This window comes from Allopontixanthobacter sediminis (genome assembly GCF_009828115.1).
In the GTDB taxonomy this organism is placed as follows: Bacteria; Pseudomonadota; Alphaproteobacteria; order Sphingomonadales; family Sphingomonadaceae; genus Allopontixanthobacter; species Allopontixanthobacter sediminis.
Genome location: NZ_WTYL01000002.1, coordinates 338456 through 396126, shown reverse-complemented (window position 1 = coordinate 396126; position 57671 = coordinate 338456). Strand labels below are relative to the sequence as shown.

Annotated in this window: 50 protein-coding genes (1 of these 50 cut by a window edge); 31 read left to right on the top strand and 19 right to left on the bottom strand. The window is 62.5% G+C overall.

Annotated features, from left to right (window positions below):
- Positions 1-499: the 5' end (the start) of a pectate lyase family protein gene (locus GRI65_RS07645; protein WP_202391221.1), read on the bottom strand. 893 nt of this gene lie to the left of the window's left edge; 499 of the gene's 1392 nt are visible here — the first part of the coding sequence; the start codon lies at positions 497-499; the stop codon falls past the left edge of the window.
- A gap of 153 nt (positions 500-652) precedes the next feature.
- Between GRI65_RS07645 and GRI65_RS07640 the strand changes: the two genes are divergently transcribed.
- From GRI65_RS07640 to GRI65_RS07620, 5 genes are all read left to right on the top strand, one after another.
- Positions 653-2017 carry an O-antigen ligase family protein gene (locus GRI65_RS07640; protein WP_160755938.1) on the top strand — a complete coding sequence of 455 codons (1365 nt, stop codon included), beginning with the start codon at positions 653-655 and terminating at the stop codon, positions 2015-2017.
- A 13-nt stretch (positions 2018-2030) separates the two neighbouring features.
- A complete protein-coding gene (locus GRI65_RS07635) occupies positions 2031-3404 on the top strand; it encodes a lipopolysaccharide biosynthesis protein (protein ID WP_160755937.1) in 1374 nt (457 codons plus the stop codon).
- Positions 3401-4621: a glycosyltransferase family 4 protein gene (locus tag GRI65_RS07630; RefSeq protein ID WP_160755936.1), complete on the top strand. Its 1221-nt coding sequence runs from the start codon at positions 3401-3403 to the stop codon at positions 4619-4621. Before GRI65_RS07635 ends, GRI65_RS07630 begins: the two co-directional genes overlap by 4 nt.
- A gap of 111 nt (positions 4622-4732) precedes the next feature.
- Entirely contained in the window at positions 4733-7054 is a 2322-nt protein-coding gene (locus tag GRI65_RS07625) for a GumC family protein (RefSeq protein WP_160755935.1), read from the top strand.
- 35 nt (positions 7055-7089) lie between these two features.
- Complete coding sequence (locus GRI65_RS07620; RefSeq protein WP_232843995.1) at positions 7090-7653, top strand: sugar transferase; 564 nt, start codon at positions 7090-7092, stop codon at positions 7651-7653.
- Here GRI65_RS07620 and GRI65_RS07615 read toward each other — a convergent pair.
- Genes GRI65_RS07615 through GRI65_RS07605 form a run of 3 tightly spaced genes read right to left on the bottom strand, consistent with a single transcriptional unit; the run spans position 7646 to position 10507 of the window.
- The gene (locus GRI65_RS07615; protein ID WP_160755934.1) at positions 7646-8326 is read right to left on the bottom strand and encodes an HAD family hydrolase; all 681 of its coding nucleotides are present in this window, start codon (positions 8324-8326) and stop codon (positions 7646-7648) included. The two genes, GRI65_RS07620 and GRI65_RS07615, sit on opposite strands and share 8 nt — an antisense overlap.
- A 1-nt stretch (position 8327) precedes the next feature.
- On the bottom strand, positions 8328-9296 hold the full coding sequence (locus GRI65_RS07610; protein ID WP_160755933.1) for an ATP-grasp domain-containing protein: 969 nt from the start codon (positions 9294-9296) through the stop codon (positions 8328-8330).
- Positions 9293-10507: a glycosyltransferase family 4 protein gene (locus GRI65_RS07605; RefSeq protein WP_160755932.1), complete on the bottom strand. Its 1215-nt coding sequence runs from the start codon at positions 10505-10507 to the stop codon at positions 9293-9295. Before GRI65_RS07605 ends, GRI65_RS07610 begins: the two co-directional genes overlap by 4 nt.
- Before the next feature lie 189 nt (positions 10508-10696).
- On the opposite strand from GRI65_RS07605, the gene GRI65_RS07600 reads away from it, so the two are divergent.
- The 7 genes from GRI65_RS07600 (at position 10697) to GRI65_RS07570 (ending at position 18825) form a co-directional block, all read left to right on the top strand.
- Positions 10697-12316, top strand: coding sequence for a hypothetical protein (locus GRI65_RS07600; protein ID WP_160755931.1), 1620 nt, complete (start codon positions 10697-10699; stop codon positions 12314-12316).
- Positions 12317-12418: 102 nt separating this feature from the next.
- Positions 12419-13240 (top strand): glucose-1-phosphate cytidylyltransferase, encoded by an 822-nt coding sequence (rfbF, locus tag GRI65_RS07595; protein WP_160756534.1) that lies wholly within the window; start codon positions 12419-12421, stop codon positions 13238-13240.
- Entirely contained in the window at positions 13233-14372 is a 1140-nt protein-coding gene (gene rfbG, locus GRI65_RS07590) for a CDP-glucose 4,6-dehydratase (protein ID WP_202391220.1), read from the top strand. Before rfbF ends, rfbG begins: the two co-directional genes overlap by 8 nt.
- Positions 14363-15583, top strand: coding sequence for an aminotransferase class I/II-fold pyridoxal phosphate-dependent enzyme (locus tag GRI65_RS07585; RefSeq protein WP_160755930.1), 1221 nt, complete (start codon positions 14363-14365; stop codon positions 15581-15583). Before rfbG ends, GRI65_RS07585 begins: the two co-directional genes overlap by 10 nt.
- A complete protein-coding gene (locus GRI65_RS07580) occupies positions 15576-16838 on the top strand; it encodes a class I SAM-dependent methyltransferase (protein WP_232843994.1) in 1263 nt (420 codons plus the stop codon). The genes GRI65_RS07585 and GRI65_RS07580 overlap by 8 nt, the downstream gene beginning before the upstream one ends.
- Before the next feature lie 21 nt (positions 16839-16859).
- Positions 16860-17840 (top strand): NAD-dependent epimerase/dehydratase family protein, encoded by a 981-nt coding sequence (locus GRI65_RS07575; protein ID WP_160755929.1) that lies wholly within the window; start codon positions 16860-16862, stop codon positions 17838-17840.
- Positions 17833-18825 (top strand): glycosyltransferase family 2 protein, encoded by a 993-nt coding sequence (locus GRI65_RS07570; protein ID WP_160755928.1) that lies wholly within the window; start codon positions 17833-17835, stop codon positions 18823-18825. Before GRI65_RS07575 ends, GRI65_RS07570 begins: the two co-directional genes overlap by 8 nt.
- Here GRI65_RS07570 and GRI65_RS07565 read toward each other — a convergent pair.
- Positions 18788-19174, bottom strand: a complete 387-nt coding sequence (locus GRI65_RS07565; protein ID WP_160755927.1) for a GtrA family protein — start codon at positions 19172-19174, stop codon at positions 18788-18790. The two genes, GRI65_RS07570 and GRI65_RS07565, sit on opposite strands and share 38 nt — an antisense overlap.
- 59 nt (positions 19175-19233) lie before the next feature.
- Positions 19234-20124, bottom strand: a complete 891-nt coding sequence (locus GRI65_RS07560) for a UTP--glucose-1-phosphate uridylyltransferase (RefSeq protein WP_160755926.1) — start codon at positions 20122-20124, stop codon at positions 19234-19236.
- Between the two features lie 102 nt (positions 20125-20226).
- Here GRI65_RS07560 and murA point away from each other — a divergent pair, with 102 nt between their 5' ends.
- The 3 genes from murA to GRI65_RS07545 all read left to right on the top strand — a co-directional run bounded on the left by murA (position 20227) and on the right by GRI65_RS07545 (position 22399).
- Positions 20227-21510, top strand: coding sequence for a UDP-N-acetylglucosamine 1-carboxyvinyltransferase (gene murA / locus GRI65_RS07555; protein ID WP_160755925.1), 1284 nt, complete (start codon positions 20227-20229; stop codon positions 21508-21510).
- Positions 21511-21572: 62 nt separating this feature from the next.
- Positions 21573-21797 (top strand): hypothetical protein, encoded by a 225-nt coding sequence (locus GRI65_RS07550; protein ID WP_160755924.1) that lies wholly within the window; start codon positions 21573-21575, stop codon positions 21795-21797.
- Positions 21798-21916: 119 nt separating this feature from the next.
- Entirely contained in the window at positions 21917-22399 is a 483-nt protein-coding gene (locus GRI65_RS07545) for a DUF305 domain-containing protein (RefSeq protein ID WP_160755923.1), read from the top strand.
- Here GRI65_RS07545 and GRI65_RS07540 read toward each other — a convergent pair.
- On the bottom strand, positions 22396-22623 hold the full coding sequence (locus GRI65_RS07540) for a ribbon-helix-helix domain-containing protein (RefSeq protein WP_160755922.1): 228 nt from the start codon (positions 22621-22623) through the stop codon (positions 22396-22398). The two genes, GRI65_RS07545 and GRI65_RS07540, sit on opposite strands and share 4 nt — an antisense overlap.
- 86 nt (positions 22624-22709) lie before the next feature.
- Here GRI65_RS07540 and GRI65_RS07535 point away from each other — a divergent pair, with 86 nt between their 5' ends.
- Complete coding sequence (locus GRI65_RS07535; RefSeq protein ID WP_160755921.1) at positions 22710-23483, top strand: helix-turn-helix domain-containing protein; 774 nt, start codon at positions 22710-22712, stop codon at positions 23481-23483.
- Between the two features lie 36 nt (positions 23484-23519).
- On the opposite strand, the gene phbB is transcribed toward GRI65_RS07535, so the two are convergent.
- Both phbB and GRI65_RS07525 read right to left on the bottom strand, forming a co-directional pair.
- Positions 23520-24242, bottom strand: a complete 723-nt coding sequence (phbB, locus tag GRI65_RS07530; protein ID WP_160755920.1) for an acetoacetyl-CoA reductase — start codon at positions 24240-24242, stop codon at positions 23520-23522.
- Positions 24243-24359: 117 nt separating this feature from the next.
- A complete protein-coding gene (locus tag GRI65_RS07525; RefSeq protein WP_160755919.1) occupies positions 24360-25178 on the bottom strand; it encodes a hypothetical protein in 819 nt (272 codons plus the stop codon).
- Positions 25179-25682: 504 nt separating this feature from the next.
- Here GRI65_RS07525 and GRI65_RS07520 point away from each other — a divergent pair.
- From GRI65_RS07520 to holA, 4 genes are read left to right on the top strand one after another with little or no spacing between them, the layout of a single operon-like run.
- Positions 25683-26135, top strand: coding sequence for a DUF3576 domain-containing protein (locus GRI65_RS07520; RefSeq protein WP_160755918.1), 453 nt, complete (start codon positions 25683-25685; stop codon positions 26133-26135).
- Positions 26136-26194: 59 nt separating this feature from the next.
- Positions 26195-28732 (top strand): leucine--tRNA ligase, encoded by a 2538-nt coding sequence (gene leuS, locus GRI65_RS07515; protein ID WP_160755917.1) that lies wholly within the window; start codon positions 26195-26197, stop codon positions 28730-28732.
- Positions 28729-29232: an LPS assembly lipoprotein LptE gene (gene lptE / locus GRI65_RS07510; RefSeq protein ID WP_160755916.1), complete on the top strand. Its 504-nt coding sequence runs from the start codon at positions 28729-28731 to the stop codon at positions 29230-29232. Before leuS ends, lptE begins: the two co-directional genes overlap by 4 nt.
- Positions 29229-30272, top strand: coding sequence for a DNA polymerase III subunit delta (gene holA / locus GRI65_RS07505; protein WP_160755915.1), 1044 nt, complete (start codon positions 29229-29231; stop codon positions 30270-30272). Before lptE ends, holA begins: the two co-directional genes overlap by 4 nt.
- Positions 30273-30492: 220 nt before the next feature.
- Here holA and GRI65_RS07500 read toward each other — a convergent pair whose 3' ends face one another.
- From GRI65_RS07500 to GRI65_RS07490, 3 genes are read right to left on the bottom strand one after another with little or no spacing between them, the layout of a single operon-like run.
- Positions 30493-31080: an LptA/OstA family protein gene (locus tag GRI65_RS07500; RefSeq protein ID WP_160755914.1), complete on the bottom strand. Its 588-nt coding sequence runs from the start codon at positions 31078-31080 to the stop codon at positions 30493-30495.
- Positions 31080-31739, bottom strand: a complete 660-nt coding sequence (locus GRI65_RS07495; RefSeq protein ID WP_160755913.1) for an LPS export ABC transporter periplasmic protein LptC — start codon at positions 31737-31739, stop codon at positions 31080-31082. The genes GRI65_RS07500 and GRI65_RS07495 overlap by 1 nt, the downstream gene beginning before the upstream one ends.
- Positions 31740-31763: 24 nt before the next feature.
- Positions 31764-32381, bottom strand: coding sequence for a ribonuclease D (locus GRI65_RS07490; RefSeq protein ID WP_160755912.1), 618 nt, complete (start codon positions 32379-32381; stop codon positions 31764-31766).
- 79 nt (positions 32382-32460) lie between these two features.
- On the opposite strand from GRI65_RS07490, the gene GRI65_RS07485 reads away from it, so the two are divergent.
- Positions 32461-33156 (top strand): uracil-DNA glycosylase, encoded by a 696-nt coding sequence (locus GRI65_RS07485; RefSeq protein ID WP_160755911.1) that lies wholly within the window; start codon positions 32461-32463, stop codon positions 33154-33156.
- Positions 33157-33220: 64 nt separating this feature from the next.
- Here GRI65_RS07485 and GRI65_RS07480 read toward each other — a convergent pair whose 3' ends face one another.
- The 5 genes from GRI65_RS07480 to GRI65_RS07460 all read right to left on the bottom strand — a co-directional run bounded on the left by GRI65_RS07480 (position 33221) and on the right by GRI65_RS07460 (position 45146).
- Positions 33221-35854, bottom strand: a complete 2634-nt coding sequence (locus GRI65_RS07480; protein ID WP_160755910.1) for a TonB-dependent receptor — start codon at positions 35852-35854, stop codon at positions 33221-33223.
- A 303-nt stretch (positions 35855-36157) separates the two neighbouring features.
- Complete coding sequence (locus tag GRI65_RS07475) at positions 36158-37594, bottom strand: glutamate synthase subunit beta (RefSeq protein WP_160755909.1); 1437 nt, start codon at positions 37592-37594, stop codon at positions 36158-36160.
- 15 nt (positions 37595-37609) lie between these two features.
- Positions 37610-42277 carry a glutamate synthase large subunit gene (gltB, locus tag GRI65_RS07470; protein ID WP_160755908.1) on the bottom strand — a complete coding sequence of 1556 codons (4668 nt, stop codon included), beginning with the start codon at positions 42275-42277 and terminating at the stop codon, positions 37610-37612.
- Positions 42278-42591: 314 nt separating this feature from the next.
- The gene (locus GRI65_RS07465; RefSeq protein ID WP_160755907.1) at positions 42592-43860 is read right to left on the bottom strand and encodes a hypothetical protein; all 1269 of its coding nucleotides are present in this window, start codon (positions 43858-43860) and stop codon (positions 42592-42594) included.
- A gap of 41 nt (positions 43861-43901) precedes the next feature.
- Entirely contained in the window at positions 43902-45146 is a 1245-nt protein-coding gene (locus GRI65_RS07460; protein ID WP_160755906.1) for a TIGR04063 family PEP-CTERM/XrtA system glycosyltransferase, read from the bottom strand.
- A 101-nt stretch (positions 45147-45247) separates the two neighbouring features.
- Here GRI65_RS07460 and GRI65_RS15120 point away from each other — a divergent pair, with 101 nt between their 5' ends.
- The 6 genes from GRI65_RS15120 to GRI65_RS07435 are packed head-to-tail and all read left to right on the top strand — an operon-like array spanning position 45248 to position 49876.
- Complete coding sequence (locus tag GRI65_RS15120; RefSeq protein ID WP_202391297.1) at positions 45248-45385, top strand: hypothetical protein; 138 nt, start codon at positions 45248-45250, stop codon at positions 45383-45385.
- A 4-nt stretch (positions 45386-45389) separates the two neighbouring features.
- Positions 45390-46787, top strand: a complete 1398-nt coding sequence (locus GRI65_RS07455; RefSeq protein WP_160755905.1) for a DUF5935 domain-containing protein — start codon at positions 45390-45392, stop codon at positions 46785-46787.
- 60 nt (positions 46788-46847) lie between these two features.
- Entirely contained in the window at positions 46848-47297 is a 450-nt protein-coding gene (locus tag GRI65_RS07450) for a MaoC family dehydratase (RefSeq protein WP_160755904.1), read from the top strand.
- Between the two features lie 51 nt (positions 47298-47348).
- Entirely contained in the window at positions 47349-48527 is a 1179-nt protein-coding gene (locus tag GRI65_RS07445) for an acetyl-CoA C-acyltransferase (protein ID WP_160755903.1), read from the top strand.
- Between the two features lie 38 nt (positions 48528-48565).
- Entirely contained in the window at positions 48566-49210 is a 645-nt protein-coding gene (locus GRI65_RS07440) for a hypothetical protein (protein ID WP_160755902.1), read from the top strand.
- Between the two features lie 54 nt (positions 49211-49264).
- On the top strand, positions 49265-49876 hold the full coding sequence (locus GRI65_RS07435) for a DUF4126 domain-containing protein (RefSeq protein ID WP_160755901.1): 612 nt from the start codon (positions 49265-49267) through the stop codon (positions 49874-49876).
- Positions 49877-49900: 24 nt separating this feature from the next.
- On the opposite strand, the gene GRI65_RS07430 is transcribed toward GRI65_RS07435, so the two are convergent.
- Positions 49901-51160, bottom strand: a complete 1260-nt coding sequence (locus GRI65_RS07430; protein WP_160755900.1) for a polyhydroxyalkanoate depolymerase — start codon at positions 51158-51160, stop codon at positions 49901-49903.
- Between the two features lie 169 nt (positions 51161-51329).
- On the opposite strand from GRI65_RS07430, the gene GRI65_RS07425 reads away from it, so the two are divergent.
- The 4 genes from GRI65_RS07425 to GRI65_RS07410 all read left to right on the top strand — a co-directional run bounded on the left by GRI65_RS07425 (position 51330) and on the right by GRI65_RS07410 (position 56701).
- Positions 51330-53174: an ABC transporter transmembrane domain-containing protein gene (locus tag GRI65_RS07425; RefSeq protein WP_160755899.1), complete on the top strand. Its 1845-nt coding sequence runs from the start codon at positions 51330-51332 to the stop codon at positions 53172-53174.
- A gap of 152 nt (positions 53175-53326) precedes the next feature.
- Complete coding sequence (locus GRI65_RS07420) at positions 53327-55453, top strand: M13 family metallopeptidase (protein ID WP_160755898.1); 2127 nt, start codon at positions 53327-53329, stop codon at positions 55451-55453.
- Positions 55454-55554: 101 nt separating this feature from the next.
- On the top strand, positions 55555-56364 hold the full coding sequence (locus tag GRI65_RS07415) for an undecaprenyl-diphosphate phosphatase (protein ID WP_160755897.1): 810 nt from the start codon (positions 55555-55557) through the stop codon (positions 56362-56364).
- Positions 56365-56446: 82 nt separating this feature from the next.
- Entirely contained in the window at positions 56447-56701 is a 255-nt protein-coding gene (locus tag GRI65_RS07410) for a GlsB/YeaQ/YmgE family stress response membrane protein (RefSeq protein ID WP_160755896.1), read from the top strand.
- A 19-nt stretch (positions 56702-56720) separates the two neighbouring features.
- Here the strand turns inward: GRI65_RS07410 and phhA are convergent, their stop codons facing one another.
- On the bottom strand, positions 56721-57659 hold the full coding sequence (gene phhA, locus GRI65_RS07405) for a phenylalanine 4-monooxygenase (RefSeq protein WP_160755895.1): 939 nt from the start codon (positions 57657-57659) through the stop codon (positions 56721-56723).
- Positions 57660-57671: the final 12 nt, after the last annotated feature.

Below are 57671 nucleotides of genomic sequence, written 5' to 3'. Positions count from 1 at the left end.
CCCCGTCTTCCGCGCCGCGTTCCCCGCCCGGCATATCGGGCCGAACCCGGATGTGCCGGATGATGATGTCGTGCGTCTTCTTGATTACCAAAGGCGTCCGGCCTTCTGCCCCTCCCGCATGGGCGAGGGTGATCCCCCCGCCGGGCGCAGTCTGCCCGGCGATCGTCAGATAGGGATTGCGAATTACCGGCGGCCGCGAAGTGAAGCGGATGGTCCCGGCAGTCCTGAACACGCACACGCGCGGTCCGGCTGCCTCGATGCACTCTCTCAGCGAACCCGGGCCGCTATCCGCAAGCGTAACCACCGGAATGATCTTGCCGCCATGTCCGCCGCGCGCCGCTGCGCCATGACCCATCGCACCGGGAAACGCGCCGACTGCCGGGGGCGCGGCCACTTCGGGCGGCTTCGCGCTTTGCTGGCGAGAACCCGAATCCGCTGCAAAGGAACACGCGGCGAGCAGAACGGAACAGGAATAGGCTACAGCGCGGGAGTTTCTCAAGACTTCGCCCCTGACGGTCAATTGGGCACCGGCGCGCCGTGGCCAATGAAACCCCTTACAGAACGGAAAGATGACTATCGGCAGTCACCCGGGCCTTAACAAGATATCATTCGTATGATGGCGCCAGTTGTGCGCCCCACCGGGCTACCCATTATGCGCCAGGTTCTGCCCGAACTTGCTTTTGCCTTCGCCATCGGCGCGCGGCACATTCCGGTCATGGCACGGCCGATCACCTCCGAAAACAATGCCCTGCCCGGTCACGGGAGAGCACTAGACTACCGCGCGACCGCGCACGTCGGCGATGGCTCCGCATATCGCTCGCAAAGGCTGTTCGATGCGATCATCATTTGCGCAGTTTTCCTGAGCACTTGGCGGGTCCTGCGCTGGGGGTGGACCAATGTCACCGTGTCCGACATCGGCCTGGTCGTGGCCGGATCGTTCCTGCTGATGCGCGGGCGGTTGAATGTCAGGCCGCTCGGTGAACTCAGCAGTGTCTGGTATCTCGCGTTTGCCGCGATGATCGGCGGCCTGCTTTTGGGGTCGCTCGCTAATGGCGAACCGGTTCGGTGGTTGATCGGTTCGGCCCAGTATTTCCTCGCCTTGGTGTTCGTGCCGATGCTGTTCATGAGCCTGGACCGGCATTTGCTGGTGCAAAGCATGAAGGCCTTCGTCCTGGGGGTCGCGCTGTCACAGATTATCGGGATCGTCGCGGCGCAGTTCTTCGATTTCCACGACACCTACTGGACCATCGACCACGGGTTCATCACCCCTAACGGCCGGATCGGTGCGATGAGCGGGGAACCGAACCTCAATGGCGCAACCTGCGCGTTCGGGTTCGCGATGTTGGCGTATCTCTACCTCAGCAGGTTGATTACGGTTCGGTTCGCCGCTTTATGCGGGGTGGCCATCGGATGGGGCCTGCTGATGAGTGCCAGCTTCACCGGTTTCTCCGCAACCATGTTTGCCCTTGTGGTGATCGTGACGTTGTCCGGCCTGCGCGGCACGGCCAGGATCGGTTTGCCGGTCCTGGTGGCGGTCGCCTGCTACGTCCTCCTTGGCGGACCCTTGCCCGAAGCGTTTGCGCAAAGGGTAGGCGGCGCGATTACCACAGGCAATCTCAGCATGGCCGGAACCTACGTCGAGCGTTCGCAACTGATCAGGGAAGCATGGGCAATGGCCGATAGCCATTTGCTGGTCGGCGTGGGCCTCGATGGTTACCGCGATGTAAGTTCCTACGGGATCCCGGTGCACAATCTGTTCCTGCTCCTGACCAACGAGGGCGGCTTGCTTTCCATCGGTGGGCTCTTGGCGATGCTGGGAATCCTCCTTGCGTGGTTTATCGGCACCTACCGCCGGCACCGGCTCGAAGGCAGCGTGGGCCTCGCGGTGCTCGGGGTGTTCATCATCTACGCCATGGCAATTCCGCACATGTACACCCGGGTCTGGACCATACCGGTAATGCTTTGTGCCGCGCTGGCGCTGCAATCGATGCGGCTTGCGCCGCATGCACCCGAGTAGCGCCGGACCGGCGATGGTTACCCAGTCCCCACTCACAAGGCTGCGTGCATCGATCCTGAGCGGCGAAGGCTTGCGCACGATCCGTTGGCGAAGCGTCCTGCATTTGATGTCGGGTAGCGCCGGGAACGCAGCCATCATGCTGCTGGCCACGCTGCTCGCGGCCCGCACGCTGGAGCCGGAACAATACGGTGTGATGGTCTTGATCCTGGCGATCGGCCGCGTGTGCGAACGGCTGCTTCGGTTCGAGTCCTGGCAACCTCTCGTCCGATTTGTCGCCGAGGAGGAGCACGTAGGCACCCCGGATAAAATCGCGCGCCTGTATCTTTTCGGCCTTTTGCTGGACGTTAGCAGTGCCGTGACCGCCAGTGCACTCGCCATTGCATTCGGGCTGTTGTTCGCCGGGCTGGTAGGGCTCGATTCCGACAATTCGTGGCTGATCGTGATCTATGCCTGCGCCATCGCCGTCAACATCCGCGGGATGCCCAGCGCGGCGCTGCGCCTGGGCGGACGGTTCAAGACCCTCGCCTATATTCAGCTGTTTGCCAATTCGCTTCGGCTGGTGCTGGCGGCGGCATGTTTCCTGGCGGATGCCGGGGTTATCGTCTTCATAGCGGTGTGGACGGCGGCGCAGATACTTGATTCGCTGCTATTTCTTTATTGCGGGTTCAGGGCGCTCGGGAAATCCGGCATTCCCAACCCCTTGCGCAGCAGTCCCCGAGGCCTTCGCAAGGAATTCCCGGGCTTCCTGGGTTTCGCGTTTTCAACCAACCTTTCCAGCATGGTGCGAACGTTGACGCACGAGATGGACACGTTGCTGGTCGGAGCGTTCGCCGGTCCGGCGATGGCCGGCCTGTACAATCTTGCCAAGCGGATTGCGAAAATGGCGCAGCAGATCGCTGACCTGATCCAGACGGTGGTCTATCCGGACCTGTCCCGTCTGTGGTCCAAGCGGAGCACGCCCGAATTTCGCCAAGCTGTCGTTGGCCTGCAGTTCCTCTTGCTGGTGGTCTGCCTTACCGTATTCGTCCTGATCCTGGTGGCGGGGCAGCCGCTGATCATCCTCGCGTTTGGACAAGGATACGCAGGCATTTACCCGTTGCTGCTTGCGCAGATCGTTGCGGTTGCCTTTACCATGCATTCGGCGCCGTCCCGATCCGCATTGCTGGCAATGAACAAGCCGCGTGCAGTATTGCTGGTTTCGGTCGCTTCGTCCGCTGCCTTCTTTGTCGCGGCCTTCCTGTTGATGCCAGCGATGGGCGCCCTCGGCGCCAATGTCGCCCATATCGTTGGTGGAGCCCTCGCGGCGATCCTGTTCGACGTCCTGATCTGGCGGCGGATCGGCAAGGAAAGTTCGAAGGATGAGCCAGAGGAGGGCAGCGCAGAATGAATGCTGCATACCCTCTGTTCAAACCGGGCGATGACATGCCCGCGACTGACACGAACCTGCGTGTCTGCTCGGTCGTGACGTCCCTCACCACCGGCGGCGCGGAAAACCTAGTGGTCAATCTCGGGGAGAAATTCGCGCAAGCGGGAATAGACCATACGGTCGTAGCGCTTTGCGATGCGGAAACGCTTGGCAATGCGGGCGAAACCGAAGCGGTGATGCGGGAACGGATAACCGGCAGCGGCGGTCGGTTTCGTTCACTTGGACTGACCCGCAAGAGGGGCTGGCTGAGCGGAGCCCGCGCCCTGTCGCGCTGCCGCCAGGAGCTGCGACCGCACATCTGGCATTTCCACACCGCCCGCGCGGTCCCCATGGCCCTTGCAGCGCGCCTTCCGGAGCCGGCAATCCTTACCCACCACAACAGCCGGCTGACTTTCCCGCCTGCGCTGTTCCGCCTGTTCGACGTGGCAATTGCGGGGTATATTGCCATCAGCCCCGAGATCGAGGCGGTGTACCGCAAACATGCCCGGCGTCCGGTACACCAGATCCGCAACGCTGCTGGCGGGTGTTTCCAGGCGCGCGGCGCGAGGGACGGCCTGCGTTCCCCGCCGCGCATCCTCGCCGTGGGGGCCGTTTCGTCCCAGAAGAACTATGACCTGCTGATCGATACCGCAGTCGCCCTGCGCACCAAGTTGCCGGACGAGAGGATGCCAGTCTTCCGGATCGCTGGCGGCGGCGAGGGCCTGGAGCAGTTGCGCGCCCGGGTCGCCGCGCTGGAGCTGGAAAATTGGGTCCATTTCCTTGGCGAACGGCAGGATATCAAGGAGTTGATGGAGCAAAGCGACGTGCTGTTCAATTGCTCGCTTTACGAAGGAATGGCTATCTCGATGATCGAGGCGATGGCGATGGCGCTTCCGGTTGTGGCAACTCCGGTGCCCGGAAACCTGACCATGGTCCGTCACGGAGTAAGCGGTCTTCTCGCCGCGTCGGCCGACGAATCCTCGCTTGCCGAGACACTGATCGAAGCCACGGAAAATCCCCATCACTACCGCACGTTGTCGCGCGGTGCCTTGATGGACAGTCGTCAATATTCGATCGACGCCTGCGCGCGCGCGCATCTGGAACTGTATCGCAGGGTTCTGCGGACATCGCTTGGCGAACTGGGCCTGTCATTCGGCCAACACCGGGTTGAAAGCGGCGCACCTACCATTTCGGACTAGTCCGAAGACACTGGCAGGCACCCTTTTGCCCAATGGATTTCCGCGTGGGGTCAAAGCACACTCGACGCTTATCTGTTCGAATTTCGAAGCGGGCCTCAACAATCACGGTGGATGATGGCAGAACTAGCACAGACGGGACTTGCGAACCTCAGCCGATCGGCTGCTCTGGGGGAATTGCGGGATTATACGCTGCCGCCGGTGCCGAACGACCACCTCTCGCTGCGGGACCTGGTGCGTCTGCTGCAACGTCACAAATTGCTGGTTATCTTCATCGTGGCCAGCGTGACACTGGGCGTCCTCGCCTATCAGCTGCTGTCACCCAACCAGTATCGTTCGGTCTCGCAGATCCAGGTCCAGCTGATCGACGAGGTCGGGACTAACCAGGCCGACGTGAATTCCCGTAACGAGCAGCGAGTGGCGAATGCGGTTCGCCTGCACCGCTCGCGGTCGTCGGCGGACGCAGTGGTGCGTGACCTCGACCTGCTGGATAATCGCGCATTCATGAAGGAAATGGGCAATCCCGAAGCCAGCAAGGCTGCATTGCGTCAGATGGCGATAACGCAATTACTGACAATGGTCGATGTGACGAACGAATCCGGGTCGGACCTGATCCAGCTGGCCGTGACATCGCAGAATCCCGAGCTGGCAGCCTTGATCGCCAACCAATACCCCGAATCGGTCAGCGACGTGCGCAATACCAACAGTAACGAACGCCGCGAAGAACTGATGACGTCGCTGCGGGCCGAACAAAAGGACCGCGCCGAGAAAGCCCGCCTGGCCTCTGAAAAGCTGGCCGAATTCCGGCGCGATGCGCGGATGCTTGTCGGCGCGGGCAGTCAGGAGGACCTGCTGCAAGTCAACCGGATCGGCGCCGAGGCCGCATCGGCCCGCGCGAACAGCGCCGGATCGGCGTCGCGCAGTGCGGTCGTAAGCCGGGCGGCCAACTTCCACAGCACGGCGCAAGCGACTTCGGCGTCGCTGCAGCAATTGCAGCAGCAGGAAGCGCAGCTGGTTGCCGAAAAAGCCCGCCTCGGTTCCCTCTATGGCCCCAACCATCCCGACATGGTTCGGGTCACCGCCGAACTGAGCACGGTCGAGGGCGCAATCCTCAATGCCCGGAACGAAGCCGTCCGCGCGGCGCAGTCGGTCGCCCAGGCAGATGGCGCGCAAATGGCGGAACTGGCCCGCAGCCAGGCCGCCCAGGACGCGGCTCGGGCCAGCCGTCTCGAAGGTTCGCTGGCAGCGCTTACTTCGAAGGCGTTCCAGAACAACGCGAATTCCGTGCAGTTGGCCGAACTGGAGCGTGCCGCTTTGCTCGCGGAGACGGCCTACGCATCGATCGCCGAGCGAATCGAGCAGATCCAGGCGCAGATGCAGCTGGAAGGGGTGAATACGATGTTGGTCTCACCCGCCGTCGCTAATTACGACCGGATTTCGCCGAAGCCGCTCACTTTTACGATCACCGCGTTCCTGGGATCTGCCTTGCTTGCCTCGCTGGTTGCGCTTGGCATCGACCTTCTGGATGACCGGTTGAGAACCGCAGCGCAGATACGCCGTCTCTTCCGTTTGCCGACGCTGGGTATGGTGCCGCTGATCGAGGGGAACCTTACCGGCGTCATCGAAGACAGCCCGGTGATCCGCGACCCCCAATCCATGTTCGCCGAAGCCGTCCGCTCGACCTATTCGGAATTGCGTTCTTTACCTCGCAACTACCAGCCGCAAACGGTCATGGTCACGTCCCCCTTGCCGGGTGACGGGAAGTCGACCGTCTCCCTGAGCCTGGCTGCAGCGGCGATCGCGATGGGCGACAAGGCGATCCTGGTCGACCTCGACCTTCGCCGGCCGGGGCTGCTCCAGAAGCTGCAGGGCGAAATGGATACGCCCGACATCGTCGACGTCATAAATGGGCGGGTCGAGCTGGATAACATTCTGGAAGATCACACCGCACGGCCGCTTATCGAAGGGCCCCGGGGTCTGTCCGAAGTCGAGCCGACCGGCCGTCTCGTTCTCCTGAGTGCCAAGCGTCCGGTCCGCGATCCGGCAGCCATCCTGACCGCTGCGCGGCTCAACGCCCTGATCCTGCAATTGCGGGAAAAGTTCGACCTGATCGTGATCAACGCGCCGGCAACGCTCGCCGTTCGCGATGCCCGGGCGATGTGCGACCTTGCCGACCATACGGTGGTCGTATCGCGGTGGGGCAAGACAACGATCGACCAGATGAAAGCCACGCTCGAATCGCTTGGCGGACGGACGGACGGAGTGATCTTCGACCAGGTCGATTATGCCGAACATGCGCGGCGGCAACTCGGCGATCCGATCCAGTATTACATGGAATCGTCCAGCTATTATTCGGATGTCGCCCCTCCGCGGCGCTCGATGTTCGGACAGTTCCGGCGGCTCTTCGGGCGTTCGCCGGAACCGGTGATGGAATGATTGCCTGACGGGCCGGCACCGGGGGTGAATGGGATTTGTCACGGATACTCGCCATTCTTCTGCTGGTACTCCTTGCCCCGCTGATGCTGGCGATATCACTGGTGGTCTTGTTCTCGTTGGGCAGTCCGGTAATCTTCCGCCAGCGCCGTTCAGGAAAGGGCGGTCATCGGTTCACTCTCGTCAAGTTCCGCTCGATGAACGACCGGCGGGACATGGCGGGGCAATTACTGCCGGATGAAGAACGGGTGACCGTTTCGGGCCGGTTCCTTCGCCGCACGAGGCTGGATGAACTTCCCGGCCTGATAAACGTGGCCAGGGGCGAAATGGCCTTCGTGGGCCCGCGCCCGCTCTTGCCGGAAACGATCGAGGGCCTTGGCAGGGACGGGCGCAAACGGGGCAGGGTAAGACCGGGCCTGACCGGCTGGGCGCAGGTCAATGGCAACACCTTGCTCACCCTCAAGCAGAAGGTCGAACTCGACCTGTGGTATGTCGACCATCACAACGTGTGGCTCGATGCAAAAATCCTGCTGCGGACAGTGCTGGTGATGGTCGCCGGCGAGCGCGTGTCGGCAGCGGCGGAAGGCCCGCAGCCTAGGTGAAGCCGCCGATTATCCGCGGCAATTCGTCGAAGGATGCAACCTCGGCCTCGGCCGCATAGGGTGCAGCGGGCGGCACCGGATCGTGGATCCGACCGGGCCGATTGACCTGGATGCTGCGCCAACCCAGTTGGCGCGGAGCCAGGAAATCCTTGGCGGGATTGTCCGCGATATAGACATGTTGTTCCGGCGGCGCCCCCGACCAGTTCATGATCTGGCTGAAGGCGCGGATATGCGGCTTACCGTAGCCGGCCGGCCACGACCCCGTGGTCAGGATGAGGCCGAAGTCCCCGCCTATCCTGAGGCTCGCGATCTTGGCTTTCTGGGTCTTCTCCGGACCGTCGGTGATTATTGCCCGGGTGGACCGGTCGCCACCCGACAGGAAGGCCGCAGCATCATTTGCCAAGGCTATTTCCGGGCTGTGGTTGCGGTAGATATCGACCAGCCGGGCGATACCATCTTCGTCTTGCGGCAATCCGGCCCGCGCCAGCGCAGCATCGAACACTTTGCTTCGCGTTCCGCTATCAAACAATTCCCAGCAGGCCTCACCAAACCCGGCGATTCCTTCGGTTTGCGCGACATGCGTTCCCACCGCACGGAAGCCGCTGCGGACGAAATCCCGTTCGAGATACAGCGTGTCGTCGAGATCGAACACCAGGATGGGGCGGTCAATCATCTCAGCGGTAAATGGCGGCATCGTAGCGCAGCATCAACGTTCCGCTTCGCCAGTTTTGATCGGCACAGGCCGGCTTCCCGAGCGATTCCAGGATGACGCTTTCAGCATACCGGGCACCCGCATGGTCGGCGAGGGGATAGCCGCCGCCGAAACGCGCATTGATTTCGAACACGCAAGGCCCCAGCCGCGCATCGTCGATCAGCTGGAAGCAGATGGCTCCGCGCAGGCCGGGCAAAGCGGATACAAGCTTGCGGGTGATCTCCTCGAACGCCGCGTTGTATTCCGTGCGGCCCTTCTCGACTTCTCCTGCACGCACTCCGATCCGCAAATGCGGGACGACGGAAAGCAGTGCGCCGGAACCGTCGATATAGGCGCTTATCGTGTATTCCGGACCCTGGAGATAATGCTGCACCAGCATCGGTTCGGGGTAGGTATCGCGCAGGTCTGCTGGACCTCGCAGGATCTCGATCCCCCGGCTCGCGCTGCCGGCAACCGGCTTCAGGAACAGCGGCCAATCCCATGACGCCAATTCCTCGCGGACTTCCTCCAGCAAGGCGGTCTTCGGCACCGGCACTCCGGCCTGCTCGATAATGTCGGAGCACGCGTTCTTGTCCCGCACGAGGGCGATCACTTCCGGAGAGGAAACATGTACATAGGTGCCCGATGCCGCGAAGTCTTCACGCCGCTCTGCAAGCACGCGCAGTTCGGTGTCGATCGTCGGCACCAGTGCGGCGATCCGGTTGGTCCGGCAATAGTCGAGCAGGGTTTCCGCATAGTCGGCGTCGGTGCATGCCGGGACCGCAAAGCAGCTGTCGGCGTGTTGGCAGGCCGCGCTCATCTCGGGGTTCATATCGCAGGCGCTAACGGCGATCTCGAGATCCAGTTTCCCGGCGGCCCGCCGGAAGCAATCGATCAGTCCGACGCGCCGTCCGGCGGAGGTGAACAGCAGACGGTAGCTTTGCGAGTTCATTTGGCGACTTCCCGTCCGGCAATAGCCTTGTTGTCAGCGATAGCGGGCGAGGTTTCCGCCAGTTCTTCCAGGGCCCGATCCCATTTGCGCAGGATGTTCTGCGGCGCGTACCGGCGGGCCGAAAGCGCGGCTGCCGTGCCTAACCGCTCCCGCAGTTCCGGGTCATCCATGCACCGCGCCAGGGCCGCTGCCAACGCCGTGCGGTCCTCGACCGGGACGAGAATTCCGTCCGCACCATCCTCGATCATTTCCGCCGGGCCGAAATCACAACCGGCTGCGATCACTGGCAGCCCCGCCGCCATCGCTTCCCCCAGGACATTGGGAAATCCTTCATAACGCGAAGGAAGCACGAATATGTCGGCGCCGTGTAGCCAGGACCCGGGGCGGTCACTGAGGCCCATGAATTCGATCCGGTCGGCCGCGGCGCTTTCCTGCGCTCGTCCAACCAGGGCATCGCGGTCCGGCCCGTCGCCCCATATCTGCAGCCGCCATGCTGTGCGGTCTCCGGCAATTCGGGCGAAACTGTCGATCAGGATATCGAAGCCTTTCTGGAACGTCAGCCGCCCGACCGCGGCGATCGTCTTCGGTGAGGTGTGCTTGGAAGAAATCGGCCATTTCCCGATGGGGTTCGGGATCACCCGCACGCGGCCTTGGACGGCCTCAGGAATGCAGCGCGTCACGGCCGCAGTCTGGCAAATGACCATGTCCGCGCGCCGGTACGCGAGCCGTAGCACCGCATTCCATAGCCAATGGGCCTGCTGCTGCTCGGGATTGTTCCGCTCGCAGCAGACGACCCTCACTCCCTGGCCGAGCGCGGCGACCAGCGTCAGGAGGATATTCTTGGTGAGAAAGGCCAGTACAATTTCAGGCCGCTCGCGCTGGATAATCCGGCGCAGGGCAATGATGTCGCCGACCTTGGCGAATTTTCCTGACCCCGGTGTCGTATTCGTACGGCCCAGCCGCAGAATCGATACCTCCTGCGGGAAGTCGTGATAGGTCGGATCGTCAGGCCTGTCGAAACAGGCGATCGTCACCTGCTTGCCCTGATCCGCCCAATGCTGCGCCAGCTGCGAAACGACCTTTTCTGCACCACCTGCCCCCAGGCCGCTAATAACAAACAGGATTCTCTTCATTACGCTTTCCGCTTCGGAGCTGGTCCGGAAACCCGGTAGGCCAGCATACCAGACACGCGCGGCTTCGGAGGTGGGCATCGGGCCTACTCCGTAAGGTGCATTGCCTGCTGCGTTATGGGTCGGAACGAAAATTCGGCCTGGCGGGCCCGGCGAGACTATTGCGTGATGGGATGCCGCCCCCAACCCCATGTGATTACGCCTTCTTAGCGCTGGCTTGCGGCAAGCCGTTACCGCACATCGGTCCTCATCAAGCCAGGGGACGCCGGAATGGGAGCAGATGGCAAGACGCCGGAAATGCGGGCGAAGTGGATCAGCCATCTTCCCCTGTGGATCGTGCTCGCGTTCACCGCCTGCATTGCGGGGCGCTCGCTTACGTTTCCGATCAACCGTGATGAGCACATGTTCGTCACGGCGGCGCAGCAACTGCCGCAGGGCGATCTCTACCGCGATCTCGGCTACACGCACTTGCCCAATCTGGCGCTGCTGTTCTCAGCGATCTTCGAAGCAAGCGGCACCGAACATTTCCTGCTGTCAGCAAGACTGGTTGTCATAGCGAGCTGGGCGTTCGCCTTGCTGGTGCTGTGGCGAATCGGGCTGCGTCTGGGAGCATCTACGCTCGCTGTCGTTACCAGCATGGCTCTTCTTGCCTGCAACATTACCTTGCTCGGGCCTCCCGGGATGCTTGCCACCAACAGCTTCCTGCCGATACCGTTCGCATTTCTGGCATTTTATTTCCTGTTAGGGGCGCTGTCCCCGGACCTGCCCCGCCGTCGCCGGTTTGCCGAAGCGTTCCTCGCCGGAGTTACGACGTCGATCGCGATTGGCCTCAAGGCCAATTTCATCATCATGGCCCCGGGCGTGTTCCTGGCCTGCTTGCTGGCCGCCCGCAGCCAGCCGCTGATGGAGCGGATCAGGTTGCAATGCCTGCCTTTGGGTATCGGCGGCATCCTTGGCGGGCTTCCCTCGATCCTTGCCCTTGCCCGCGATGCGGAAGCGACAATCGCCCATACGGTAAGCTATTTCACCGTCCTGCACACCAGCTTCTGGGGCGACTCGGACGAACCGAAGGTGATGAGCATAAACGGCAAGTTGCTGCTCGCCGAAGAGGTCTGGCTCGGCGGCACCACGATGCTGGCGGCGGTAGGCATTCTGGTGTTCGCGTTTCGCTCCTACCGTGGCGGCGGAGGGGAGGGCGTGCGGCAAGTCCTGTTTCGTTGGCCGGTATTGCTCGCCGGATCACTGGCGCTCTGCGGAGTCGCCGTTTCCTTCGTACCCACGCCGTCATTCCCGCAGTATTTTGTACCGCCCATTCCCTTCCTGATCCTCACCTTTCTCGCGCTATGCCCCGCTGCACCCGGGGTCCCCCGGACGGAGTATCCGATCCTCTCGGCACTGCTTGTCACGGCGCTGATCGCAGGCAGTTTACGGCTGATACCCGGACTGGTTGACCTCGCCCGTCCGGGCAGCTGGACCGGGCTGAAAACGAACCGGGTGATGAACGCCGCGCTGGATGACGCGAATGTCGCGCCCGACGCCCGGATCGCTACGATGTCCCCCGTTCTCGCGCTCGAGGGGGGGAGGCAGATCTACTCCGAATTCGCCGCTGGCCAGTTTGTCTACCGAGTCGCGCCCTACATGACCCAGGCCGTCCGGCAATATTACCGCACGACCTCCCCCGCCGAATTGACCCGCTTCCTCGATGCGAGCCCACCCGACGCGATCCTCGTCGACACGTCGGAAACCATTGAATCGACGCTCGTCGATTACGCCCGGTCGCGCGGAATGCGGGAAGTCCCGGTGGATCGGACGATCGGGTCACCTCGGTTCAGGCTGTTCGTACCTGCTTCGAGACACACCGCGCCCGAAGGAAGGCCGAACAGCCAATAAGGGCTAGTTTTCGCCTAATCCCGATGCCCAATTCGGTTTGGCAAGTAGCCGACTTACACTGCGCTTTCACAGTTTGAGCAGAAGCAACCTGGGGTGAAGACCATGAAGGTAGTCCTGTTGGCAGGCGGTCTGGGATCACGATTGGCGGAAGAGACCGTTCGCGTCCCCAAGCCCATGGTGGAGGTAGCGGGGCGCCCGATCATGCTCCACGTCATGGATATCTACGATCACTGGGGGCAGACCGATTTCATCGTCGCCTGCGGTTACAAGGCGATGTCGATCAAGTCTTTCTTCAACGAACTGCATCTGATGAACAACGATTTCACCATCGGCATCGGTGATGGTGCAATGGATCTGCGCCCCCGGAAAAATGTCGATTGGCGTATCTCGGTTGTCGATACCGGGCTCAACACGATGACCGGAGGACGCCTGCTGCGGCTGAAAGACTGGCTCGACGGCGAGACCTTCATGGTCACCTATTCCGACGGGGTCGGCAATGTCGATATCGAGGCCCTGCTCGCGTTCCACCGTTCCCACGGAAAACTCGCGACGGTCACCGCAGTCCAGCCGCCCGCCCGGTTCGGCAACCTCGAACTGGACGGCGAAAAGGTCACGGAGTTCACCGAGAAAGTCCAGAAATACGAGACCTGGATCAACGGCGGCTTCTTTGTCTTCGAACCGGGCGTACTGGATTACCTGCCGGGGGACGAGGAACCGCTGGAAATGGCGCCGCTCACCAATCTCGCGCGTGACGGGCAGCTGATGGCGTATAAGCACAAGGGGTTCTGGCACCCGATGGACACCGTCAGGGACCGTGATCATCTTGACCGGCTGGGCAGCGAAGGCACTCCGCCGTGGATGGAGTTCGAACGGCAACCGGCCAGCTCGGTTGTTCCAGCCGCGCAAGCGCTCGTCGATGTCTGAACCTGCCGCCCTCGACGCCAGCCTGAGATCCGCCTTCGCGGGCAAGAATGTGCTCGTTACCGGGCATACCGGCTTCAAGGGCGGCTGGCTGTGTCTGTGGCTGACCATGCTGGGCGCCAATGTGCGCGGCGTCGCGCTCCCGCCCGGTGCCGGGCCCTCGCTGTTCAGTTCGCTGGGCCTGGCAGAGCTGGTCGATCACCGGATCGCGGACATCCGTGATCAGGCCGCTTTCCGGGCAGAGACCGAGGATTTTCCTGCCGACATCGTTTTTCATCTCGCGGCGCAGTCGCTGGTTCGCCTGTCGTATGAGGATCCGCTGGGAACGCTTGGTACCAATGTCATGGGCACCGCAACGGTGCTCGAACAGGTCCGCCGGATGCCGTCAGCCAAGGCCGTGGTGGTGGTCTCGAGCGACAAATGCTACGATAACAAGGAATGGTGCTGGCCCTACCGCGAAGTCGATCCGATGGGCGGTGCCGATCCCTACAGCGCGTCAAAAGGGTGCACCGAACTCGTCGCCGATTGCTACCGGCGCTCGTTCTTCGGCGATACCGGCGGCTGCCAATTGGCGAGTGTCCGCGCCGGAAATGTTTTCGGCGGCGGCGACTGGTCGGCCGACCGGCTGGTGCCGGATATCGTTCGCGCGAATGTGTCCCGTACGCCGGTAATTATCCGCAACCCGGCGAGTGTCCGTCCTTGGCAGCATGTGCTCGAGCCGCTCGGCGGATACCTCCAGCTCGGGGCGCGGCTGTTGGCGGAGCAAGCCGCCGATTTTGCCGAGGGCTGGAATTTCGGCCCCAGCGCCGATGCCTTCGTGCGCGTGGAAGATATGGCCCGCGGAATGCAGGCGGCGTGGGGCAGGGATGCCGCACCGATCGAATTCGGCCGCAGGGCTGGCGACCCTCACGAAGCGACGATGCTCACGCTCGACAGCAGCAAGGCGCGTGGGCGGCTTGGCTGGCGGCCGCAACTTTCAACCGGCGAAGCAATCGGCATGACGGCCGAATGGTATCGCGCTCATGCCGGGGGGCAGGAGGATATGCGGGCGTTCACCGAACGCCAGATCGCTGCCTATTCCGGCGCCCCGACCCATGCCCCTTCGTACTTTGAGGACACCACGATATGCGCGTGAATTACGGCCAGACGGTACATGGCGAAGAAGAAATTGCCGCAGTTGTCGAAGTATTGCGGACTTCGACCCAGATGGGGCCAAAGGTCCATGAAATGCAGCGGATCGTATCCGGCCTGTTCGCCAAGAAACATGGCATCATGGTCAATTCCGGCTCCTCGGCCAATTACCTGGCGATGGAACTGCTCCAGCTGGAGGAAGGCAGCGAGGTTATCACGCCGGCGCTGACTTTCGCCACCACTGTTGCGCCCATCGTGCGCAGCCGGCTGGTTCCGGCTTTCGTCGATGTCGAGCCCGGTACTTACAACATCGATGCGGAAAAGATCGTATCGATGATCGGGCCCAAAACGAAGGCGATGATGATACCTTCGCTGATCGGCAATTTGCCCGACTGGGACCGGATCCGGGAAATAGCCGACGCACACGGTCTGATGGTGATCGAGGATAGCGCGGACACGCTCGGGGCAACCCTGCACGGGGAAAGCACTGGCACCCGTTCGGAAATCAGCACCACCAGCTTCTACGGTTCCCACGTTATCAACGCTGCGGGCAACGGCGGGATGCTGTGCGTGAACGACGACGATCTCGCGCGGCGCGCCCTGCTGCTTCGTTCCTGGGGCCGGACGTCGTCGCTCTATGTCGCTTCCGAAAGCATCGAAAATCGCTTCAACGTCGAACTGGATGGGATCAGCTATGATGCCAAGTTTCTGTTCGATGAACTGGGCTTCAATGTCGAACCCTCCGAAATGGGCGCCGCATTCGGCCTGATCCAGCTCAAGAAGCTGGAAGCGAACATCGCCGCGCGGGAGCATAATTTCCGGCGCCAGTACGAGTTCTTCGCGCAGTTCGAAGACTGGTTCATACTTCCGAACCAGATGGCAGGATCGCGCACCGGCTGGCTTTCGTTCCCGCTGACCATCCGGCCCGGCGCCCCGTTCGAACGCCGCGAGCTGCAGATCTGGCTGGAACAGCGGGATATCCAGACCCGCCCCGTGTTCACTGGCAATATCCTGCGCCAGCCAGCCATGAAGAACGTCGAGGTGCGCGCTGCCGCGGAAGGATATCCAGTCTCCGACACCGTCATGCGCGGCGGAATACTGCTCGCCTGCCATCACGGACTGAACGAAGCCCAGATCGATTTCATGCACGAATCGTTCGACTCTTTCGCCCGCCGCCAAAGTTCAACTTCGGTCAAGGAGGCCGCCAATGCTTGATCCCCTGTCCATGGAGCGCGTAAAAAACTCGACGCTCGATTGCTGCCGCGCGTGCAAGGCCGACAGCCCCCACGTGTTCCTGCCGTACGGCGACCACGCCCCCGCGCAGATGCTGATCAGGCCGGAGGACCTGGACGAGGAACAGCCCTCGTTCCCCCTCAACGCGCAGGTCTGCCTCGAGTGCGGCCTGATTGCCGTTGCCGACCAGATCCCGGAGAACTTCTTCCGCCACTATTTGTATATCCCGTCGGGCGCGGCGACGATGCACAGCCATTTCGACGAATTCGCCTCGGTTCTCGTCGAGCGGGCGGGCGGGGACGGCCTGATCGTCGACATTGGCAGCAACGACGGGCTGTTGCTGGCCGCGTGCAACGGGCGCGGGGCAAGAACGCTCGGGATCGACCCTGCAGAGAACATCGCCGAACTCGCCGCGCAAAAGGGAGTGGAAACCTACATCGACTATTTCCACCCGCAATCGGCGGCCGATGTGAAGGCGAAATTCGGCGCCGCAAAGGTCATCTCGACCACTAACACCTTCAACCATATCGGCGATCTGCACAATTTCATGGAAGCGGTGTGCATTCTCCTCGCCGATGACGGGACGTTCGTGATCGAGGTGCCGCGCGCCAAGGAAATGGTCGAGCGCGCCGAATTTGACAACATGTACCACGAACACGTCTCCGAATTCAGCCTGCTGTCGATCGTCAAACTCGGTGCTTACTTCGATCTGGAGGTGACCGACGCCAAACGGCTGCCGAAGATACATGGCGGATCGATGCGGGTATTCCTGACCCGCAAGGCCGCCGGTTTCCCGGCCCAGCCCATCGTTGCGGAAATGCTTGCGGAAGAACTGTCCGGCGGGATGCTCGACCAGTCGACCTACGAACGGCAGGTCGATGCCTTCAACGAGACGGGCGACATCCTGCGCGAAATGCTGGACGACCTGAAGGCCAAGGGTCTCAAGATCGCCGGTTACGGTGCCTCTGCCCGCGGCAACACGCTCATCACCTATTTCGGGGTCGACGGAAATTATCTCGATTTCCTGGTCGACAAGAACCCGCTCAAACACGGGCTGTATTCGCCAAACACGCGGATCCCGGTAAAACCGGTCGAGGCGATCGAGGAAGAAAAGCCCGATGTGCTGTTCATGCTGGCGTGGAATTTCTTCGATGAAATATACGCGCAGCAGGCCGACTTCCGGGCGCGCGGCGGCAGGTTCCTGGTGCCGCTGCCGGTGCCTCACCTGGTGGACTGAGGGATCGGGCAGCTTGAAGCCATGAAGGGGACCGTATGCCTCGTGACCGGCGCGACCGGGTTCATCGGGTCGCATCTGGTTCGGGAACTGGCGTCACGCGGCGCGGACGTGCACGCCGCCGCGCGGTCAGGTTCTGCGCCCGGCAGCTTGGAGCCTTCATCCGGCAGGGTCACACACCACCGGCTGGATCTGCGTGACCGGGCCGCGCTGGAGCGGTGCATCACTTCGGTCCAGCCGCAGAAGGTGTTCCACCTTGCGGCCCAAACGCGCGACCCGGCATCGCAATCCATTTCGGACCTCGCGAAATCCTTCGCCGACTGCATCGATCCGCTCGTGCATCTGCTGGACCTGCTCGCAGGTGCCGCGAGCCCGCCGCAGGTCATGGTCCGTGCGGGAACGATCGCCGAATATGGCAAAGCCATGCTGCCCTACCGCGAAGACCAGCGCGAATATCCCCAGTCACCCTATGGCGCGCGCATGCTGGCCGCCACGCAGATTTGCGAGATGCTGGATGCGCGCGTTCCATTCCCGGTCCACACCGCGCGGCTGGCGCTTACCTATGGCGATGGGCAATCGCACGGCTTCCTCCTTCCCGCGCTGATCGATGCCTGCCGGAAGGGGCTGCCGACCGAAATCCTGCGGCCTGACGACCGGCGCGACCTGATCCATGTGAGCGACGTGGTCGATGCCCTGATCCGGCTGGGCGAAAGCGGCCTTGCGGAAGGCACGACTGTGAACATTGCCACGGGCACCGCGCCGACCATGCGAGACGTCGCTGCCCGCGTTATCGCGATTTCCGGCTGCGATCCCGCGCTGGTCACGCTTGGTTCGCCCGGTCCCTGCGTTAAGCCTTCGGTCCTTCTGGCAAGTCCCGCGAAGGCACAAAGGCAACTCGGCTGGAGCGCCCGTATTGCTCTCGATGACGGGCTTCGGATGATGCTGGGCCGCGCCATGCAGGAGGATCTGCACGCCGATGTACAGGTAAGGGCGCGTTGTGGCTGACGCCGGGCAGACCCTCGTTTCCATTCTCGTGCCCGCGTTCAACGAGCAAGAGAATGTCCTGCGGGCTTACGAAGCCATCACGCGCACATTCGACGCCTTGCCGGGCTATGAATGCGAGATCATCTTCTCCGACAACCACTCAACCGACCGGACTTTCCCCCTGCTCAAGGAACTGGCGCAGAAGGACCGCCGGCTGAAGGCCATCCGCCTGTCGCGCAATTTCGGGTACCAGCGGTCACTCCTGTGTCTTTACAAGGCGGCCAGCGGCGCCTGCGCGGTACAGATCGATTGCGACCTACAGGACCCGCCCGAACTGATCCCGCAGATGCTCGAGCAATGGCGCGCAGGCCATCAGGTCGTTTACGGAATCCGTCGCAGCCTGCAGGACGGATACTTCGTGGCCCTGTCGCGGAGGCTGTTCTACCGTCTCATCAATGTGGTGAGTGACGACGAACTGCCGCTCAACGTCGGCGAGTTCCGGCTGGTCGACCAGCGGATCCTGCGGGAGCTTCGCCGGGTCGACGATTCCACGCCCTATCTGCGCGGCCTCATCAGTTCGATGGGATTTTCGCAGGTGGGCATCGAATACGACCGCGCCGACCGACTCGCCGGAGAAAGCAAGTTTCCGTTCAAGTCGATGCTGCTGCTGGCGGTCGACGGTGTCCTGAACCATTCCCTGCTGCCGCTGCGCCTGGCGTCGTTTCTGGGGCTGACGATTGGCCTGATCAGTTTCCTGATGACCCTGATCTACCTGGTTGGGCGGATCCTGCTCGGCCAGGCATGGCCAGCCGGTTTCGCGACCACGACAATCCTGCTCCTGATGTCGATCTCGATGAACGCCATTTTTATGGGTATTATTGGGGAATATCTCGGCCGGGTGTTCCTGCAATCGAAAAACGCGTCGCGGCCGATCATCGAGGAAAGCCTCAATCTGTCCGACGCCGCCGTCAACTGTGCTGTCGAAACACCGCTACGCGTGAAATGACGTAAAAGACTGCGGCATAGGTGCAAATGGCGGCGGCTTGCACGAAGGGATTCTCCGGATAACCGGCCATCCGCCCGGCTGTGACCACGCCGACGTTGAAGCCGTAACTCACCAGGAACGCAGCCAGATAGCGCATGCCTTCGGAGACTGACGCAGTACGCCGTGTCCGGAATGTCCAGTTGCGATGCAGGATATAGGAAATCGGCAGCCCGAGGCAGAACCCGATGGCATTGGCGAGGTAATCCCCCGCGCCCGCCCACAATCCCAGCAGGATGAAGGTATAGCCGATCGCGGTATTAAGGATGCCGACCAGGATGAAGCGGCGGATAGTGTGCAATTCTGTTCGCATTGTCCGCCGCCCTATCCCTCGACATCGAACCCCTTCGATGTCCCCGAACTAATTCACGATCACACCTCAGCCAAGAGCCGCTGCGCCATCGCGCGCACTTCGGCTCCCATGTCTTCGCGCTCGAGCGCCAACGCGAGGGTCGCTTCGACGAAGCCGAGCTTGCTGCCGCAGTCGAACCTTCGGCCGGCGAAGGTCACCGCGTTGAACGGCTGGTTGCCGATCATCCGGGCCATCGCGTCGGTCAGCTGGATTTCACCGCCGGCGCCTTTGCCCTGCGTTTCCAGGACACGCATCACCTCGGGCTGGAGGATGTAGCGGCCCGACACGATCTTGTTCGACGGTGCCTCGCCCTGCGGCGGTTTTTCGACGAGCCCCTTCACTTCGGTCAGCGCGCCGCGCGATGCGCCCGGGTCGATCACCCCGTAACTGGAAACTTCCTCCATCGGGATTTCCAAGACGCTGATCAGATTGCCGCCGACCTCGTTATAGGCGTCGACCATCTGCTTCATGCAGCCCGGGCCGCCGCCCTTTGCGCTTACCATCAGCTCGTCCGGCAGCAGGATCGCGAACGGCTCGTCGCCCACGATCGCCCGCGCGCACCAGATCGCGTGGCCAAGGCCGAGCGGGACTTGCTGGCGCACCGTGATGATATCGCCTGGGACGGCGCGGGTCGCGTCGAGCACCGACAGGTCCTTGCCGCGTTCGTTCATCGTTGCCTCAAGTTCGAAGGCGACGTCGAAATGTTCGACAATGGCGGTCTTGCCGCGCCCGGTTACGAAGATGATCTGTTCGATCCCCGCCTCGCGCGCCTCGTCCACCGCATACTGGATCAGCGGCCGGTCGACGATCGGCAGCAATTCCTTGGGGATCGCCTTGGTCGCCGGCAGGAAGCGGGTGCCCAGTCCCGCCACGGGGAACACGGCTTTGCGGATCGGTTTTCTGGCTGTCATGCATCCTCGATAATAGTGCTGGCGAGAGCGCGTCAACTAGGACCGCAAGGTTTCTGCCGTGCGGGCCTTGCTCTGCCCGCGGTTCCGGCTAAACCCGCGGGCATGGACAAGATCATAATCAGGGGCGGAAAGCGCCTCTCCGGCACCATTCCTATTTCCGGCGCGAAAAATGCGGCTTTGACGCTGATCCCCTGCGCGCTGCTGACGGAGGAGCCGCTGACGCTGCGCAACCTGCCGCGGCTCGCCGATATCGACGGGTTCCAGCATTTGATGACCCAATTCGGCATCTCGACCAGCATCCAGGGCAACCGGCCGGAAGATTTCGGCCGCGTTGTAACATATGAAGCGCCCCGGCTGACCTCCACCGTCGCGCCGTATGACCTCGTGCGCAAGATGCGCGCGTCGATCCTTGTGCTCGGCCCGATGCTGGCCCGCGCGGGGGAAGCGACCGTTTCGCTTCCCGGCGGCTGCGCCATCGGCAACCGTCCGATCGACCTCCATCTGAAGGCGATGGAAGCTCTTGGTGCGGAGATCGAGATGGCGGCAGGCTATGTCCGGGCCCACGCGCCCGATGGCGGCTTGCCCGGCGGCGACTATGATTTCCCGGTGGTGTCGGTGGGCGCGACCGAAAACGCGGTCATGGCCGCGGTGCTCGCAAAGGGCACCAGCCGCCTGACCAACGCCGCGCGCGAACCGGAAATCGTCGACCTGTGCAACCTGCTGGCTGCGATGGGCGCGGAGATTGAAGGTATCGGTACGTCGGAACTGACAATCCACGGGGTCAAGCGGCTGCACGGTGCCACCTACCGGGTCATGCCCGACCGCATCGAAGCCGGGTCCTATGCGTGCGCCGCCGCGATTACCGGGGGAGAAGTGAGGCTGGAAGGCGCCAAGGCCGATGAAATGGCCGCCACCCTCCATGCGCTGCGCGATATCGGCGTCCACATCGAAAGCGACGCCAAGGGCATCAATATCGCCTCCGACGGGAAGCTGAAGGCAACCAACCTAACCACCGCGCCCTATCCCGGTCTCGCCACCGACATGCAGGCGCAATTGATGGCCCTGCTGTGCCGCGCGGAAGGCACCAGCGTGCTGAAGGAAACGATCTTCGAAAACCGCTATATGCATGTGCCCGAACTCAGCCGGATGGGCGCGCATATCGAAACCTCCGGCCGCACCGCGATTGTCCACGGTGTCGCCAGCATGACCGGTGCGGAAGTGATGGCGACCGACCTGCGCGCGTCGATGAGCCTGGTCATCGCCGGACTTGCTGCGGAAGGCGAGACGCAGGTCCGCCGCCTGTATCATCTCGACCGCGGATATGAACGGCTGGAAGAGAAGCTGGCGCTGGTCGGCGCGGATATCGAGCGGGTCGGCGACGATTAGCCAGATTCTGTGGACCTTTCGTTCGAAGTGATCGTTGATCAGGCACGAAAGGAGTTTTGATTATGGGACTTATCAAAATCGCAGCATTATCGGCACTCGGTTACGCCGGGTTCAAATATTTCGAGAAGCGCAAGGACAGCGACTCGCCAGCCTTTGCCACCGGCCAAACCGGCTCGGTGCGGAATGCGGGAGCGTCTTCCATGCGCGACAAGCCGGACCAGTGGAACAAGACCGACGAAGAATCGGATGAAAGCTTTCCGGCCAGCGACCCACCGGGGAATTACTGACCGCCGGGACCGAAAATGCGGTCCCGCTGACGCATGGGCCGTACAGGTCTGGCGGAACAATGTTCGATCATATTCTTTGACTTGTCATGGAACAGAGCAAAGCCGAGCCCCGAAGTGGTATGGGTTATCTGCGTTTCTTCGCAATGATCGCGACATCGACCGTCGTCATGTACGGCCTCATGTATCTCAACACTTACGAGACGGAGCATATCTGGTTCAGCCAGACACGCGCGTGGATGGCTTTGCTGATGGGATCGGTGATGGCCGTCATCATGCTGCTGTTCATGTGGAGCATGTATCCCCGTGTACAGCGCAACCTGCTCATCCTGGCGGCGTCCCTGATAGTCTTTTCAGGAACTCTGTGGCTTGTCCGAAGTCAGGAAACGGTCTCGGATGTAAGCTGGATGAAAGCGATGATCCCGCATCATTCGATCGCGATCCTGACCAGCCGGCGCGCGGAGCTTTCCGATCCGCGCGTCCGCAAACTCGCCGACGAGATAATTGAAGCGCAGGTGCGGGAAATTGGCGAGATGGAAAACCTGATTGCTGAAATTGACGATAATGGCGAAGCTCCGCCTGATAGCGCCCCCGCCGCCGACTAGCGGTTCGAAACCAACCACACCCGGATCGCGCTGGCGAGACCGGGCGGGGTGGCAGACTTGATCCGTTCGGCATCGATCCGCGCAACCAGCGCGTTGATCGGCATCGCCTCAGCTTCGGCAGCGGCCTTCAGCATATCCCAGAACAAGGGTTCGAGACTTATCGAAGTCTTATGCCGGTCGATCTGGATGGATCGCTTGACGGGTGGGTGATAAGGGGCTGGCATTGCTGTGCAGTGTAAGAGTTTGGCCTAGACAGTCATACAATTTTTTCGGGGTGGCTGGCGAATGCCTTCAAGGTTAGTCTTACGCCATGCCCGAACCCACGCAGTCACTGACAGACAAGGAAAAGGAGACACTTCGACTGATCCTGCGGGGCCACGATGCGAAGTCAGCCGCAAATCACCTCGGCCTTTCGGTTCATACCATAAACGAACGGTTGCGCGCCGCGCGGCGCAAGCTTTCTGTGACCAGCAGCCGGGAGGCTGCGCGGGTCCTACTGAACCGGGAGACTAGGACCCCCGAAATTCTTGCATACAAGCAATTGGGGGAAGCCGCTGCAGACCAAACTTGCAATCATTTTCCGATGCCCGCGGCTGCTCACAGCGAAAGACTTGGCCTTGGGCGCCGAAAAGTCCTGATTATGGGAGGTGTCTTCATCATGTCGATCTTTGCAATTTCTCTCGCGCTTCTGTTGGTTTTAAATGGCGCAGACGCGATACAGTCCCAAGCGGACCCGTCCCCTTCCGCAGCCAAAGCAAATGCCGAACAGGAAGCAGCGGCTCGCGAGTGGCTCTCGCTCGTCGATGATAATAATTGGCAGGCGAGTTTCGACACATCGGGTAGCGCGTTTCGAGCGCCCAATACGCTCACTAGTTGGCAGGCAGCATCAGAACAGGCCCGAGTTCCGCTGGGCAAGGTGGTCAACCGCAAGGCAGTTGCGTTCCAGACGCTTTACGCGCCGCCGAACGGTTACCAGTTAGTTCAATTCAAAAGCGATTTTGAGAACAGGGCAGGCGTTGTCGAATCGGTGACGCTCGAGCGCGAGGATGGGGTTTTGCGCGTAGTCGGTTATTTCATCGACTGACCGCCGCCTGCAATTCGGGCGGCGAGCGCATCGTCCTTAGTACATGTGCTGGCCGCCGTTGATGCTCATCGTCGACCCGGTGACGAAGCCGCCATCCTCCGAACACAGGAAGCAGACGCCGCGGGCGATTTCTTCCGCTTTGCCCAGCCGGCCGACGGGAATCTTGGCGACGATTTTTTCCAGCACCGCCTCGGGCACGGCAGCGACCATCTCGGTATCGATATAGCCTGGCGCGATTGCGTTCACGGTGATGCCGGAACGGGCACCTTCCTGCGCCAGCGCCTTGGTGAAGCCGTGGATCCCGCTCTTGGCAGCGGCGTAGTTCACTTGGCCGTATTGTCCGGCCTGTCCGTTGATCGATCCGATATTGACGATCCGGCCCCACTTGCGTTGGCGCATGCCGTCGAACGTTGCCTTCGCCATGTTGAAGCAGCCGCCCAGATTGATGCGCATCACTTCGTTCCAGTCTTCAAAGGTCATTTTCAGCATCGTACCGTCACGGGTGATGCCGGCGTTGTTCACCACTACATCGATAGGGCCCATTTCCTGCTCCACCCTGGCGCAGCCTGTCAGACAGGCTTCGTGATCGCCGACGTCCCAGCGGTAGGCCGGAATTCCGGTCTCGTCCGTGAAGGCACGCGCCTTTTCCTCGTTTCCGGCATAATTGGCGACGACGGTAAATCCGTCCCGCGTGAGCATTTCGGAAATTGCCCGGCCGATGCCGCGGGTTCCGCCAGTTACGATCGCTACGTGTGCCATGAAGCTTTTATCCTCTTTTCCCAATTGTTTTACTGACCTTACGGCAACCGCGATTTCGGGCAAATAAAAACCCGCCGAAGCGGGCTTTTATGAAGCGCTGCCAGAATATCGTGCCGGTTAGAAGCGGAACTGGGTTCCGACGTAAACGGCCTGACTGTCCTGAACCGAATCGGTCAGTGGCGCGATACGATCCCGGTCCTGCGACAGGCGCACACCAGCGGTCACATCGAGATTGCCGGTAATCCGGTAGGCACCGCCGACATCGACAGTCTGTTCGCCAAGCGATTCGAGCGTGCCGCGCGAACGGCCGGTCGTGCCCTTTTCGGATTCGAGCGCAATACGCGGCTGGAACCGGCTCGGCTTCTCGGCCGCACCTTCGGCAGGTTTGAAATCGGCCAGGTCAAGCAGGCCGGCCTTGTTCAAAGCCAGAGCGGCGACTGTCGAGCCGTTATCCGGCTTGGCAGCTGTCGGCGCCTTCGCAAATCCGCGGTAACCGCGGGCCACGCCCAGATTGTACCGCGTCGGCGCAAGCTTGAAGGCGTCTTCGCCGGGGCCGCTGGCGAGCGGGGAGCCGAGGCCGGGCGAAGCGGAAACCATCGAGCCAGCCGTACGGATGGAGATCGCGCGAGCGGTCGCATCATCCAGGCGGACCGCCACGGTGAACGTGCGGTCCTGCGCCGACTGATTGCTGGCCGGAGTAAAGCGAAGTGCCTGACCGCGGGCTTGAACGCTGGCATGCACCCGGCGGGCCAGTTGCGGGTCTACGGTTGCAGGGGTGAACGGGACGAATTCCATTCCCGCCATCACAGTGGGAGAATTTTCAATTCCGCTGACGGCAAGGCCGGCCGTAGGGACAGCCACAGCAAGACCCGCGGCGGCGAGAAGCGCCGGCGCGATTCCGCCGATACCTGCCTTGTTGCGAGACCGCCTGTTCATTCTTCCCTCTGTTTCATTCCCGTCATTATGACCAATAAAGGCCTTAACGGTTCCTGACTTTGCGGCCAGCGACTCGGATTCCCCTACGTCACCTTCGCGATCAATTTATGACATTATGCCGAAGTTTTTGACTTGGCCAGCTTTTCCACAGGCTCCTTCAACTAAGGACGAGACTTGTTGCAGCATCCCCACAGATTCTGGAATTTGCGGCTGAATTATTGAGCTGACAGCGCTTTTTGGTTCGGCACGGCGCATTTGAAGCGCTCTTTCGCCGTCTGATTCCGTGCCGGCACAGGTCGATTCGCGCAGCCATACCGGGCCAGCATCCGAATTAAGGACCCGTTCAGTCCGGGGCGCCCTATTCGGACGGGTTGCCGTGGCCGGGCAATTCGCATCCATACCTTGCCGCACGCGCCGTGCGGGTTATAGAGGCTTTAACGTGTACCTCTGGCCGAAAACCCACGTGTTCGAACCAGATCAATTTTGAGGACGTTCCGCACTATCATGACCGTCAAACCTACTCTGCCCGCAAATCTGTTCCGCGCCGCGCTGGCCGCTGCCGCCCTTTCCGGCCTCGCTGCATGCGGTGGTGGGCAGGATCGCCCGGCTGCCGACCTGGCGGCATCGCAGGTCACCACGATCGGGGTAAATTCCTACCTGTGGCGCGCCTCGCTCGAAACGGTCAGCTTCGCGCCGTTGCTCCAGGCAGACAGTGCCGGCGGCGTCATCGTGACTGACTGGTACTCGCGCCCGGAAAACCCGTCCGAACGGGTAAAGGTTTCGGTTGCCATCCTCGATCAGGACCTTCGCGCCGATGCGTTGCGGGTGGCCGCCAGTCGGCAGGTCCTGCAGGGCGGAAATTGGGTCGATGCGCCGGTCCAGGCCGCGACCGTGCAGAAGCTGGAAGACATCATCCTGACCAAGGCCCGCGATCTTCGCCGCCAGACGATTGGCTGATCGCTTCGGCGGCGGATTACACCGGGCCAGTTCGGGCCGAGAATCTTGGGTAGCCCAGAATGAGTGACACCACAGACAGCCGCTTCGATCCGGCGCAGGCCGATCTGCGGTGGCAGCAGGCGTGGGATGACGCCGGCTGTTTCCATGCCGACAGCGATAGCCCGAAGCCCAAAAGCTACGTCCTGGAAATGTTTCCCTACCCCTCCGGCCACGTCCACATGGGGCATGTCCGCAACTACACGATGGGTGACGTGCTCGCGCGCTACAAGCGGATGCGCGGGTTCGAAGTGCTGCACCCGATGGGCTGGGACGCGTTCGGGATGCCTGCCGAAAACGCGGCAATGGAAAAGAACGTCCATCCCGGCGGCTGGACCCGCGATAATATCGCGCACATGAAATCGCAGCTCAAACGGATCGGCTTCGCGCTCGACTGGAGCCGCGAGTTCGCGACCTGCGACCCCGAATATTACGGGCACGAACAGGCGCTGTTCCTCGATCTTTTCGAAGCAGGGCTGGTGTACCGCAAGGAAAGCGAGGTCAATTGGGACCCCGTCGATCATACCGTCCTCGCCAATGAACAGGTGATCGACGGGAAGGGCTGGCGTTCGGGTGCCGTGGTCGAGAAGCGCAAACTGAGCCAATGGTTCCTCAAGATCACCCAGTTTGCCGATGAGTTGCTTACCGGGCTCGACACGCTGGAAGACTGGCCGGAAAAAGTCCGCCTGATGCAGGAAAACTGGATCGGCAAATCGAAGGGTCTGCAATTCGCCTTCAGCCTGTCGGATGGCCAATTGGTGGAGGTGTATTCCACCCGGCCGGACACGATCTTCGGCGCGAGCTTCGTCGCCGTGGCGGCGGATCATCCGATCGCGCAGGGCGTGGCGGCGGACAATCCCTTGGCGGCGGCGTTCATCGAGCAATGCAAGCGCGGCGGCACGACCGCGGCGGAGCTGGAAACGGCGGAAAAGCTGGGCTTCGACACTGGGATCACCGCGGCGCATCCGCTTGATCCGGCCCGCGCCCTGCCGGTCTATATCGCCAATTTCGTGCTGATGGATTACGGGACCGGCGCGGTCATGGGCGTGCCCGGGCATGACCAGCGCGATTTTGAATTTGCCACAAAATACAAGCTCCCAATCATCCGCGTGGTCGCAAAATCGGCGGCGGACGCTGACCAGCCCTTCGGTGCGGCCGCCGAGGCCGGTGACGGCGTCATCGTTAATTCCGGCCCGCTGGACGGGATGGATGTCGCGGCCGCGATCGCCGAGGTGATTGCGCGCGCGGAATCGGGCCAATGGGGCAGCGGCAAGACCGTGTGGCGGCTGCGCGACTGGGGCGTTTCGCGCCAACGCTATTGGGGTACGCCGATCCCGTTCATCCATTGCGCTGCCTGCGGCGTGGTGCCTGTGCCCAAGGACCAGTTGCCGGTGGCGCTGCCGGAGGATGTCGATTTCAGCATTCCGGGCAACCCGCTCGCCCATCACCCGACGTGGAAGCATACCAAGTGCCCCGGATGCGGCGGCGCGGCGAACCGCGAAACCGATACACTCGACACCTTCGTCAACAGTTCATGGTATTTCCTGCGCTTTGCGAGCCAGCCGGACGACCAGCCGTTCGACCGTGCCGAGGTCGAAAAATGGCTGCCGGTCGAACAGTATATCGGCGGTATCGAGCACGCGATCCTGCATCTGCTCTATGCGCGGTTCTGGACCCGCGCGCTCCAACATATCGGCAAACTGGGTTTTGCGGAACCGTTTGCCAGCCTGTTCACGCAGGGGATGGTGACCCATGAAACCTACGCCCGGCGCGCCCCGGACGACGGTCGCCAGACCTTCTTCACCCCGGCCGAAGTGGACAAACGCGGCGAAGCAGCGGTTCTGAAAGCGGACGGTTTCCCGGTCGAGATCGGCCGCGTGATCAAGATGTCCAAGTCGAAGAAGAACGTGGTCGACCCGGATGAAATCGTCGCCCGCTACGGCGCGGATGCGGTGCGCTGGTTCATGCTGTCCGACAGCCCGCCGGAACGCGACCTGCCCTGGTCCGAAGCCGGGATCGAAGGCTGCTGGCGCTTTGTCCAGCGGCTGTGGCGCCTGCTCGGCCAATATGATCCCGCCGCGACTGGCGAAGACAAGTCGGTCGCCCGCAAGACGCACCAGACGATCGCGGCGTGCGCCGAGGATATCGAGGCGCTGTCCTTCAACAAGGCGGTCGCGCGGATTTACGAGCTGACCGCAGTGATCGAAAAGTCGGTGCCGTCCGCTAGCCGCAGCGAAGCGATCCGTTCGTTGCTGTTGCTGGTCTCCCCGATGATGCCGCATTTGGCAGAAGAAGTATGGTCCCGAACGGGGCAGGGCGGGTTGATCGCGCTGGCACCATGGCCCCACGTCGATTCCGCGTTGCTGGTGGATGACGAGGTAACCATCGCGGTCCAGCACAAGGGCAAGCTGCGTGATACGCTGACGGTCGCCAAGGGCATGCCCGGCGCCGAGTTGGAAGCGCTTGCGCTCGCCAGCGAGAAGGTCCAGCGTTCTCTGGACGGAGCGGAAGTTCGCAAGGTGATCGTAGTGCCCGACAGACTGGTCAACATCGTAACATGATCCGCCGGGCCGCCTTGTTGCTGGCGCTGGTCCCCTTGGCCGCACTGCTCGGTTCCTGCGGTCTTAAGCCGATGTATGCCGGAGGTAGCGACGGGGTGGTGGCACGCGGGCTGTCGGGAATTGAAGTCCCGGTTATTCAGGGGCGTGCCGGCTGGCTGATGCGCAACGCATTGCGGGACCGGCTGGGAGCCAGCGGCGACGGTCCGGCGCGTTACCGGCTCGACGTGCGGCTGGACGACCGGCTGGAAGGGCTGGGCGTCTTGGGCGACGACACGATTGGCCGCGAACGGCGCACCCTGCGCGCGCGCTATCAGTTGGTCGATATCGCAAGCGGCGAAATCCTGCTCGATGCGACCGCCGGTTCCGATGCCGGGATCGACGTGGTGTCGAGCGAATACGCGACCATCGCCGCGGAACAGACCGCGCTGGAAAATCTCTCGCTGGAAGTCGCCGATCGTATCGTAACGCAGCTCGCCCTGACGCTGCGCGAAGCCCCTTGAAGGCTACCCAGCGCGACTTTGGCGGCACCGCTACCAAGGCGGCGCGCCAGTGCAGCGTGTTCTTTTTTTGTGGGCCGGACGAAGGCGGGGCCTCTGCTGCCGCAAACCGGATAGTTTCCCTGCTCGACGATCCCGGGGAACGGATCGAGTTGTCGGGCAACGACCTGCGTAAGGATCCTGTCCGGCTGGGCGACGAAGCCCGCTCCACTTCGCTGTTCGGTGATACCCGCCATCTGTTCGTGCGCGCCAGCGGCGATGAGGCTCATGACGCGGTCAAGATCCTGATCGACGGCGTGGATCAGGACCAAGGCACTATCTGCCCCGTGCTCATCGTCGCCACGTCCGCAACGGACAAGGCGCGGACCGCGAAATTGCTCGAGAAACGCAGCGACGCGCTGGTGGCGATGTTCTGGCCGCCCGACCTTGGCAGTGTCAGTGCGTCGGTGCGTACGATGGCGGATGCCGCGGGGCTTCGGCTCAACGGTGACATTGCCGAACGGATCGCGCGCGGTGCCGGGCTCGACATCCGTCTTGCCCAGTCCGAATTGACCAAGCTGGCGCTATATCTCAACGCGTCGCCCGAGGCGCCGCAGAGTGCCGATGCAGAGGCACTGGCGGCGATCGGGGCATCGACCGAAGAAGACGGCTTCATGCCGCTGGTTAATGTGGTGCTTTCCGGTGAACTCGCAAAACTGCCCGGCGAACTGCAGCGGATGCGCGAATTGTCACTCAATCCGGTGGGCCTTCTGTTGGCGTTTGAACGCCGAACGGTTCAGCTCGCGCAATTGTCGGCCCGGATCGGCCCGCGCGGCGATATTGCCGGTGCGGTCAATGCCGAAATCCAGGCGAGGCGCGTATTTTTCAAGGATCAGCGCGATATTATGCAGCAATTGCAGCGTTGGCGAGGCAGGAAACTTGATCGGCTCGTGGCAAGATTGGTGCAGTTACACCAAAGCCTGTTGTCCAACAGCCAACATGCCGAAATGTTGTTGGCACACGGTCTTACAGAGATCGCGAGAGTTGCTGGTGCCCGAAGGTAGAAATCAATTCTAGTCGTAAGCTACTAGCCAATTTAGAACATGGGATTCACAGGCTGCAGTAAGCCGCACTTTCGTAGATATACACAGTACGGGCACTCAGTCGTGGCTGACCACATGTCGGCGAAATGGCGCAAGTCTGATCGCTAAATGAATCCTCACACCTGGGTCTGGACTGGTCAGCGGGAAACCCTGCGGAAAGCTGCGCTGAGCCCGTCTGTGCCTAGTCCTGAGGTACACTGAAGGTTCCGGTCACCCGGCCGCCGCTTTGATTAGTGGTGCCGGTAACTGATGACGACCCGCTGGCGCTGCCGTCCACGCTGGATACTCCGGTCCGCAAATCGATGACGAGCCTGCCGCCATCGAGAGTGTCGCCGCCGCGACGAAGCCGCACATTGCCGGCCATAGTGATGATCCGGCGGCCAAAATCATACACTGCCACATCGCCGCGGGCCGCTTCGTCTCCGCGCGTGACCTGCACCCCGCCGGTGGCGGTAATCCGCTGAATATCGAGCGATCCGGCGTCGGTATAATTGACCAGCGTACGAGCCGCCTGCAGTCGCAGCCCAGCTTGGGTGATATCGACATTGCCGGACAGCACAACGCGGTTCTGGCGGTCCTGCAATTCGATCCGGTCGGCACCGAAATTGACCGGTGCGTTGGAATTATGCGCTGCGATCGCCTGGGCATGGCTGTACATTCCGCCGAACGCCGCCCCGAATGCGGCGATGGTCAGCAGGAAGCCTGCTGCGCCCCAGCGGCCGGCAGTTTTCAGCAAAAGAGTTTGCGCTAGCGCGTTGTTACCTGTCATTACGGCATCCTCAGCTTACCGGGGATCATCTTCATTTTCGCATTTCCTTCCAGCGTCACCGTCCGCGCGGGAAGGTCCGCCTCGAGCCGGTTGGCTGAAAAAGTGCCCGCCGGGACGCTGCCGGAAACGCCGCCCGCACCGACCACCTGCTTGGACTGCAGGTCAATCGAGACGCCATTCGCGACCATGTTATAACCATCCGCGGCGGTCAGTGTCAGCGGTCCGTTCACCTTTACCACATCCTCGGAGATATCGAAGCTACCGCCTTCGGCGCGAATGCGCGCGAGCCCTTCCGGCAGCAGGATTCGCGCGACCAGGTCGCGCATCCGCACGATCCCTTCCACGCCCGAACGCTGGACGGCCTCCCCGGCGGTGAGGGAAAATGGCTGCCCCTCATTGTCCTTGCCGCGGTACATGGCGTTATCGACCCGAAGCCGTTCGTCGATCATCGCCACCTTGCTCCGATCGAGCAGGAAACTGACTTCGCCACGCGGGGACAGCGGGGTGATAACCATGAACGCCGCCAGCACCCCGACCGCCATGGGCAGTACCCGGGCGAGAAAGCCGACCAGCCGGTCATGCGAACCGCCGGGCGCAGCAAAGCCCTGGCGCCGGGAGCGCAATTGCCTAGCTTCGCTGGTTTCAATTCGGGCACTCATGACATTCGTGTGGGCTTCGCCGGGTTACATATGGCTGAATATATCGTGTTCCGCCCAACCGGCCAAATCGAGCGCGGCGCGGGCAGGCAGGAAATCGAAGCAGGCCTGCGCCATGGCGGTCCGCCCTTCGCGTTCGAGGCGAACTTCGAGAATGTCTTTCAGCCGATGGAGAAAGCGCACGTCCGACGCCGCGTAATCGCGCTGCGCCTCGTTGATTTCAGCCGCGCCCCAGTCGGAGCTTTGCTGCTGCTTGGAAATCTCCGCGCCGAGCAGTTCGTTGACCAGATTTTTGAGGCCATGCCGATCGGTATAGGTCCGGGTCAGCTTGCTGGCGATCTTGGTGCAGAACACCGGTGTGGCCTGCACCCCGAGGTAATGCGCGATTGCAGCCAGATCGAACCGCGCGAAGTGATACAGCTTGATCCGCGCAGGATCCGCCAGCACCGCCTTCAGGTTTGGCGCATCATAGGCACTGCCGACATTGAACCGGACGAGATGTTCATCCCCGCCGCCATCGCTGATCTGCACCAGGCACAGCCGGTCGCGCGGCGTGACCAGACCCATGGTCTCGGTGTCGACGGCGACCGGGCCGGGCGCAAGCACGCCTTCGGGGAGGTCTTCTTCATGAAAATATACTGCCATGCCGGGTGCCTTAGGCGGATTGGGGAAAGAGGGGAAGTGCTAGCTGGTGGTGCCGACGCGCCGCGGTTAGGGAGGCAGGATGGCCGATGATCCCGTCCCTGAAAGCTGGCGCCATGCGCTGGCACCCGCGCTGGCCGCACCGCAAGCGCACCGGTTGGCTGACTGGTTGGCGGCGGAGGAAGCGGCAGGCAAGCCGATATTCCCGCCGCGCGGCCAACGCATGAGGGCGTTCGACCTGACCCCGCTGGGCGCGGTGAAGGTCGTCATTCTAGGTCAGGATCCGTATCACGGGCCCGGGCAAGCGCACGGCCTGGCTTTTTCTGTGCCGGAAGAAGCGAAGATGCCGCCCTCGCTGGTCAACATCTACAAGGAATTGGCGCTCGACCTCGGCATCGAGCGCCCGGCACACGGAAATCTGGATCATTGGGCCCGCCGGGGCGTCCTGTTGCTGAACACCTCGCTGACGGTCGAGGCGGGTCAGGCTGGTAGCCATGCCCGGCGCGGCTGGGAAGCCATTACCGACGCCGCCGTGGCAGCGGCTGCAGCCCGCACCGAGCCAAGCGTGTTCATCCTGTGGGGCAATCACGCACAGGCCAAGGCGGAGCGCATTCCGGAACTGGCGCAGGGCGGACCGCACCTCGTGCTGAAATCCGTCCATCCCAGTCCGCTGTCCGCCCATCGCGGCTTCTTCGGGTCGAAGCCCTTCAGCCGCGCCAACGCGTTTCTTGAAGCGAACGGCCGCGGCGCTGTCGATTGGTCGGCACCACACCGATAAAGCAAAGGCCGCCGCTCCAGGGGGGGGGGGGGACGGCGGCCATGCCCGGCAACCCGCAGGGCAATCAGAACTTGGCGCGTACTCCGACAGAATAGCGGCTTTCGGACAGCGCATAGCTGTTGATCGCGGTCGGATTGAAATTGCTGATCTCGACCGTAGCGGAATCCTTCGGCAAAATATTCTGCGCCTGGAACGAAAGGCCTATTCGCTTGGTCAGGTCGATCCCGAGCTGGGCATCGAGCTGCGACCGCGCGGCAATTACGCTGGGTCGGTCCTGGGTGAATTCGAACACCGCATCGTCGCGCCAATTATACGCGATACGGGCCGAAACCGGACCCTTCTCGAACAGTCCGACCAGGTTGTAGCTGTGCTTGGATGTCGCCACCAGCGGGAACCCGTTGCTGTCTTCGCTGTCGGCATAGGTGTAGTTCGCAATGATGCCGAAGCCGTTGAAAGGTGCCGGCAGGAAGTCGAAGAACTGGGTCACACCGACCTCGAAACCCCGCACCTTGGCCGACGCGATGTTGAACGGGCGGGAGGTCTGGTAGACATCGGTGTTGCCATCGATCGTCAGCGTTTCCTCTATCGTACCGGTAGCAATGAAATCTTCGACGTCCTTGTAGAACAGCGCGCCGGAAATCAGCGAACTTCCGCCGGTGTAGTATTCCATCGACAAGTCCAGGTTGGACGAAATCGGCGGGGTGAGCTGGGCGTTGCCGCCGCCCGAGGTGAGGTTGGTCGGATTGATGAAGGTGCTTGGCGCCAGATCGGCCAGACCCGCGCGCTGGATCGTCTGGGATGCCGACACCCGGACCAGGAAGTCATCGGTAACGTTGACCACCAGATTGGCGCTCGGCAGCACGTTGGTGTATTTGTTGGTGTCGGTGGTCAGCACCGGGATATTGTTGATCAGCGAAAAGGTGTCGACGGTGAAATCGGTCGCGGAGATTCGCACGCCCGCATTTGCTCTGGCGGGACGGCCGAACAATTCGCCCTCGGCATCGAACATGACGTACCCGCTGAGCGTCTTTTCCTGCAGGTCGTAATCACGCGACGCGTTTCGGCGATAGCCGTTGGGGCTGGCTTCCTCGCTTGCCAAAGGAGGTTCGGTGGCTAACACACGCGGGATCAGGAAATCGGGATCGGGGAAATAGGTGAAGAACTCGCGCGGGAAATTTCCGTCGATCCCGCCAAGGAAATCGGGATCGCCCGGCACGGCAAAGGGTTCCAGTTCCGCGCGTGTCGCCAGCCCGCGGCTGCGATAGGAATCCGAATCGGCCCGCAAGTCGACATAGCGGACCCCGGCCCGCAGGCTGACACCGCCATCGAATTCGTAACCCACATCGAATTTACCGGTGTATTCTTCGAGATTGGCCGGGAGCAGGTTGGCTCGCAGCGTCAATGTGCCCGAAGTGGGGATGACGTAATTGGCGGGATTGTTCGGATCGAACGCGGTCCCGGCTGGCCGTTCCAGGGTCAGGCTTGGCACCGGCCCGCCGCGGAAATCGTAGTTTCCGATCACGCCGGTCAGACTGTCGAGAACGACGACTTCGATCTTCTGGCGCAACGTTCCCCGGCTGTAATAGGCATCGCCTTCCAGAGTCAGGCGGCCGTTGTCGTATTTGCCGTTGAGCCCGAACAGGTAGTTGGCGGTCGGGTCTTCGCGCCGCTGGTTCTGCACGCGTATCCGGCCAGTGGCCTCGCCGGCAACCAGGTAGCCATCTTCGTTCACCGCGTCGCGGATGATGAGTGCGGTGGAGCTGGTTGGCAGGGAGAAGGTGATCGCCTGGTTCGTGCGGTCGGCCTCGACCTTCGAATAGAGGCCATCGGCCGTAAGCACGAAGTCGTCGCCGATCCGGAACTGGAGCGCTCCGTTGAGGCCGATGCGCGAGCGGTCGATCTCGACATTTTCATATTGCAGCTGAAGCGGTGCCAACAAGGTTTCAGTGCCGCCATTACGCCGTTCAAGCCAGTTGTTGCGTTCGAACAGCTGCAATTTCGACGTGCGCTTCTGGTATTCGCCTGACAGCAGCAGGCCGATATTCCCATCGGCGAAAGTCGTGGTGAACAATCCGGTGACCGTCGGTTCGAACTTTTCCGATTCGGCAGAATACGTTCCCGTGGCGCGGACCGATACGGTTGGCTTGCGGAAATCGAACGGTTTGGGCGTGACCAGATTGACCGAGCCGCCAAGGCCGCCTTCTACCTGGCTCGCGAGCGGTGACTTGCGCACTTCCAGCCGGCCGAACAGGCTAGAAGGGACGGAATCGAGCCCGGATGAACGGCCGAGATTGTCGTTTTCCGGTGGCGAGACGCGAGCGGAGAAGCCAAGAAGCGTGCGACCATCGACTTCGACACGGACTTGCTGGAGGCCGCGAATGTTGACCGCCTGGCCCTCGCCGAAGACGCGGGTGATCTGGACCCCGGTGACGCGTTGCAAGGCTTCTGCGACGTTGGCGTCGGGCAGTTTGCCGACATCCTCAGCGGTAATGACATCGACCACCTGATCGGCATTTCGCTTGATGTCGGCGGCTTTCGCCAGCGATGCGCGGATGCCGGACACGATAATCGCATCATCATCCACCAAAGCCTCGTCCGGGTCCGCTACGGTTGAGGGTGCCGGAGCATCCTGCGCAACAGCTTGGGAACCAACCGAAAGTGCCATGACCGAACTGCACACCAGCAACAACTTGCGCATCGCTTCTCTCTCCCTTGATACCGGTGTCAATTTCGCCCGGCTGTTTTTATGATTCTGTATAACTGATCGAAAATCGAAAATTCGTGAGATGGCTTTCCGGATGGCTCTGGCGACACGCCACCTTTGCTCAACCTGTGAAGGCTCCCGCAGAAGAAAAGACATGTATAGACACCGGTGTCAATAGGTTCCGTGCGCTAACCGGCGAATGACCACGAGCGTATCCTCAGAGACACTGCAAAGCGTGGCCGTTAGAGCCCCGCACTTGATTGACCAACTGCGCGCCCTGTGGCGTCTGACGCGATCCTATCGCGGCAGTTCGCTGGCCCCCATCAGTGCCATGTCGACGCTCCGGGCGCATTGGCGGCCCTCGCGGATCGCCCAGACCACCAGGCTTTGCCCTCGCCGCATGTCGCCGCAGGCGAACACACCCGGTTCGCTCGTCGCGTAATCATCCTCATTGGCGGCGACTGCACCGCGGTCCGTCAGGGCGACGCCTGCCCGATCGAGCAGTCCGTGCTTCTTCGGGCCGGTAAAGCCCATGGCGAGCAGCACCAGGTCGGCGGGGAGCACGAAATTGCTGCCTTCGACCTCCTGCATCCTACCGCCGTCCCACGCCAGACGGACGCATTCGAGGCCGGTGACATCGCCGTCCGTTCCGATCACCCGTTTTGCCATCACGGACCAGTCGCGAGCCGCGCCTTCTTCGTGGCTGGAGGAGGTGCGCATTTTCAGCGGCCAGTCGGGCCAGGTCAGTGCCTTGTCTTCCTTTTCCGGCGGCTGCGGCATGATTTCCAGCTGGGTCACGCTGGCCGCGCCCTGCCGGTTCGACGTGCCGACACAGTCGGAACCGGTGTCGCCGCCGCCGATGACGATCACATGCTTGCCCGTCGCGGTGAGCGAACCGCGCGGCGCCGCACGAAGTTCGTCGTCGCCGGCGTTGCGCTTGTTCTGCTGGGTCAGGAATTCCATCGCCAGCCGGACGCCTGAAAGCTCCGCCCCGGGGATTTCCAGAGGCCGCGCTTCTTCCGCGCCGCCCGACAACACGATGGCGTCGAAATTTTCCTGCAGGCTCTTGAAGGAGATATCCACGCCGACTTCCGCCGAGGTACGGAAGGTGACGCCTTCCGCTTCCATCTGCACCGCACGGCGGTTGATCAGGTGCTTCTCCATCTTGAAGTCGGGGATGCCGTACCGCAGCAATCCGCCGACCCGGTCGTTCTTCTCGAACAGGGTGACCTTGTGGCCGGCGCGGGCGAGCTGCTGCGCGCAGGCCATCCCCGCCGGGCCGGACCCCACAACCGCGACCGATTTACCGGTCTGATGGGCGGGAACCTGCGGCTTGATCCAGTCTTCCTGCCACCCGCGGTCGACAATCGCGCATTCGATGCTTTTGATCGTGACCGGCGAATCGACGATGTTGAGCACGCACGCCGCCTCGCACGGGGCGGGGCAGATGCGGCCGGTGAATTCGGGAAAATTGTTGGTTGAATGCAGCACTTCGAGCGCGTTCTTCCAATCGCCGCGATAGACCAGTTCATTCCATTCCGGGATGATGTTGTTCACCGGACAGCCGTTGTGACAATAGGGGATGCCGCAGTCCATGCACCGCGCGGCCTGCAATTTCAGTGTCGGTTCGTCATGCGGGATAACGAACTCGCGGTAATGCTTCAGGCGGTCCTGCGGGTCCGCATAGACGCGGTCCTTGCGGTCGATTTCGAGAAATCCGGTGTCTTTGCCCATCGGTCGGGTCCTGTCCTATTCTGCGGCCACGGTTGCCGCTTCGTCCCGCTCGGCTTCGAGCTGGCGGAGCGCAGCGGCGTAGTCGCGCGGCATGATCTTGACGAATTTCGGCAGGCATTCGTCCCAATTGTCGAGGATATAGGTCGCCCGCGCGCTGCCGGTATGCAGCTTGTGGCGCTCCACCAGCACTTTTAGCCGCTCCGCGTCGTGACGCAGCATGTCGCCCATTCCGGCATCGGAAACACTGCGCCCGCGCTGCTGCGGCCGGCCGGTGCCATCCTCGACATCGGGTACAGCCGATACCGGAAGCAGGTCGACTTGTGCCTGGTTGCAAAGATCGGCGAAATTTCCAGCCTCGTCATAGACATAGGCGACCCCGCCGGACATGCCCGCGGCGAAATTGCGCCCAGTCCTACCCAGCACCGCGACCACGCCGCCGGTCATGTATTCGCAGGCATGGTCGCCCGCGCCTTCCACGACCGCGACCGCGCCGGAATTGCGCACCGCGAAACGTTCGCCCGCGACCCCGCCGAAATAGGCTTCGCCGGCGATCGCGCCGTAAAGGACGGTGTTGCCGACGATGATGTTCTGCGTCGGATCCCGGGAAACGCCGTCCGGCTGGCGCACGATGATCCGTCCACCCGACAGGCCTTTGCCGACGTAATCGTTGGCGTCGCCGGTCAGGTCGAGGGTGACACCATAGGCGAGCCACGCGCCGAAGCTCTGCCCCGCAACCCCGTTCAGATTGATCCGGATGGTGTCGGCCTTCAGCCCTGCGTGGCCGTATGCCTTGGCGATTTCCCCCGACAGCATCGCGCCGACCGTGCGGTTCACGTTGCGCACTTCGCGGCTGAGCTGGACCGGTTCGCCGTGCAGCAGCGCCGGCTGGCACGCCGCGATCAGGTCGTTGTCCAGCGCGCCTTCGAGATTGTGCTCCTGATTCATGGTGTGATGGATCGGGGTTCCTTCGGGCAGGTCGACCTGATGGAGCAGGCGGGTCAGGTCGATGCCCTGAGCCTTCCAGTGACGGTCGACCCGGCGCATGTCGATCCGGTCCACCCGGCCAACCATCTCGTCGAGGGTCGCAAAGCCCATCTCTGCCATGATCTCGCGGAGTTCTTCAGCCACGAAGAAGAAGTAGTTGATCACATGTTCGGGCAGGCCGGTGAAGCGGGCGCGCAGCACCGGGTCCTGCGTCGCCACGCCGACCGGGCAGGTGTTGAGATGGCATTTGCGCATCATGATGCAGCCCGCCGCGATCAGCGGGGCGGTGGCGAAGCCGAATTCATCCGCGCCCAGCAAAGCGCCGATGGCCACGTCGCGCCCGGTGCGCAGACCGCCGTCGACCTGTACCGCGATCCGGCTGCGAAGATCGTTGAGCAGCAGTGTCTGTTGCGTTTCGGCGAGGCCGATTTCCCACGGGCTGCCCGCGTGGGTCAGGCTGGTCAGCGGCGATGCGCCGGTGCCGCCTTCGTAGCCAGAGATAGTCACATGGTCCGCGCGCGCCTTGGAAACGCCTGCGGCGACCGTGCCGACGCCGACTTCGGACACCAGCTTGACCGAAATGCGCGCCGTGCGGTTCACGTTCTTGAGATCGTGGATCAACTGGGCAAGGTCTTCGATCGAATAGATGTCATGATGCGGCGGCGGCGAAATCAGGCCGACGCCCGGAGTCGCGTGGCGCACCGCGCCGATGATCTTGTCGACCTTGTGGCCGGGCAACTGACCGCCTTCGCCGGGTTTTGCACCCTGCGCCATCTTGATCTGGATATCGTCCGCATTGACCAGATATTCGGTCGTTACACCGAACCGTCCGCTGGCGACCTGCTTGATCGCCGAACGCATCGAATCGCCATTGGGCAGCGGAGTGAAACGGTCGGTTTCCTCGCCGCCTTCGCCGGTGTTGGAACGCGCGCCGATGCGGTTCATCGCCACCGCCAGCGTGGTGTGCGCTTCGCGGCTGATCGATCCGAAGCTCATCGCCCCGGTGCTGAACCGCTTGACGATCTCCACCGCCGGTTCGACCTCGTCGAGGGCAAGCGGTTCGTTCGCGGGCTTCAGTTCCATCAACCCGCGAATGGTCAATAGCCGTTCCGCCTGATCGTTGATCGATTTTGCGAAATCGGCGTAGTTCTTGGGATTGTTGCCGCGCACGGCATGCTGCAGGTCGGCGATGTTGGCCGGGGTCCAGGCATGGTTTTCCCCGCGCAGGCGGTATTGATAGACCCCGCCGACATCCAGCATCGAACGGTAGAGCGGGTTATCGCCGTAAGCGACCGCATGGCGGCTTACCGCTTCTTCCGCCACTTCGAGCAGCCCGACGCCCTCGATGGTGGTCGCGGTGCCGGTGAAATAGGTGTCCACGAACTTGCTGCTGAGGCCGACCGCGTCGAAGATCTGCGCGCCGCAATAGCTCTGGTAGGTCGAGATGCCCATCTTGGACATGACCTTGAGGATGCCCTTGCCGACGGCCTTGATGTAGTTTTTCTCGACGTCCTTGGCGGTGAGGTCGGGGTATTTCAGCTCGCGCAACTGGTCCAGCGTCTCGAAGGCGAGGTAGGGGTTGATCGCTTCCGCGCCGTAACCCGCCAGAACGCAGAAATGGTGCACCTCGCGCGCTTCGCCGGTTTCGACGACCAGCCCGGTCTGCATCCGCAGGCCCTGGCGGACGAGATGATGATGGACGGCAGCGGTGGCGAGCGCGGCGGGGATCGGAATCCGGTCCTCGCTCTGCGCCCGGTCGGAGAGGACCAGGATGTTGTGATCCTGCAGCACCGCTTCGGTCGCGGCCCAACACATTTCCTTGAGCGCAAACGACAGCCCCTTGGCGCCCTTGGAGGCTTTCCAGGTAATGTCGATCGTTTCGGTGCGGAACGCGCCGTCGAGGCTGCTTTCGACCGAGCGGATTTTCGCCAGGTCCTGGTTGGTCAGGATCGGCTGGCTGACTTCCAGCCGTTTATGCGTGCCGGCATCGCGGCCCAGCAAATTGGGGCGGGGGCCGATCATCGACAGCAGGCTCATCACCAGTTCTTCGCGGATCGGATCGATCGGCGGATTGGTCACCTGCGCGAAGTTCTGCTTGAAATAGTCGTACAGCAGACGGCTGCGACCCGACAGGACGGCAATCGGCGTATCGGTACCCATCGACCCGATCGGGTCCTCGCCCAGCGACGCCATCGGCTCGAGGAATTTGCTGACGTCTTCCTGCGTATAGCCGAACGCCTGCTGCCGCTGGAGCAGCTGGGTGCTGTGTTCGGGCACTTCGGAATATTCGAGATCGAGATGCTCGAGGTCTTCCAGCTTGTACTGCGCCTGGTCGAGCCACTTCGCATACGGCTCCGCCTCCGCAAGGTCGGCCTTCAGTTCCTCGTCCTCGATGATCCGGCCCTGTTCGAGGTCGATCAGCAGCATCCGCCCCGGCTGGAGGCGCCACTTGCGGATGATATCCTCTTCGGCGAACGGCAACACGCCGCTTTCCGATGCGAGGCACACCAGATCGTCCTTGGTGACGCAGAATCGTGCAGGGCGCAGGCCGTTGCGGTCCAGCGTCGCGCCGATCTGGCGGCCGTCGGTGAACGCTACCGCAGCGGGGCCGTCCCACGGTTCCATCAACGCCGCGTGATATTCGTAAAATGCCTTGCGCGCCGGGTCCATCAGCGAGTTCTTGGCCCAGGCTTCCGGCATCAGCATCATCATGGCGTGGGCCAGGCTGTACCCGCCCGCCAGGAGCAGTTCGAGCGCGTTGTCGAGACAGGCGGTGTCGGACTGGCCGTGCGGGATCAGCGGCCACATCTTGTCGAGATCAGGACCGAGCAATTCGGATTCCATCGTCCGGCGGCGTGCGTTCATCCAGTTCACATTGCCGCGAACGGTGTTGATTTCGCCGTTATGTGCGATCAGGCGGAAGGGGTGCGCCAACCGCCAGCTCGGGAAAGTGTTGGTCGAGAAACGCTGGTGCACGAGGCCCAGTGCGCTGATGCAGTCAGGGTCGCGCAAATCGTCGTAGAAAGACCCGACCTGCGTCGCCAGCAGCAGGCCCTTGTAGACAATCGTCCGGCTGGAAAAGCTCGGGATATACATGCTGACGAGACCCGGCAGATCATGCTTTGCCGCGAGATCCTGCAGCGGGTTGAGCGTCTGCTTGCGAATCACGATCAGCTTGCGCTCGAACGCGTCCTGGTCGGCGCAGTCCTCCCCGCGCGCGACTATGCACTGCCGCATCACCGGCATCGATGCGAGCACGGTCTTGCCGAGGCCATCGGTAGTGACCGGCACTTCGCGCCAGCCGATCAGCCGCTGACCTTCCTTGGCGATGAACTTTTCGAGCCGCTCGGTCACGAAATCCCGGGCGGCTTGGTCCTGCGGCATGAAGCACATGGCAACTGCGTAATCGCCAGGTGCGGGCAGGGCATGGCCGCTGTTGTCCGCCCATTTGCGGATCAGCGGATCGGGGATCTGCAGCAGGATACCCGCGCCGTCACCCAGCAACGGGTCGGAACCCACCGCCCCGCGGTGGTCGAGATTGTGCAGGATCTCGAGCGCCTGGGTTACGATTGAATGGCTTTTTACGCCCTTGATATGCGCGACAAGGCCGACGCCGCACGCATCGTGTTCGTTGCGCGGATCATAGAGGCCGATCTTCTGGCCGATTTCAAACGAACGCAGGGGCGCAGTGTTGCCCATTCCAATTCCAGTTCTGTCAGGTGCCGGGCCAGGGGCTTGCAGGACCCCCCTCGGCAATGAAGTGCGACTCTCACTGATCCCAGCCGTAGCAAAAATGTCGCTTTGCACGTTATTGACGACACGAAGTGGTTTTTGCAACTGCGGAGGCGCAACTTATCTTTCACCCCGAAAAAGAATATCGACGCGGCGGATCGGCAGGGCCCGTCCAGCGCCGAGGGCCCGGTGGATCGCTCCCCCGGGCCGAGATGGCTGTAATGCTGGACTAAACTGGCGATTCCGGGCGAGTTTCCCGCCGCGATTCGGCCGCCGCCCGATTAGCCGGTACCGCTCATCTTGCGCAGCTGTTCGAGCGCCCCGCGCAGTGTCCGCTCCGTCTCATCGGCACCTGCTGGTCCGGCAGGCTCGGCACCGGCCGGAGTTACCGAGAAAGGCGCATCGAACCTGCGCCGCGGCGCCATGCTTTCATGGCCGGGAAATACTGCGACGGAATCTTCGAGATCGCACTCGTCGTCGGCGGGCAGGGTGACGCTCTTGCGCGGTTCCGCGTGCGATTTTCTCAGCGCCAGCAAGGAACTGAATTCCTCATCCTCGCTGTCTTCGTTTTCTTCATTGTCTGCGGTACATTCGTCCCAATCCCACTCGTCATACTCGTCTTCATCCGCATTGAGTTCCAGATCGATCGGGCGCAGCGCGGCGGGTAACTCGGCGGGGTAGTTGGCCGGTAACGGGGTGAAGTCGTCTTCCTCCGCATAGTTCTCTGCGAATTCGGAAGGCGCGGTTTTAGGCAGGTCGTGCGGGGCCCGGTGAAAGGCGCTGGCGGGCCGCTGCTGCAGCGACAGGGCGAAGCGTTCCACCAGTTGCACGATGCCAAGCTCGTCCAGCGGACGCCGGATCAGCTGTTCGGCGGTCATGGGAGCCTGTGCAGCCGCGGATGACGCCGGTTCTTCACTCATGGCTACAGCCGCCTCGTCTGGCGTGTCGGCAACGAACACATCTTCCGAGCGCGAAACGCCCGGGACTTCGAAATCGAAGCCTTGCAGCGTCATCTCGAGATTTGCGGAAACCTCTTCGGCTTCCTCATCCGCCCATTCCGCGCTTGCTAGATCATGACCATATTCCAGCGCGGCGACGTCCATGATGTTGTCGTCATCCGGCTCACCAGCGGCGAACACCGCCCGGCGCCGGCCTTCGACCGGCTGATCGAGACTGGCAGCACCAAGTTCTTCTAGCGCAGAGATCGGTACCTTGATTTCATAGGTCTGCGATTCGCTGCTCGTTGCAGGCTCGGACTGGTTGGCTGCGTCGATCCGGCGGGCCAGCAACAGGCCGGCGAACCCGCCGACTACTGCCAGGGTCACAGCGATCAGCAGCCGCGCGGTGGACCCGAGCGGGGCCTCCGCCGCAGGCATGATCGCAGTCAGGCTGGAAGCGGCAGCGGCCTGTTCGAACAAAGCCGCGGGTACGATCAGGCTGCCGATGCCGAGCAGGCTTCCGAACCAAGCGGCAACGATGGCCGGAAACGCCGGATGGGTGCTGATCGGCGCCTTGGCCGGGTTAATTCTCGATGCCACTTTGGATGCCACTTCGGTTGTCCCTGTTTGGGCCGAACGATCAAACGCCCGAATCATGCCGCGTCCGGCACGGCCCCCTGCAATTCGTGCCGCGGGACATGGCGTAACAAGTGATGGTAAACGGATTGATAACGCGGGATGTTGAGAGCCCAGTCGTGGTAGCGGCGAACATGGTCCACGCCGCGCCCGCGCATCGCGTCCCAATCGGCGCGCGCATCGATCAGGTCGGCCAGCGCATCGGCGCAGCCCTGCGGGTCGTCAGCAGGGAACAGGCTGCCGGTGACGCCGTCCTTGATAAGTTCCCGGTGCCCGCCAACGTCGGATGCCGCCACGATCCGGCGCTGCGCCATGGCTTCCAGTGGTTTCAGCGGGGTCACCAGATCGGTGAGGCGGCTGCGCTTGCGCGGATAGGCGAGGATATCGACCAGCGAATAATACCGCTCGACCTGGTCGTGCGGCACCCGGCCGGTGAAGATAATGGCATCGGAGGCTGAGGAGGCCGCAGCTTGTTCGCGGAGCGCGCCGTCCATCGGTCCGCCGCCCACCAGCAGCAATTGTGCGCCGGGATGGCGCGCCCGAAGCAGCGGCATGGCCGCGATCAGGTCGTCCAGGCCCTCGTAATCGTAGAAGCTGCCGATGAAGCCGATGACCGGCGCACCGGCGGTGATGCCGAGTTCGGATGCCAGCCGGTCATCGCGCGGCGGTGGATCGCCGAACAGGGTCAGGTCGACGCCGTTGGGACTGAGACCGATTTTCCCGCCTGGAAATCCCCGCCCGATCAAGTCGTCGCGCAGCCCCTCGCAGATGGTGAACACGGCGTCCGCGCCCGCCACGACGCGGTTTTCCAGCGCCCTGGTGGCACGGTACCTGATCGATCCCTCGCGTCCGGTCCGGTTGCCGACGGCGGCGTCTTCCCAGAAGGCGCGGATTTCGTAGACCAGCGGGATGCCTCGGGCGCGGGCGACCTTCATCGCCGCGAGACCGCACAGGGCAGGCGAATGGGCATGGAGGATATCGGGCCGCCAACCGTCGGCGAGCTTGCCTATCGCATCCGCAAACCGGGCAACTTCGCGCCATTCGCGCATTCCCGCCGGGCCGCTTGCCGCGCCCGGTGTACGGTGGAACATCAGCCCGTCATGCACCTCGGCGGCTGCTTCGCCGGGTTCATGCCGCAGCCCGGTAATCCCGCGCACGTCGATACCGGCGGCCTGCTGGCTGCGCATGATGGCGCGGGTACGGAAGGTGTAACCGCTGTGCATCGGCAGCGAATGGTCGAGGACATGAAGCACGCGGGTCATGCGGATTTCTTTACCGCAGCATCCTTAACACCGCGTCAACCGCGCGCTGGTATGCCGCGGTCAACACCGACTCCCAACCGTCCGAGAGGCCGCCTGAACCCGTGATCGATTACTTCGCCCTTGGCCTCGCGCATTTGCTGATCGTGGTTGCACTGATCCGGATGTTGGGCCGCGACGATCTCGACCGCGATACGCAGGCGGAAGATGACGCCGTGGACGCTCCGGACAAGGCACGCTGAGGCAATGCTGGACCTTGCGCTCTTTACCTTCGTGCTCGCTTTCCTCGCGGTGGGCGTTCGCCGCCCGTTCCTGTGGGTGCTGGCGTATCTCTATATCGACATCCTGGCGCCGCAGAAAATCGGCTGGAGCCTGACGCCAGCCCTGCCGATTTCGCTGATCGCGTTCTGTGCCGCCTTCGCCGGCTGGCTGCTGGCCGACCCCAAACGGGGCAGCCGTTTCACCTTCCGCCAGTTCCTGATGCTGTGCCTGCTCGCCTATTGCGGCATCACCACCAGCATGGCCGACTTCCCGCTCGAAGCGGCGAACAAGTGGGAATGGGTGTGGAAAGCGCTGGTGTTCGCGATCTTCTTCCCGCTCACCCTTACCACCCGGCTACGGATCGAAGGTGCGGCGCTAATCATGGTGCTGACGGTTTCGGCGATCATCATCAGCGCAGGCATGAAGACCGCGCTTGGCGGCGGCGGCTATGAAAGCCTGTATTTCTTCGTCAACGACAACAGCGGTCTCTACGAAAGCTCGACCCTGGCGACGGTGGCAGTGGCGATCATCCCGCTGATCCTGTGGTTTACCAGGCATGGAACGGTTTTCCACCCGGATTGGCGGGTGAAGCTGTTCGCCTATTGCCTGATCTTCGCCTGCCTGCTGATCCCGGTGGGGACCGAGGCGCGCACCGGACTGCTGTGCATCGCCGTGCTCGGCCTGCTGATCCTGCGCGATGTTAAGCGACGGATGGTGTTCATTGCGGCGGGCGCCGCGCTCGGGCTGGCGGCGCTGCCGTTCCTGCCGCAGAGCTATTACGAGCGCATGTCCACCATCAACAGTCCGCAGGGCGACGAGTCCGCCTCCACCCGGGTGGCGGTGTGGCAATGGACCCTCGACTACGCATCGGAGAACCCGTTCGGCGGCGGGTTCGATGCTTACCGCGGCAACAAGTTCACCTACAACATCCCCGTTACCGAAGAGGCCGGGAACACCATGGCGGTGGAATACCGCGAAGTGACCGACGAAGCGCGCGCCTATCATTCGGCGATCTTCGAGATGCTCGGCGAGCAGGGTTGGCCCGGCCTGACCCTGTGGTTGTGGCTGCAATTGCTGGGTGTGTGGCAGATGGAACGGCTCCGCCGACGCTGGCGCGGACGCAGCGCGGCGCAGGAACAATGGCAGGCTCCGCTCGCCAGCGCATTGCAGTTCGGCCAGATCATCTATCTGGTCGGATCGCTGTTCCAGGGGATAGCCTACCAGCCGTTCATCCTGCTGCTGATCGGGCTGCAATGCGCGTTGTGGAGTTACTGCCGCCTGCACGATTCGCCGGTCGGAAAGCTGCGCGGAAGCCTTGGCGGCGCCCGCGCATCCGCCGCGCACTCGGATGCCGTAACGGCAGATTCTCCCGCGTTGCGCTGACCTGTTTAATCCGGCATGAAGCCGCCATTCCCATCGTAATAGCGACCAGAGGAGAGGCATATGAGCCCGCAGGAAATGGCAGAAAAAGTCGGCGAAAACATCGGTACCAGCGAATGGGCCGAAATGAGCCAGGAACGGATCAATCAATTCGCTGAAGCCACCGGCGACAAGCAGTTCATCCATCTCGACGAAGAAAAAGCCAAGATGACCCCCTTCGGCGGGACCATCGCCCACGGTTTCCTTACGCTGTCGATGATGCCCTATCTCACCGCAAACAGCGATGTTCCCCGCTTGGACGGGCTCAAAATGGCAGTGAATTACGGCGGCAACAAAACCCGCTTCATCGCACCGGTCCGGTCCGGCAAGCGCATTCGCGCGCACTGGAAACTGCTCGAAATGGTCGAAAAGCGGCCGGGCCAATGGCAACAGACCAGTGAAATCACGATGGAAATCGAAGGCGAAGACAAACCCGCCTTCATCTGTGAGTGGATTTCACTCTACTTCGTCTGATTTCCCGTCCTCCCCCGGGGCTACGACCAACCATGTTTCAAGGAATTCACCATGCGTGACGCAGTCATCGTTTCAACCGCCCGCACGGCTATCGGCCGCGCTTACAAGGGCGCTTTCAATTCCACTTCGGGCGCTACGCTGGGCGCCTATTCGCTGAGGCCCGCGCTGGAACGCGCCGGCATCGAGGGCGCCGAAGTGGACGACGTGATCTGGGGCTCCGCGCTCCAGCAGGGTACGCAGGCGGGCAATCTCGGCCGGCAGGTCGCCTTGCGCGCCGGCCTGCCGGTGACAGTGTCCGGCATGACGATGGACCGCCAGTGTTCGTCCGGCCTGATGACCATCGCCACGGCGGCCAAGCAAGTGATCATCGACCGGATGGATATCGTCGCGGCCGGCGGCCAGGAATCGATCAGCCTGGTGCAGACCCCCGAAATGCGTGTCGCGCCCGACCGGGAACTGATGGCGATGCACGGCGCGGTTTATATGCCCATGTTGCAGACCGCCGAAACGGTGGCCGCGCGTTACGGCATCACCCGCGAAGCGATGGACGAATACGCGCTGGAATCGCAGATGCGCACCGCCGCTGCCCAGCAAGCCGGCAAGTTCGACGATGAAATCGTGCCGGTGACCACCACCCACAAGGTGAAGGACAAGGAAAGCGGCGAAGTCAGCGACGTCGAAGTGACCATCGCCAAGGACGAAGGCAACCGGCCCGAAACCACGCTGGAAGGGCTTGCCAGCCTCAAGCCGGTGATGGGCCCCGACATGACCATCACCGCCGGTAACGCTTCGCAGCTTTCCGACGGTTCGAGCGCCTGCGTGGTGATGGAAGCCAAGACCGCCGAAAAGCGCGGCCTGACACCGCTCGGCCGCTATGTCGGCATGGCTGTCGCCGGGACGGAGCCTGACGAAATGGGCATCGGCCCCGTCTTCGCCATTCCCAAGCTGCTCGAACGGTTCGACCTCAAGATCGGCGACATCGGCCTGTGGGAACTGAACGAAGCCTTCGCGGTGCAGGTCATCTACTGCCGCGACAAGCTGGGCATCGACAACAGCCTGCTCAACGTCAACGGCGGCTCGATCTCGATCGGCCACCCCTACGGCATGACGGGCGCACGCTGCACCGGCCACGCTTTGATCGAAGGCAAGCGCCGCGGCGCGAAATACGCGGTTGTCACCATGTGTGTCGGCGGCGGAATGGGTGCGGCGGGACTGTTCGAAATCTTCTGATACCGGAACTTGCGGGCACGGCGCGGCGTTTTGCGGGGATGACAGGTTTCATCCCCCGGCGCCGCGCCTTCGCAGCGATATTCGCCGCCCCGCTCATCCTGCTCGGTGGCTGCGGCCAGCCGGAGGAGGAGACAGCGGAGGTTGCACGCCAGGGTGCAGGGCCGGCCGTGCAGGATTTGCCCGCCGGGGATGCGCCGCAAGATTCTCCCGAACCCGCGCGCTTTACTTCCGACTACAGCACGCTCGACTTCGACGATTGCACCGTGACCCGGGAAGCGGCCGAGGGCCACAGCGTCGACTACCGCTGTCCCGGCCGCGCCGGTTTGCCGTTGCTGCTGCATGACGGGGACGGGCGGTATGATCTCGACGCCGGGGTCCGCAACGATGAATTCCAGAGCATCGGCGCGTTCAACTCGATCGGCACGACCATCGAATGGCGGCTGGACGAGGGGCGTCCGATCGCGGTGATTTTCCGCCTGAACGACGCCACCATGGAAGATCGCGGCCGGTCGGTACTGGCGGTCGAGAAGGTCGGCACCGCGCAATCGCCCGGCTGCCGTATCGCGCAAATCGCGGGCGACACGCCGGATCTCAACACCCGGGCGCGGAGCATCGCGGACGAGCGCGCGGCGAATTTCGATTGCTCGGCCGACCGGATGCAGGTGGTCGGTAACGCGCTCTAGCTTGCGCTGCGCCGGGTTTGCGCGCAGTTTCAAACGTTATCGGGGAGGCGGACCGTGGGGATTATCGAAATTCTTGGAATCGCCGGCAGCGTCAGCCTGCTGTCGGGTTGGCGGTTGTACCTTAGTATCCTCGCCACTGGCCTCGCCATGCAATGGGGCGCCATTCCGCTGCCCGAACATCTCGCGAGCCTGCAGGTCCTGGCCAATCCGTGGGTCATGGGGATCGCCGGCCTCGCCGCGCTGTGCGAGTTTTTCGCCGACAAGGTGGCATGGCTCGATTCCCTGTGGGACGGGGTCCATACCTTCGTCCGGCCGGTCGGCGGTGCATTGCTGGCGCTGGCGATCGTGGATCCTTCGGACCCGGCAACACAGGTGATCGCGTTCGTGCTCGGCGGCGGAGGCGCACTGCTGGCGCATGGCGGAAAAGCCGGCGCGCGGGCGGTGATCAACACGAGTCCGGAACCGGTGTCCAATGTCGTAATGTCGAGCGTGGAGGATGTCGCCACCGCAGGGCTGCTCTACGCCGCCTATGAATATCCGTTGGCGGCGGGCGGCATCGCGCTGGTCCTGCTCGCGCTGGCGACATGGCTGCTGCTGAAAGCGCGCCGGATCATCAAGCGCATTTTCGGACGCCGCGATGCGGGCATTCCCCCCGGACCGGCATAGCGGCTTGCCTTGGCGAGCGCCCGCTTAAGCGACCGCTTTCAGCCGCGCTTGTTTGCCGTGCTTTCCGAGGAAATCTTCGACCACCGGGGCGATCTTGTCACGCCAACGGCTGCCGTTGAATATCCCGTAATGTCCGGCACCTTCGGCCAGGTAATATTGCTTCTTGCCTGCGGCGAGGCTCGAAACGAGATCGAGCGCTGCCTTGGTCTGGCCGATACCCGAGATATCGTCCCGCTCGCCTTCGACGCACAGGATCGCGGTGTCCTTGATCGCGGCCAGATCCACGACCTTGCCGCGGTGTTCGAACGTGCCGTTGGGGATGGAGTGCTTCTGGAACACTTCTTCCACCGTCTGCAGGTAGAATTCCGCGGTCATGTCGCAGACCGAACGGTATTCCTCGTAGAAATCCTTGGTCGCCTGCGCGCTCGCCTGCGCATCGGCATCGTCGCCCGCGTTGAGATGCTTGAACATCTCGAAATGGCTCATCATGTGGCTGCTCAGATTCATGCTCATGAAACTGGCGAGCTGAAGGAAACCCGGATAGACCCTGCGGCCCGCACCGGGATAGCTGAACGGCACGGTCGCGATCACTGTCCGGCGGAACCATGACAGAGGGCGCTCCATCGCCAGATCGTTGACCGTGGTCGGCGATTTGCGGGTATCGATCGGTCCGCCCATCATGGTCAGCGTTAGTGGACGCGCGGGGTGCTTGTCGGCGTTCATCAGGGCGGTTGCGGCCAGCGCGGGCACCGATGGCTGGCACACCGCCATCATATGCGCGCCGGGGCCGATGAATTCGAGAAATTCGATGAGGTAATCGATGTAATCGTCGAGATCGAAGCGGCCGTCGCGGACCGGCACCGTGCGGGCATCGGCCCAGTCGGTGATATAAACCTCGCAGCTTTCCGCCATCCGCTCGACCGTGCCGCGCAGCAGGGTGGCGAAATGACCGCTCATCGGGGCGACTATCAGCAACCGGGGTGCGCTGGCGGGCAATCCTTCGCGGCGGAACTTAAGCAGGTCACCGAACGGCTTGGTCACGACTACCGATTCAGCGAGCGGGCATTCGGTACCGTCCACGAATACGTTTTCGATGCCGAACTCGGGCTTGCCGCGAGGCGCTGCAGCGTGCGCGAACACCTCCAGCGCGGAGGATGCGGCGGGGCCGAGGCCGAGATAACCCATCGGCATCCGCGGGTTGCCGAGAATTTCGGAACCGATGGACGCCCAGGCGCTGGCGCTGTTGAGCCAGGCGCGCTGCATTTCATGTGCATGATAAAGCAAAAAGATTCCCCTGCGACCCGTATCGGGCGATTGTTGCACTGCACCATGAACGAGATCGTGCCGCGAGGCAAATTTTCAAGAGGCGGTGCAGCTACCCCCCCCCGTGGTGGGGTGGGATAAAAACGCGGGCCCAGTGGATTTTCGCGGCCTTCGTCGCTACCTGCATCGCATGGACACCCCAACAGCAACGACCCTTACGCCCGGCCTGGCAGATCACGCGCCAGCTGATGCCAGCGTATTGGAGGACACTCCCAAGCCTGCGCGCAGCCTCGGGCCGTTGAAAATGATCTGGGCCGAACTGGCGAGATATCCCGGCAAGGTGGCGCTGGCTTTCGTCGCGCTGCTGATTACCGCCAGCGCAACTCTGGCCATTCCCGCGGGCTTCAAGCTGATCATCGACAACGGTTTTGGCGGCGGCGGCGACCCTGCCGACATAGGGCGCTGGTTCCGATACCTGCTGATGATTGTTGTCGTCCTGGCGCTCGGCACCGCGATGCGGTTCTATTTCGTCAGTTGGCTGGGCGAACGCGTGGTCGCGGACATCCGGCTGAAAGTTCAGGACAATCTGCTCCGGCTGGCACCGTCCTTCTACGAGGAGAACAGCCCCAAGGAAATCTCCAGCCGAATGACTGCGGATACCGGCCTGATCGAACAGGTCGTCGGGACGACCGTGTCGGTGGCACTGCGAAATATCCTGATGGGGATCGGCGGCACCGCCTATCTGTTCTGGCTTGCCCCGCAATTGACCGTCGGCTTGGTCATCGCCATTCCGCTGATCATGCTGCCGATCATGTATTTCGGCCGCCGGGTGCGCAATGTCTCCCGCACCAGCCAGGACCGGGTGGCCGATGTCGGCGCGATGATATCGGAAACGCTGGGCGCGATGAAGATCGTCCAGGCCTTCAACCAGGAACAGCGCGAACAAGCACGGTTCGAAGGCGCGGTGGAAGCGATCTTTACCACCGCCAAGCGCCGTATCCTGCTGCGTGCGGCGATGACCTCGATCATCATCATGTTCATCTTCGGATCGATTACCCTGATCATGTGGCGGGGCGCACTCGGCGTTTCCACCGGCGAGATCAGCGGCGGGACGATTGCCGCTTTCGTAATCACTGGCGGCTTGGTGGCAGGCTCCTTCGGCGCGCTGACCGAAGTTTACGGCGACCTGCTGCGCGGGGCCGGCGCGGCGAGCCGTCTCAACGAATTGCTTAATGAGAAGGCGGTGATCGCTCCTCCCGCCCGGCCAATGGCCCTGCCGGAACCACCGCGCGGCAGCCTGTCGTTCCGCAATGTGACCTTCCGCTATCCGACGCGGCTGGAAGTTGCCGCGCTGAAGGACTTCAGCCTTGAGGTCGAACCGGGCGAGACCGTGGCCATCGTCGGCCCGTCGGGCGCCGGAAAATCCACCATCTTCCAGCTCGCGGAGCGGTTCTACGATCCGCAGGCCGGCTCGATCCGGGTCGACGGCATTCCCCTGACCAGCGCCGACCCCGCCGCCATTCGCCGCCGCATGGGCCTGGTGCCGCAGGACGGGGTGCTGTTTTCCGCCAACGCGCGCGACAACCTTCGTTACGGTGAATGGGACGCGACCGACGAACAGATCTGGGAAGCCGCCCGCGCCGCCAATGCGGAAGGATTTCTGCGCGCCCTGCCGGACGGACTCGACACCTATTTGGGCGAGGGCGGCGCGCGGCTATCCGGGGGCCAGCAACAGCGCGTTGCCATTGCCCGCGCGTTGCTGCGCGATTCGCCGATCCTGCTGCTCGATGAAGCGACCAGCGCCTTGGATGCCGAAAGCGAGCAGTTGGTTCAGCAAGCCCTCGACCGCCTGATGGAAGACCGCACTACGCTGGTCATCGCCCACCGTCTCGCGACCGTTCGCAAGGCCGACCGGATCGTGGTGCTGGAGGACGGCCGGATCGTGGAGCAGGGCACCCACGCGCAGCTCGCCGAAGCGGGCGGGCTGTATGCGCGCCTGTCATCGCTGCAGTTCGGAGCGGGCAAGGCCGCGTAATAAAACGATTTTGCGGCTGATTTTTCGATCAAGTTGCAATTGAAACCGACAAGCGGCAACTTGACCGCACAAAAGGGGCTAACACAGCCTCACCATCATCCGGTCCGCAGCCAATTGCGTGCAGGGCCAAAATCGACTGGGAGTCGCAATCAATGATCAAGACAATTCTCGCCCTCGGGGGCAGCGCCGTGGCGCTTGCGCTGGCCACTCCGGCCCTGGCGCAAGAGGCATCGAGCGAAGAAACCGCCACCCCGACCATGAGCTTCGGCACGTGGGGCGTCGATCCCGCGGCGATCGATCCTTCGGTAGACCCGGGCGATGATTTCTTCGCCTATGTGAACGCCAAATGGCTTAGGGAAAACCCGCTTCCGGCGGAATTCTCCCGCTTCGGCGCGTTCAACCTCCTGCGCGAAAAGTCGACCGAAGACGTGAAGGCGCTGGTCGACGCGCTGATCGCCGAGAACCCCGCGCTGGGCACGTCCGAACGCCGGATCGTCGACGCCTACAACGCGTTCGTCGACACGGCCGCGATCGATGCCGCCGGTCTTGAGCCGGTCAATCCCTACCTTTCGCAGATTTACGAAGCCGATTCGATCGACAAGCTGGCGAAATTGTGGAGCCAGCCGGGGATGCCGGGGCCGATCGGCGGTTTCGTCACGGTCGACCAGAAGCAGCCCGACCAGTATGTCACCTATCTTGGTAGCGGCGGCCTGGGACTGCCCGACCGTCAGTATTACCTCGACGAGACGGAAAAAGGCGCGGCGATCCAGCAGAAGTACCGCGAGTACCTGACCTTCCTGTTCCGTGAAGCCGGCTTTGGCGATCCCGAAATGACCGCCCGTGCGGTGTATGATTTCGAGGACAGGATCGCGCGCGAGATTTCCTGGGACCGCGCCGTCAGCCGCAACCGTGACCTAACCTACAACGCCGTAACCCCGGCGGAACTGGTCGCGGTGGCGGGTGAATTCCCGGTCCAGACGATGATCCGTGAAGCCGGTTTTGGCGCAGCGACCAAATTCGTGGTGCCGCAGATGCAGCCGACCGAAGAAGAAATCGCCGCCCTCGGCCTGACTCCCGATTATGTTGCCAAGATCGGCAAGGGCACGCCCGGCATGTTCGAACTGCTGGGCGGATACGACGTGGCGACGCTGCAGGCATGGACCGTCGCGCGGTTCCTGTCGGGCAACGCCTCGGTCATGCCGACCCGTTTCGACGAGGCGAATTTCGAGTTTTTCGGCAAGACGCTGCAAGGCACGCCCGAACAGCGGCCGCGCTGGAAGCGCGCCATCGCCGAAGTCGAAGGGCATCTCGGTGAAGTGCTCGGCAAGAGCTATGTCGAGCGCAATTTCCCGCCGGAAAACAAGGCGGCGATGGATGCGCTGGTGGAAAATCTGCGGGTAGCCATGGGCGAAAGCATCGACGAGCTCGACTGGATGGGCGCGGAGACCAAGGTCGAAGCCAAGGCAAAGCTCGCGGCGTTCGATCCGAAAATCGGCTACCGGGACAATCTGGAAACCTATGACGATCTCGCGATCGTACCCGGGGCGCCTATCGCCAACCGCATGGCGGCCGCCGAATGGCAGTGGCAGGATAACCTCTCGAAGCTGGGCGGACCGATCGACCGGACGGAATGGGGCATGCTGCCGCAGACGGTGAACGCCTATTACAACTCGACCAAGAACGAGATCGTGTTCCCCGCTGCCATCCTGCAACAGCCGTTTTTCGGCATCACCAACGATCCCGCGGTCAATTACGGCGGCATCGGCGGAGTGATCGGCCACGAAATGGGCCACGGGTTCGACGACCAGGGCTCCAAGTCCGACGGCACTGGCCTGCTGCGCAACTGGTGGGAGCCAAGCGATCTGGCGGCCTTCACCGAACGCACCAACGCGCTGGTCGAACAATACGAAGGCTTCTGCCCGCTCGACGACGGAAAGACCTGCGTAAACGGCAGGCTGACCCTGGGCGAAAACATCGGCGATCTCGGCGGGCTCAGCCTTGCTTACCGGGCCTACAAGCTGTCGCTGAACGGCGAGGAGGACAAGGTGATCGACGGGCTGACCGGCGACCAGCGATTCTTCCTGGCGTGGGCGCAGGTCTGGCGTTCGGCGCAGCGGGAAGACAACGCCCGCCAGCGCCTGCGGACCGATCCGCACAGCCCCGAGGAATTCCGGGTGAACGGTGTCGTGCGCAACATGGACGCCTGGTACGATGCGTTCGGAGTCACTCCGGACGATGATCTGTACCTGTCGCCGGAAGACCGCATCTCGATCTGGTAAGCCGAATACGCTAACCGCAAAGAGCGCTCCTTCCGGCACCGGAAGGGGCGCTTTTTTGTTTTTGGGTTTGACTTGGCGTCATGCTGCGCCATGAGCCCGCCATGGATCAGACACTCACCGCCATACTGCTCGGCATCCTCGAAGGGCTGACGGAATTCCTGCCCGTCTCCTCCACCGGCCACCTCATCCTGGCGCAGACATTCTTCGGGTATGATCCCGAACAGTGGCGCCAGTTCAATATCGTCATCCAGCTGGGTGCGATCCTGGCGGTGGTGGTCGCCTTTTGGTCGACGTTCTGGAACATGGGTATGGGCCTGCTGCGGCGGGAGGAAATGTCCTTCCGCTTCGTGCGCAACATCCTGCTGGCGTTTCTGCCAGCAGCGATTATCGGCCTCGCCGCGAAAGATATCATTGATGCCATGCTGACCAGTCCGATGGTGGTCGCGGTTGCGCTTGTCGTCGGCGGGATTGCGATCCTGGTGCTGGAGAAGAAGATCCCGCCGCGGGTGGATGAGGGTGTTCCCGCGCTCACCTGGAAAATGGCCATCGGCGTCGGCTTCGTGCAATGCCTCGCGATGATCCCAGGAACCAGCCGGTCGGGCGCGACGATCATGGGCGCGCTGGCCATGGGCGTGGGCCGCAAGACCGCCGCGGAATTCTCCTTCTTCCTTGCGGTCCCCACCATGATCGGTGCGGCGACGGTCAAGATACTCGACGAACCCGCCTTGCTGATGGGCGAGGCGACTATCGGCTGGAGCGAAATTGCCTTCGGTTTCGGAGCCGCTTTCGTGGTCGCGCTGGCAGTGATCAAGGCTTTCGTGGCGTATGTCAGCCGGCACGGGTTTGCGCCCTTTGCCTGGTACCGGATCGTGATCGGAAGCGGCGCGATTATCTGGTTGGCGATGCGTTAGGATACGGCGCGGTTCGCCGCAAAATCGGAACAAAACCGGCTGCACCGCCTTTTACCTACAGTAGTGCAAGCAGGAACAGACGATGGGTATTGTAATCTTGATAGCGCTCGGCGCTCTCCTAGGCTGGCTGGCCTCGATCATCATGCGGATCGAGGACCGGCAGCGGATCATGTACAACTTCGCCGCCGGTATTGGCGGGGCGCTGATATCGGGACTGTTCATCGGCGATATCGCAATCCTGTCGGGGATAAGCGCGGAAACCGTCCTTGCCGGGTTCGCAGGCTCGGTGGCCGTGTTGGCTCTGTGTAACGTAATCCACCGGAACGCTATTCGCTAACCGGTCCCGCGTTGGGGCCTCAGACGGGGGCGGCACCGCTGCCACGACCGCCGCGCTGGAGATATTCCTGCGTTCCCCGGTGCAAGACATCATCCACATCGATGATCGCCGAATTCGCGTAGGTAAACGCCGGCGACAGGCTGCGATACAGACGGTCGAAATCGCGCTCCACCGTTTGGTGGTACAAGTCCTCGAAACTCTCGATCACGAAATAGGTCGGCTGCAAGTCGTCGATCACGTAGTCGGTGCGCATCACCCGGTCGACATTGAGCATGATCCGGTTCGGACTTTTCGCTTCCAGCGCAAAGACAATCTCGGTCGGCCCCGACAGGATGCCCGCCCCATAGGCCCGCAGTGCGCCTTCTTCCATGAGCAGTCCGAATTCGACCGTGTACCAGTAGAGCGCACCCAGCGCTTTCAACCGGTTGTGCCGCATCGCTTTCCATCCGGCGCGGCCATATTCCTGCATGTAATCCGCATAGACCGGGTCGGTCAGCATCGGGACATGGCCGAACACGTCATGGAACACGTCCGGTTCCTGGATGTAGTCGAAAGTCTCACGGGTGCGGATGAAATTGCCAGCAGGAAAACGGCGGTTGGCGAGGTGCCAGAAAAATACGTGGTCGGGGATGAGCATCGGCACCGGCACTACGCTCCATCCGGTCAGCGCACCCAGATCCTCCGACATCTTGCCGAATTCGGGCACCCCGCCATGCGCCAGGTCGAGTTTTTCCAGGCCCTGCAGGAATGCCGTGGCTGCGCGGCCGGGCAACACTTCCATCTGCCGCGCGAACAGATCATCCCAGATTGCGTCCTCGTCAACCGAGTATTCGGTCTGCTTCGGCTCGAGCCAATCCTCGCCCAGATGCGGGGGCCTCTTCAGCGGCGCGGTGTACACCTCCGGCGGCAAGTCGGGCAGAGCGCTAAAATCGCTTTCGGGTTCGATAATCGTGGCCATGGCTGTGCTAAT

What these genes read in the sequence shown, in the direction of transcription:
- GRI65_RS07640 (WP_160755938.1), top strand. Translation starts at nt 653, where the DNA reads ATGCGCCAGGTTCTGCCCGAACTTGCTTTTGCCTTCGCCATCGGCGCG.
- GRI65_RS07635 (WP_160755937.1), top strand. Translation starts at nt 2,031, where the DNA reads ATGGTTACCCAGTCCCCACTCACAAGGCTGCGTGCATCGATCCTGAGC.
- GRI65_RS07630 (WP_160755936.1), top strand. Translation starts at nt 3,401, where the DNA reads ATGAATGCTGCATACCCTCTGTTCAAACCGGGCGATGACATGCCCGCG.
- GRI65_RS07625 (WP_160755935.1), top strand. Translation starts at nt 4,733, where the DNA reads ATGATGGCAGAACTAGCACAGACGGGACTTGCGAACCTCAGCCGATCG.
- GRI65_RS07615 (WP_160755934.1), bottom strand. Translation starts at nt 8,326, where the DNA reads ATGATTGACCGCCCCATCCTGGTGTTCGATCTCGACGACACGCTGTAT.
- GRI65_RS07610 (WP_160755933.1), bottom strand. Translation starts at nt 9,296, where the DNA reads ATGAACTCGCAAAGCTACCGTCTGCTGTTCACCTCCGCCGGACGGCGC.
- GRI65_RS07605 (WP_160755932.1), bottom strand. Translation starts at nt 10,507, where the DNA reads ATGCCCACCTCCGAAGCCGCGCGTGTCTGGTATGCTGGCCTACCGGGT.
- GRI65_RS07600 (WP_160755931.1), top strand. Translation starts at nt 10,697, where the DNA reads ATGGGAGCAGATGGCAAGACGCCGGAAATGCGGGCGAAGTGGATCAGC.
- rfbF (WP_160756534.1), top strand. Translation starts at nt 12,419, where the DNA reads ATGAAGGTAGTCCTGTTGGCAGGCGGTCTGGGATCACGATTGGCGGAA.
- rfbG (WP_202391220.1), top strand. Translation starts at nt 13,233, where the DNA reads ATGTCTGAACCTGCCGCCCTCGACGCCAGCCTGAGATCCGCCTTCGCG.
- GRI65_RS07585 (WP_160755930.1), top strand. Translation starts at nt 14,363, where the DNA reads ATGCGCGTGAATTACGGCCAGACGGTACATGGCGAAGAAGAAATTGCC.
- GRI65_RS07580 (WP_232843994.1), top strand. Translation starts at nt 15,576, where the DNA reads ATGCTTGATCCCCTGTCCATGGAGCGCGTAAAAAACTCGACGCTCGAT.
- GRI65_RS07575 (WP_160755929.1), top strand. Translation starts at nt 16,860, where the DNA reads ATGAAGGGGACCGTATGCCTCGTGACCGGCGCGACCGGGTTCATCGGG.
- GRI65_RS07565 (WP_160755927.1), bottom strand. Translation starts at nt 19,174, where the DNA reads ATGCGAACAGAATTGCACACTATCCGCCGCTTCATCCTGGTCGGCATC.
- GRI65_RS07560 (WP_160755926.1), bottom strand. Translation starts at nt 20,124, where the DNA reads ATGACAGCCAGAAAACCGATCCGCAAAGCCGTGTTCCCCGTGGCGGGA.
- murA (WP_160755925.1), top strand. Translation starts at nt 20,227, where the DNA reads ATGGACAAGATCATAATCAGGGGCGGAAAGCGCCTCTCCGGCACCATT.
- GRI65_RS07550 (WP_160755924.1), top strand. Translation starts at nt 21,573, where the DNA reads ATGGGACTTATCAAAATCGCAGCATTATCGGCACTCGGTTACGCCGGG.
- GRI65_RS07545 (WP_160755923.1), top strand. Translation starts at nt 21,917, where the DNA reads ATGGGTTATCTGCGTTTCTTCGCAATGATCGCGACATCGACCGTCGTC.
- GRI65_RS07540 (WP_160755922.1), bottom strand. Translation starts at nt 22,623, where the DNA reads ATGCCAGCCCCTTATCACCCACCCGTCAAGCGATCCATCCAGATCGAC.
- GRI65_RS07535 (WP_160755921.1), top strand. Translation starts at nt 22,710, where the DNA reads ATGCCCGAACCCACGCAGTCACTGACAGACAAGGAAAAGGAGACACTT.
- phbB (WP_160755920.1), bottom strand. Translation starts at nt 24,242, where the DNA reads ATGGCACACGTAGCGATCGTAACTGGCGGAACCCGCGGCATCGGCCGG.
- GRI65_RS07525 (WP_160755919.1), bottom strand. Translation starts at nt 25,178, where the DNA reads ATGAACAGGCGGTCTCGCAACAAGGCAGGTATCGGCGGAATCGCGCCG.
- GRI65_RS07520 (WP_160755918.1), top strand. Translation starts at nt 25,683, where the DNA reads ATGACCGTCAAACCTACTCTGCCCGCAAATCTGTTCCGCGCCGCGCTG.
- leuS (WP_160755917.1), top strand. Translation starts at nt 26,195, where the DNA reads ATGAGTGACACCACAGACAGCCGCTTCGATCCGGCGCAGGCCGATCTG.
- lptE (WP_160755916.1), top strand. Translation starts at nt 28,729, where the DNA reads ATGATCCGCCGGGCCGCCTTGTTGCTGGCGCTGGTCCCCTTGGCCGCA.
- GRI65_RS07500 (WP_160755914.1), bottom strand. Translation starts at nt 31,080, where the DNA reads ATGACAGGTAACAACGCGCTAGCGCAAACTCTTTTGCTGAAAACTGCC.
- GRI65_RS07495 (WP_160755913.1), bottom strand. Translation starts at nt 31,739, where the DNA reads ATGAGTGCCCGAATTGAAACCAGCGAAGCTAGGCAATTGCGCTCCCGG.
- GRI65_RS07490 (WP_160755912.1), bottom strand. Translation starts at nt 32,381, where the DNA reads ATGGCAGTATATTTTCATGAAGAAGACCTCCCCGAAGGCGTGCTTGCG.
- GRI65_RS07485 (WP_160755911.1), top strand. Translation starts at nt 32,461, where the DNA reads ATGGCCGATGATCCCGTCCCTGAAAGCTGGCGCCATGCGCTGGCACCC.
- GRI65_RS07480 (WP_160755910.1), bottom strand. Translation starts at nt 35,854, where the DNA reads ATGCGCAAGTTGTTGCTGGTGTGCAGTTCGGTCATGGCACTTTCGGTT.
- GRI65_RS07475 (WP_160755909.1), bottom strand. Translation starts at nt 37,594, where the DNA reads ATGGGCAAAGACACCGGATTTCTCGAAATCGACCGCAAGGACCGCGTC.
- gltB (WP_160755908.1), bottom strand. Translation starts at nt 42,277, where the DNA reads ATGGGCAACACTGCGCCCCTGCGTTCGTTTGAAATCGGCCAGAAGATC.
- GRI65_RS07460 (WP_160755906.1), bottom strand. Translation starts at nt 45,146, where the DNA reads ATGACCCGCGTGCTTCATGTCCTCGACCATTCGCTGCCGATGCACAGC.
- GRI65_RS07455 (WP_160755905.1), top strand. Translation starts at nt 45,390, where the DNA reads ATGCTGGACCTTGCGCTCTTTACCTTCGTGCTCGCTTTCCTCGCGGTG.
- GRI65_RS07450 (WP_160755904.1), top strand. Translation starts at nt 46,848, where the DNA reads ATGAGCCCGCAGGAAATGGCAGAAAAAGTCGGCGAAAACATCGGTACC.
- GRI65_RS07445 (WP_160755903.1), top strand. Translation starts at nt 47,349, where the DNA reads ATGCGTGACGCAGTCATCGTTTCAACCGCCCGCACGGCTATCGGCCGC.
- GRI65_RS07440 (WP_160755902.1), top strand. Translation starts at nt 48,566, where the DNA reads ATGACAGGTTTCATCCCCCGGCGCCGCGCCTTCGCAGCGATATTCGCC.
- GRI65_RS07425 (WP_160755899.1), top strand. Translation starts at nt 51,330, where the DNA reads ATGGACACCCCAACAGCAACGACCCTTACGCCCGGCCTGGCAGATCAC.
- GRI65_RS07420 (WP_160755898.1), top strand. Translation starts at nt 53,327, where the DNA reads ATGATCAAGACAATTCTCGCCCTCGGGGGCAGCGCCGTGGCGCTTGCG.
- GRI65_RS07415 (WP_160755897.1), top strand. Translation starts at nt 55,555, where the DNA reads ATGGATCAGACACTCACCGCCATACTGCTCGGCATCCTCGAAGGGCTG.
- GRI65_RS07410 (WP_160755896.1), top strand. Translation starts at nt 56,447, where the DNA reads ATGGGTATTGTAATCTTGATAGCGCTCGGCGCTCTCCTAGGCTGGCTG.
- phhA (WP_160755895.1), bottom strand. Translation starts at nt 57,659, where the DNA reads ATGGCCACGATTATCGAACCCGAAAGCGATTTTAGCGCTCTGCCCGAC.